The organism is Brachybacterium sp. p3-SID1565, from assembly GCF_025143785.1.
Classification (GTDB): Bacteria; Actinomycetota; Actinomycetes; order Actinomycetales; family Dermabacteraceae; genus Brachybacterium; species Brachybacterium epidermidis.
This window is the reverse complement of the sequence record NZ_JAMBDS010000011.1, coordinates 1-57,671: the sequence shown is the minus strand read 5'-3', so window position 1 is coordinate 57,671 and position 57,671 is coordinate 1. Positions and strand designations below refer to the sequence as shown.

Genomic DNA, 57,671 nt, shown 5'->3' with positions numbered 1-57,671 from the left:
CCCGCATCGCCGTGATCACCACGGTGGTCGCCTTCCTGCTGGGCAACGCCCTGATGTTCGGGTTCGGAGCCGTGGGTGGAGCGTTCACCGGCCAGGAGGACATCTTCTATGTGATGATCGCGCAGGGCCTGGCCATCCCCGCCCTCATCGTGCTGGGTGCGAACATCTGGACCACCAACAACAACGCGCTGTACACCACCGGTCTCGGTTTCGCGAACGTCACCAAGATCGACAAGCGCCCCCTGGTGCTGGTGGCCGGTGCGGTGGGCACCCTGAGCGCGCTGTGGCTGTACGACAACTTCGTGGTGTGGCTGAACGTCCTGAACGCCACGCTGCCCCCGATCGGCGCGATCCTGATCGCGGACTTCCTGCGGCATCGCCGTGCCTACGTCGGCACCGCGGCCGAGGGGCCCGCACGCCGCGCGGGCCTGGCCTGGGGATCGGTGCTGGGCGTGGTGGTCGGGGGCCTGGTGGGCTGGTTCGTGCCCCTGGGCATCGCCTCCATCAACGCGATGGTCGTCGCGGTGGCGTGCTACCTGCTCGGGGACCTGCTCAGCGGCCGGCCCGACGAGGCCGCTGCCCCTGAGAGACTGTCGGCATGAGCAACCCCAGCCTGCTGATCAAGGACCTGCGCATCGAGGACGCCGAGTCCACCAGCGACCTGCGGATCCGTGACGGCCGCATCGCCGCGATCGCCCCCCGTCTGGATCCGACCGACGGGGAGGAGATAGTCCACGGCGCCGGGCGACTCGCACTGCCGCCGCTGATCGAGTCCCACGTGCATCTGGACTCCGCGCTCACCGCGGGCCAGCCCCGGTACAACGAGACAGGCACCCTGTTCGAGGGGATCGAGGTGTGGAGCCAGCGCAAGCGCGACCTCACCGTGGAGGACGTCAAGGAGCGGGCCGGTCGCGCCATCCGCCAGCAGGCGGGGTTCGGCATCCAGTACGTGCGCAGCCACGTCGACGTCACCGATCCGGAGCTCACGGCCCTGCGGGCACTGCTGGAGCTGCGCGAGGAGCTGAGGGACACCATCACCCTGCAGCTGGTGGCGTTCCCACAGGAGGGCATCCTTTCCTTCCCCGATGGTCCCCAGCTGATGCGCAGGGCCGCCGAGATGGGGGTGGACGCCCTGGGCGCCATCCCCCACTTCGAGTTCACCCGCGAGTACGCCGTGGAGTCGTTGAACCTGGTGTGCGAGCTGGCCGCGGAGTTCGACCTGCTGGTGGACGTGCACTGCGACGAGATCGACGACGAGGCCTCCCGGGGCTTGGAGACCCTGGCCACCCGCGCCCTCGAGCTGGGCCTGCGGGACCGCGTCACCGCCAGCCACACCACCGCCATGCACTCCTACAACAACGCGTACGTGGTGCGCCTGATGCGGCTTCTCACCCTGAGCGGCATCAACATGGTCTCCAACCCGCTGGTGAACACGCATCTGCAGGGACGCACCGACACCTACCCCAAGCGCCGTGGAGTGACCAGGGTCAAGGAGCTCACCGAGGCCGGCATCAACGTCAGCTTCGGGCAGGACGACATCGTGGACCCGTGGAACCCCCTGGGCACCGGCAACCTGCGGGACGTCGTGCTGAACGGCCTGTACGTCACCCAGATGATGGGGCACGAGCAGATCCGCCGCTCCTACCGCTTCATCACCCACAACGCCGCCCGCACCCTCCACCTGGGCGAGGACTACGGCATCGACGTGGGCAGGCCGGCCAGCTTCGTGATCCTGGACGCCGCCGACTGGCAGGAGGCGCTCAGCTGGAACGCCGGGCTCATCGCCTCCTACCGTGAGGGGCGCCTGATCGCTCGGGGCACCCCGGCCACCCGCGAGATCCTGTTCTGAGTCGGCGGACCCGTCGCGGCAGGGGGCACCCGCCCTCGGCCGTTCCCTGCGCGCACACGGACTGCGGACGCCACCGCGCCGGTGCTCCGGTAGTTCCTACACTGCTCGGATGAGCAGCCCCAGCCATCATCTCGTCCTGACCCTGGTGTGCCACGACCGGCCCGGCATCGTCCATGCCGTCACCGGTGCGGTGGTGGCGACCGGTGGCAACATCACGGAGTCCCAGCAGTTCGCGAGCGCGTCGACGGGCCGCTTCTACATGCGCCTGCAGATCGACACCCCCGCTGCGCCGGAGCAGTTCGAGCGTGAGCTGCAGCCTGTTATCGATCGTTACGACATCGAGCATGTGCTCGACGTCGCCGGCCGGCCGCTGCGCACCCTGCTGCTGGCCTCGACCGCGAAGCACTGCGTGAGCGACCTGCTGTTCCAGGTGGACGCCGGGAACCTCGCCCTGGAGGTACCGCTGATCCTCGCCAACCACGACACCCTGGCCCCCCTGGCCGGTTTCTACGGGGTGCCGTTCGAGCATCTGCCCATCAAGGGGTCGGAGCAGAAGGCCGCGTTCGAGGCACGGGTGCTGGAGGCAGTGGAGGAGCACGACATCGAACTGGTGGTGCTCGCTCGGTACATGCAGATCCTCTCCCCCGAGCTGTGCGAGGCGCTGTCCGGGCGGTGCATCAACATCCACCACTCCTTCCTGCCCGGTTTCAAGGGCGCCAACCCCTACCGGCAGGCGCACGCCCGCGGCGTGAAGCAGATTGGTGCCACAGCCCACTTCGTCACCAGCGACCTGGACGAGGGGCCGATCATCGAGCAGAACGTGACGCGTGTGGACCACACCCGCACACCGGCAGAGCTCACGGCGATCGGTCAGGACACCGAGTGCCGCACCCTGCGCCAGGCCGTGGGATGGTTCGCGCAGTCACGCGTGCTGCTCGACGGCGCCCGCACCGTCGTCTTCCACTGAGGATGTGACGGGCGCGTCACGGCCCTGCCCTCCCCCAGGCGAAGCGCCCGCCGACCCTCACGGGCCGACGGGCGCACAGCTCGAGCGGTTCCTCAGAAGACGGGGCGGCCCCCGGTCACGCCCAGCACGGTCCCGGAGACGTAGCTGGCCTCCGCGGGGCTGGCCAGGAACACGAAGGCCCCGGCCACCTCGGACGGCTGGCCTGCCCGACCCAGGGGCGTGTTGCCGCCGAACTCGGTGTAGTCGTCCGGGGTGCGGGTGGCCACGTTCAGCGGGGTCCAGATCGGTCCGGGCGCGACCGCGTTCACGCGGACGCCCTTCTTGCCGAGGTCGGCGGCGAGGTTCACGGTGACGTTTGTGATCGCGGCCTTGGTGGCGGCATAGTCCATCAGCGGCACCGACGGGTCGTAGGACTGGATCGAGGTGCAGTTGATGACCGAGCCGCCGGGCTTCAGGTGCTTCGCGGCCTCCTGGGTGATCCAGAACAGAGCTTCGAGGTTGGTGGTCAGCGTGCGGTGCAGGCGTGCGGAGTCGATGCCCTCGATGCCCTTGGGCTCGGCCCGGCCCCACTGGAAGCCGGCGTTGTTGACGAGGATGTCGAGCCGGCCGAACTTCTCCACCGTGTCGGTGACCAGGGAGCGGGCCAGCTGCTCGTCCTGGATGTCGCCGGGCAGCAGGAGGGAATGCCGGCCGGCCTTCTCGATCCAGCGACGGGTCTCCTCCGCATCCTCCTGCTCCTCGGGCAGGTAGGAGATCGCCACGTCGGCACCCTCGCGGGCGTATGCGATCGCGACGGCGCGGCCGATGCCGGAGTCACCGCCGGTGATGAGGGCGGCAAGGCCCTCCAGGCGGCCGTGCCCCACGTAGGACTCCTCGCCGTGGTCGGGCACCGGCTGCATCGGGGCGGTGAGCCCCGGGGGCTGCTGGTCCTGGGAGGGGAAGTGCGGCTGGCCGTCCTTGGTGCCGAGCTCGTGCGCGTGCTCGGCCACCTGCGGGCTCAGGGTGCTCTCGGCGTTCTTCTGCTGGTTCATGCTGGCTCCTTCATCGAGGACGGGATGCCTCCACGGTAGTCAGCAGGTGCCTGCTGGTCACCAGAGGGGAGCGAACGAACGGTCGGGATTCAGCCCTTCACTCCGCCGGCGGCGGCGAAGCCCTGACCCAGGGTGCGCCCCATGAACAGGTACAGCACCACCACCGGGATGGAGTAGAAGATCGAGAACGCCGCCAGCTGCCCGTAGGCCACCTGCCCGTACTGGGAGGAGAACGTGTACAGCGTCACCGCGGCCGGCAGGTTCTCCGGGCTCAGCAGCAGCATGAACGGGACGAAGAAGTTCCCCCACATGCCAACGAAGGTGAAGATCGTGGCCACGGCCAGACCGGACTTCATCAGCGGCAGCACGATGGACCACAGGGTGCGGTACACGCCGGCGCCCTCCGTCCAGCCGGACTCCTCGATCTCGATGGGCACGGAGTCCATGAACCCCTTGGTGAGGAAGATGGCGTACGGCAGTGCGCTGGCACCCAGGAACAGGATCGCCCCGAACATCGAGTCGATCAGGTTCACCCGCACGAACAGGGCGTACACCGGGATCATGATCGCGGTGATCGGCAGCCCGGTGGAGAAGATGATCGTCAGCAGCAGGGGCCGCTTGGCCCGGAACCGGTATCGCGAGAGCGGGTAGGCGCACAGCACCGCGGCGATCATGGTGACCAGGGTGGCGCCCCCGCACAGCAGCAGGGAGTTCCACAGGGGCCGGAACGTGGTCTCCTCGTTCCAGATCGCCTTGTAGTTGTCCAGGCTCCACCGGGAGGGCCACTGCACGGACAGGGTGGCCTCGGTGTCGAAGGAGGCCAGCACCACCCACAGCAGGGGGATCAGGAAGGCAAGGCCGATCACGATCATCGCGATGCTGCTGGCGGTGGAGGCCATCCGCTCCCGCGGTCCCTTGCCGGAGCTGCGGGGGCGCAGGGGGCTGCCGGACTCCTCCTCGGTGCGGTCCACGGCGGTCTCGGAGCTGGTCGTGGCGGTCATTTCTTGTCCTCCTCCGGCAGCAGGCGCAGGTACAGCAGGGAAGCGGCTGCGCCGATGAGCAGAAGCAGCAGGGCGACGGCGGTGCCGTAGCCCAGCTGGCCGTACGAGAACGCCTGCTCGTACATGTACAGCGGCAGCGTCTGGCTGCGCTGGGCGGGGCCACCGCCGGTCATGATGAAGATGAGGCCGAAGACCGAGAGGGTCTGCAGCGTGATCAGCATCAGGTTGGTGGCGATGGCGGGGCGCAGGATCGGGACGGTCACCGACCAGAAGCGGCGCATCGGGCCGGCACCGTCGATCGCTGCGGATTCGTACACGTCACTGGGCACCGAGCTCAGCGCCGCGGAGTACACCAGCATCGAGAACGCGGCACCGCGCCACACGTTGGCGAACGACACCGCCAGGATGGGCAGGCTGAACAGAAGGTCCTGCGGGGGCAGGCCGACGGCCGTGATGATCGTGTTGAGGCTGCCCTCGTCGGCGAAGAACGTGTACAGCAGGTAGCCGGCGACCACCTCGGGCAGGATCCAGGCGGCGATCACGATCGAGGTGACGATGAAGGTGACGACCCTGTTGGCGCGCTCCATCAGCAGGGCCAGCACCATGCCCAGGATGTTCTGCCCGATCACGGCGGAGACGATCGTGAACACGAGGGTCAGGCCCACCGAGTTCCAGAAGGCGCCGTCGGTGAAGGCATCGATGAAGTTGTCGAAGCCCACGAAGGAGGTCTGTGCGGCGCCGTCCCCGCGGATGGCGTTGTCGGTGAAGGCCAGGTACACCGAGTACACGATCGGCCCCAGCATGAACGCCACCAGCAGCAGCAGTGCCGGTATCATCGGCACCGAGCGTGTGAGGGTGAGGCGATCCCCGATGCCGCTGCGGGAGCGGTGGGGTCGTTGCTCGTCGCCCCGCTGGGCGGGGGTGCCCCGATCAGGGGCGGTCGCGACAGTGCTCATGCCGATTCCTCCTGCACCTCGTCCTCACCGACGATGTCGGTGAGCTCGGCGTCGTACTCGGCCGCGGCCTGTTCCGGGGTGGAGCTGAAGGTCATCACCATCTCCATGGCCTGCTGGATCGCCGATGACACCTCGGGGTAGGCCGGCAGCGCGGGGCGGTAGTAGGCGGTGTCCAGCAGTCCGGTGAAGAACTCCGCGGTGGGCGAGTAGGTGCGGTACTCCTCCACCTGGGCGACGTCCTCGCGCACCGTGATGTGGTTGTCCGAGATCGCCCTTTTGACGGCGTTGTCCGTGGTCATCAGCGCTTCGAGGAAGGAGAAGCTGATCTGCGGGTCGCTGGCGTACTGCGGGATCGCCCAGCTCCAGCCGCCGGCCAGGGTGGTGAAGCCGTCGCCGCCGCCGTCCTGGGTGGGCATGCGGGTGATGCTCATGGTCTCGGTCCACTCCGGCCACGGGTTCGGCGCGCCCTCGGTCCAGTTCTGGGAGATCCAGGAGCCGTCGATGATGAAGCCCAGCTTCCCGTCGGGGATGATCTGCGTGTAGATCGTCTCCCCGATGTTCGGGTCCAGGTGCTGGGAGATGGAGAGGGTCAGCTTCTCCTCGAACACCGTGCGCAGGAACTCCAGGGAGTCCACGAAACCCTGCGAGCCGGTGACCCACTTCCGGGCCTCCTCGTCGTACAGGCGCGACTCGGTGCCGTACAGCAGCATCTCGAAGCCCTGCATGGCGGCCTTCTCGCCCTGGGACTTGCCGGAGAAGATGAACATGGGGGCCACCTCCGGCAGGGCCTCCTTGATGGTGCGGGCCGTCTCGAGGATCTCCTCCCAGCTGGTGGGCTGCCAGTCCTCGGGCAGGCCGGCATCGGCGAAGACTCCCTTGTGGTACCAGATGCCGCGGGTGTCGGTGTGGGTGGGGATCGCGTAGATGCTGCCGTCCTCGGCGGTGACCGCCTCGCGCGAGGCCTCGGCGGTGTCCTCCCAGTGCTCCCACTGAGGGGCGAACTGGTCGATCGGCTGCAGGTACCCGGCGCCCACGTCGGACAGCAGGATGAAGGTGTCCTCGTAGACCAGGTCCGGGCTGGTGCGGGGGGAGCTCATCAGCAGCTCGTTCTTGGTGAAGTAGTCGTTCTCGGAGGCCACGATGGGCACCAGCTCGATGGTGCGGTCCGGGTGCTCCTGCGTGTAGCTCTCAGCGGTGCGGTTGATCCAGTCCTCCATCAGCGTGCCTGATCCGAACTGCTGATACGCCACGCGGATGGTGCTGGGGTCACGGTCACCTCCGCTGCAGCCGGCCAGTGCCGCCAGCGGCAGCACGGTCGCCGCACCCGCGGTGTAGCGCAGGAATGTGCGCCGGTCGGTGCCGCGCGGTTGTGGGGAAGGGGATGCCACGGGGACCTCCTCGTCGTCGACTCGGTCCGCGACCCTGGGCAGCGGGCCGGCGGGTGTCCCAGGCTACACCTGAATGTGGCGGGGGTCTCACCCCGGCATGGCGCCGCTTGCTACGGTCGGCAGCATGTACCCGCGAGTGACGGACCCCACACACGAGTATCCCTTCGACCTCGGCTCGTACCACCGCGAGGCCTCCACCGCCGATCCCGAAGCCGCCCTCTGGTTCGATCGCGGCCTGATCTGGACGTACTCCTTCAACCACGAGGAGGCGTACGGCTGCTTCGTGCGAGCGACCGAGTCGGACCCCGGCTTCGCCCTGGCGCACTGGGGCGCCGCCTACGTCCTCGGCCCCAACTACAACAAGCCCTGGGAGGACTTCGACCCGGAGGACCTCGCTCGCTGTCTCGACCACGCGGCCGAGCACAGCCGCCGCGCGCTCGAACTGATCGAGACCGCCCCGCCGGTCGAGCAGGCGATCATCCGCACGCTCCCCCACCGCTTCCCCTCGGCCACCCCGCCCACTGTCGAGGGGTGGCAGGAGCAGTGGGTGCTCGGGTACGCGGAGGCCTGCCGCGAGCTGCAGGCCTCCTATCCGCAGGATCTGGACGTGGTGGCGATACTGGTGGACGCGCTGCTGGGGGTGCGGCCCTGGCAGCTGTGGGACCTGCGCACCGGGGATCCCGTGGAGGGTGTGCCCACCCTGGAGGCGAAGGAGCACATCGAGCAGGCGCTCGCTGTGCCCGGGGCACGGCGGCACCCCGGTCTGCTGCACTTCGCGGTGCATCTGATGGAGATGTCCCCCACCCCGGAATCGGCCCTGTGGGTGGCGGACTGGTCGCGGCAGGTGGTGCCCGACGGCGGGCACCTCGTGCACATGCCCACGCACATCGACGTGCTGTGCGGCGACTACCGACGCGTCATCGAGACCAACGAGCTCGCTGTCGAGGCCGACGAGCGCTACCTCGCCGAGCGCGGCCCGCTCAACTTCTACAGCCTGTACCGCGCCCACAACCTCCACTTCGTGATGTACGGGGCGATGTTCCTGGGGCAGAGCGAGGTGGCGATCGACGCGGGGCGGCGACTGGAGGCGACGCTTCCCCCGGAGCTGCTGCGGGTCCAGTCCCCGCCGATGGCGGATTGGCTCGAGGGGTTCTTCCCGATGACGATGCACGCGCTGATCCGCTTCGGCCGCTGGCAGGAGATCATCGACGAGCCGTTGCCGGAGGACCAGCAGCTGTTCTGCACCACCACCGCGGTGATGCACTACGCCAAGGGAGTGGCCCACGCGGCGCTCGGGGACGTCGACCAGGCCCGTGCGCAGCGGGAGCTCTTCCGCGCCGCGGTCGAGCGGGTGCCCGCCTCGCGCACGGTCTTCAACAACACCTGCCAGGACATCTTGCAGGTCGCCTCCGCGATGCTCGACGGGGAGATCGACTACCGCGCCGGGGAGGTCGAGTCGGCCTTCGCCCACCTGCGTCGCAGCGTCGAGCTCGACGATGCCCTCCCCTACGACGAGCCGTGGTCATGGATGCAGCCCACCCGGCACGCCCTGGCGGCGCTGCTGATGGAGCAGGACCGCCTCGAGGAGGCCGAGCAGGTCTATCGGGAGGACCTGGGGTACGAGCCGAGCATCCCGCGCGCGAACCTGCATCCGGACAACGTGTGGAGCCTGCACGGCTACCACGAATGCCTCACCCGCCTGGGGAAGCACGAGCTGGCCTCCGTGGTGGGGCGGCGCCTGGGGATCGTGCGGGCCCAGGCGGACGTCCCTGTGACTGCCTCGTGCGCCTGCCGTCTCAGCGCCATGGGCGAGGCAGCAGTGGCAGCGGCGGGGCCACTGCCGCTGGGGTTCGGGACACCCACCGGCGAGGGTGCCGGATCCGAGGAGGGCGGCTGCTGCCATTGACCCCGGATCAGAGCCTCTTCTGGCTGTGAGGCGGAGCGCGGTCTCAGCCGATCCCCTGCAGCCGCGCGGCATCGGCATAGGTGGCGGTGGGGGGCACATCCGCCATCTCGAACCACCAGCGGGCGTGCGGCACCAGGCGCACGTCCTGCCAGGGCACCTCGAAGCCGGGATCTCGCCACAGGGTCAGGGCCACCTCCTGGCGACGCCCGGCGGCCACCAGCGCCAGACGGCGCAGCTGGGCTGCGGAGTGGGTCCCGGCCCGGCACGCGGCCGGGATGGCCACGGTGTCGTCGAAGGGCAGGGGCCAGATGGTCTCCCCCCAGTGCAGAGCGGCCGAGGGGCCGTTCCCGGCCACCACTGCGGGGAATCGCAGGTCCTGCGGGACCACCTGGCTGCGCGGGGCGGGCTGCCCGTGCTGCAGCACTGCGGGCTCCACCCACGCGCCGGGCAGCACCACCCGACCGCCGACGGACACTTCGACCAGGAGGGCGTCGGCGAACGGCTGCAGTGGGACCGCCAGTCCACCGGCCCGCGTCAGATCTCGCCGCGGCACCGCCAGCAGCCGGATCAGGGCCTGGTCCCCGCGGGGTGTCCCCAGGGGCAGTGCCACGGTCGTCCCGGGCGTCGGCGCGCCTGCCGCAGCTGCCGGCGTCACTGTCGGAACCTCGCCTCGAGCTCACCGGAGAGTGCGGTGGCGATCTGCTCACGGAAACGGGCGTTCAGCGGAGGCAGGTCATCGAGCCGGAACCAGCGCGCCTCGGTGTTCTCACCGTCGGCGGGGTGGGGATCACCGGCGATGTGCTCGGCCAGGAAGCACAGATCCAGGTAGATGGCGCGATCGCCGTTGTCGTACGTGATCTCCGGCAGCGTTCGCACGTCCACCAGGCGCACCATGCGGGTCTCGACCCCGGCCTCCTCGCGCGCTTCCCTGGCGGCAGCGGAGGCGGGCTCCTCCCCCGGATCGATGATGCCGGTGACGGGCGTCCAGGCCCCGTTGTCGGCCCTGCGCACCAGCAGCACCCGGTCCTGATCTGCATCCGTCACGATCGCGGTGACGCCGCTCATCCACAGCGGTGCGGTGCCGATGTGCCTGCGCAGTTCCAGCACGAACTCAGGAGTGGGCATCTCAGGCGCCGAAGATGAACGGCAGGAATGCGGCACCCATGATCAGGACGAACACCACGATGTACAGCAGGATCGCCAGGATCGCGAGGCCCGCGAGGATCACCGCGGAGATCCATCCGTACCGGTTCATGCGCCGGGCGGAGTCGATGTCGGTGTCCATCTGGGCGAGGGCGATGATCCCGAAGATCGAGGGGATCATCCCTCCGCACATGAGGCCGACCACGATCAGGATGATCGCGCTGGTCTGGACGGAACCGCGATCCGGCGCGGCCTGGTAGGTCATCTCTTCCCCGGGAGTTCAGCGTTGCTGTCAGTCGACGAGGGGTCGACCGTGCGCGTCGCGGTTGAACGGATCGACCTTGGCCAGGATCATGATCCCTTCGATCAGTCCCCAGATGGCACCGATGCCGCAGGTGAAGAGGGTGACCACGATCTGGATGATGCCGATGGTGGTGTACCCCATCATGAAGCGGTGCACGCCGTAGCCGCCGAGGAAGATGCCGAGCAGGCCCAGCACCAGGCGGTTCTGGCCCGCGGGGGTCGGTGCCTGTACCGGGCCATCGGCGGGCACCCCTGCCGGGGAGCCGTAGGACTGGTCGAAGGTGCCACCGGCCGGCTGCTGCGGCTGCCCGTAGGGATCCGACGCCGAGGGCTGACCCGGCTGGCCGTAGGGATCCGACGCCGAGGGCTGACCCGGCTGGCCGTAGGGATCCGACGCCGAGGGCTGACCCGGCTGGCCGTAGGGGTCGTTGCTCTGGTTCCAGGAGCCGTTGTCACCGGGGTTGCTCATGGGGCCACCCTACTGGCTGTTCAGCGCTTGCGCTTCTCTCGGATCCGCACGCCGATGACGATGGGCGAACCGGTGAACTCGAAGTCCTCGCGCAGACGCCGTTCGATGAATCTGCGGTACCCGTGCTCCAGGAAGCCGGAGGCGAAGATGACGAACCGCGGCGGGCGGGTGCGGGCCTGCGTGGCGAACAGGATCCTGGGCTGCTTCCCTCCCCGCAGGGGGTGCGGGTGGGCCGCCACCAGGGTTCCCAGGAACGCGTTGAGCCGGCCCGTGGGGATGCGGGCGTCCCAGGAGTCCAGCGCCGTCTCCAGCGCGGGGACCAGGCGATCCGCGTGGCGGCCGGTGAGGGCCGAGAGGTTCACGCGCGGTGCCCAGGCCACGTGCGCGAGGTCCCGCTCGATCTCCCGCTCGAGCTGCGTGCGGCGCTCCTCGTCCAGCAGATCCCACTTGTTGAAGGCCAGCACCAGCGCCCGGCCGGACTCCAGCACCATGTCGATGATCTTGAGGTCCTGAGTGGAGATGGGCTCGGATGCCTCCAGCAGCACCACCGCCACCTCTGCCCGGTCCAGAGCGGCGCGGGTGCGCAGCGAGGCGTAGTAGTCAGCTCCCTGGGACTGCAGCACCCGCCGACGGATCCCGGCGGTGTCCACGAACGTCCACTCCCGGCCGCCCAGGGTGATCTTCTCGTCCACGGGGTCGCGGGTGGTGCCGGCCACGTCGTCCACCACCACGCGGGTCTCCCCCGCCAGGCGGTTCAGCAGGGAGGACTTGCCCACGTTGGGGCGCCCGACCAGTGCGACCCGGCGGGGACCGTGGTCCACGGGCTGCCCGCGGCCCTCCAGGGGCAGCACGGCCAGCACCGCGTCCAGCAGGTCCCCGGAGCCCCGCCCGTGCAGGGCCGAGACCGGGTACGGCTCCCCCATCCCCAGGTGCCACAGCGCTGCGGCCTCCAGCTCGCCGCGCTGGTCGTCGACCTTGTTGGCCACCAGCACAACGGGTCGCTCGGTGCGCCGCAGCACCTTCAGCATCTGCTCGTCGGTGGTGGTGATTCCCACGTTGGCGTCCACCACGAACATGACCACGTCCGCCAGTTCGACGGCGATCTCGGCCTGCTGGGCGACGGACAGGGCGATGCCCTCGACCTTCTCCTCCCAGCCGCCGGTGTCCACCAGCCAGAAGTCGCGCCCAGCCCATTCGGCCTCGTAGAACACCCGGTCCCGGGTCACGCCGGGCACGTCCTCGACCACGGCCTCCCGGCGCCCCAGGATGCGGTTGACCAGGGTGGACTTGCCGACGTTAGGGCGGCCCACCACGGCCACCACGGGCAGGTTGCGGGAGGGGGTGCCGGCAGGGAGCTCCTCCTCGCCGGCGTCCAGCAGGGCGAGGTCCTCCTCGTCCAGCTCGAAGTCCTGCAGGCCCGCGCGCAGCGCCGTGGCGATGTCCTCGTCGGAGGGGCTTGAGCGGTGACCGTGCGGATCGGTGCTCCCGGCGCCTCCGCGAGCCGCCTCGGCCTCGGCGGCTGATTCCCCCCGGGCGCCGGACACAGCGGCGGCCTGCGCGCGGGCGGCCTGCTGCTCCTCGACCCGGTCCACCAGGGCCAGGATCCGCACCACCACGTCATCGATGCCGAGGCCGGTGGTGTCGATGGAGGTGACGCCGTCGGCGGCGGTGAAGAACTCGGAGACGGTGGCGTCGTCGCGGTCGCGGCGCAGCACCTGGTCGCTCATGCGCGCACGGGTCTCCTCGGTCTCCTCCAGGGAGAGCTCGGCGGCACGGCGTCGCATGCGCTCGTCCTCGCTCGCCGAGAGCAGCACCCGTACATCGGCATCGGGGGCGACCACGGTGGTGATGTCGCGGCCCTCGGCCACGCAGCTGCCGCGCTCGGCGGCGGTGGCCAGCATCAGCTCCCGCTGCCGGCGCTGAAGGATCGCGCGCACCAGGGTGTTGGTGGCCACGGCGCTCACCTGGGTGGAGATGCGCTCGGTGCGGATCTCGCCGGTGATGTCGGTGCCGGCCACCACCACGGTGGCTCCGGCCGGGTCGGTGCCCAGCTCCAGCTCGAGCGTCTCGGCCACGGCGGCGACGGCTTCGCGGTCGGCGAGGTCCACGCCGCCCTCCAGGCAGGCCCAGGCCACGGCGCGATACATGGCGCCGGTGTCCAGGATGCCTCCCTCGAGGACCTCGGCCACCCGGCGGGACACCGTGGACTTGCCGGAACCGGCCGGGCCGTCGATGGCGATGGTCACGCCGGAAGAAGTGCTCGTCTGCATCCGTTCAGGATACGGCTCTCTCAGCCCTCGGCCACGGTCCAGCCCCGCTCGGCGAGCTCCCGGGTGAGCAGGTCCTCACGGGCTGCCGCCACCGCCAGGTGCGCGAGACCCACCCGCTGCCCCAGGGTGTGCTCCAGCCGCAGGTCCTCCAGGTTCACACCGATGTCACCGATCTCGGTCAGCAGACGGGCCAGCTCCCCGGGGCGGTCGGGCACCAGCACGGTGAGCGTGCCGAAGTCGTCCCCGGCCCCGCCGTGCTTGCCGGGGATGCGGCGCACCCCGCGGTTGCCGTCGGCCACCAGGTCCGCCAGCGCCCGCCGGGAGCCGATGGCGGGATCCGGATCCCCCGCCAGGGACTCGAGCGCGCCGATCACCCCGTCGAGCCGATCCCTGGCGCTGCCCAGCACCTGGGCCACGGCCTGGGCGTTGGCGCCGAGGATCTCGACCCACAGGCGGGGATCGGAATCCGCGATGCGCGTGGTGTCGCGCAGGCCCTGTCCGGCCAGTGCCAGGGCGTTCTCCGTGGGCGAGAGCAGCGTGGTCGCTAGCAGGCTGGAGAGCACCTGGGGGACATGGGAGACGTGGGCGACGGCCAGATCGTGCGCGGCCGCATCCATCACGACCGGCACCGAGCCCAGCTCGGTGGCCAGGCCCTTCATGACCGTGGTGGCCTCGGGCCGGGTGGTCTCGTGAGGAACGATCACGAAAGGGCGGCCGCGGAACAGGTCCCCGCGCGCGGCGATCACGCCGGAGACCTCGCGCCCGGCCATCGGGTGGGTGCCGATGTAGCGGGTGAGCTGCTCGGCGTCCACGAGCGCCCGCAGGGCCTCCAGCACCGTCGCCTTGACGCTGGCCACATCGGCCACCAGTGCCTCGGGCCAGGTCCGCAGTGCCCGGGCGGTCACCTCGGCGGTGACGTCCGGTGGGGCCGCCACCAGCACCAGGGCGGGGTCCGGATCGGCCTCGGTGGCGCGAGTGCCGACGCCGAGCTCGACGGCCAGTGCGGTGGTGCCCGGGGAGACGTCCTCCACCTGCACGCTCACGCCGGCGCGGCTGAGGGCCATGCCCAGCGATCCGCCGATCAGTCCGGTGCCGATGATCCTCACGGGCGAGGGAACCAGGGCGGTCACCGGGCTCATCACAGGCCCACTTCCGCCATCAGGGTTCCCAGCTCGCGGTCGGTGAGCTCACGCATCTGCCCCGGTGCCAGGTCCCCCAGCAGCACCGGTCCGATGCGGGTGCGCACCAACCGGGTGAGCTCGAAGCCCTGGGAGGCGAACATGCGGCGCACGATGCGGTTGCGGCCCTCGTGGAGCGTCACCTCGACGACGGCTTCGCGGCCGTCCTGGGCGAGCACGCGCGCCTTGTCGGCGCGGGCTGGGCCGTCCTCCAGCTCCACGCCGTCGCGCAGGCTGCGCACCAGGGACCGCGGCGGCCCTCCGGGGGCGTGGAAGCGGCACACGTAGGTCTTCTCTATCTCGAAGCTGGGATGGGTGAGGCGGTGGGCGAGCTCGCCGTCGTTGGTCAGCAGCAGCAGTCCCTCGGTCTCGTAGTCCAGACGGCCCACGTGGTACAGCCGCTGGGAGTACTGGTCGGCGAACTCGCTGAGGTCACGGCGGCCCTCCGGGTCGCTCATCGCCGAGACCACCTTGCGGGGCTTGTGCAGCACCACGGTGGTCTTGCCCTCGTCCAGCTGGAGCCGCCTGCCGTCCACATGGACGACCTGCCGGGCGGGATCGATGCGCAGGCCCTGGGTGTGCACCGTCTTGCCGTCCACCGTGACCCGGCCGGAGGAGATCAGCGCCTCGCAGGCGCGACGGGAGCCGAATCCGGCGCGGGCCAGCACCTTCTGCAGCCGTTCGCCGTCCTGGGCGTACTGGGCCGGCGGGTCACCGGCCGGGGTGTCATCGGCGCCGCTGCGCGTCGACTGCGCAGCGTTCCCGGAGCGCGGGCGCCCCTGGTCATCGCGCAGGCGCACGGCGCGGGGCGGGGTGAAGGCGCTGCGGCGGCGCGAGCCCGAGGCGGGCGCACCGCGACGGGAGGACGACGAGGGGCGATCAGCCATCGCTGGCGCGCTCAGGCCGCGGCGCCGCGGGAGATCAGCTCGCGGGCGAGCTGGCGGTAGGCGTCGGCCCCCTTGGTGGAGGAGGCGTAGGAGATGATCGGCTCGGCCGCCACGGAGGCGTCGGGGAACTTCACGGTGCGGTTGATGGTGGTGTGGAAGACCTTGTCGGGGAAGGCCTCGACCACCCGCTGGCACACCTCCCGGGAGTGCAGCGTGCGGGGATCGAACATGGTGATGAGGATCCCGTCGACCTCGAGGCGGGGGTTGATGCGGTCCTGGACCTTCTCGATGGTCTCCACCAGCAGGGCGACACCGCGCAGCGCGAAGTACTCCGCCTCCAGCGGGATGATCACGCCGTGGCTGGCGGCCAGTGCGTTGATGGTGAGCAGGCCCAGGGAGGGCTGGCAGTCGATGATGATGACGTCGTACTCGTCCGCGACCGGGCGGAGCACGCGAGCCAGCGCCATCTCGCGCGCCACCTCGTTGACCAGCTGCACCTCGGCGGCGGAGAGGTCGATGTTGGCCGGCAGCACGTCGAGGTTCTCGGTGTCGGTGGTGTGGATGACCTCGCGGATGTCGTGGCTGCGGTCCATCAGCAGGTTGTAGACGGTGACGTCGAGGTCGAAGGAGTTGATCCCGGTGCCGGCGCTGAGGGCGCCCTGCGGATCCAGGTCCACCAGCAGCACCTTGCGGCCCAGCTCCGCGAGCGCGGCGCCCAGGTTGATCACACTGGTGGTCTTGCCGACCCCGCCCTTCTGGTTCACCATCGAGATGATGCGAGCAGGTCCGTGGCCGTCCAGGGGCTCTGGCTGCGGCAGCTCGGGCATCGGCCGGCCGGTGGGGCCGAGATCGATGTCGAGCTGCTGGTTCGCGGTCGGGCTCACTGTGGCTGTTCCTGTCGTCGAGCGGTCGTCTGCTGCGGGTCGGAACCCGGGTGATGCCGGGCCAGTCTACTCACGGACCCGCTGAACCGGACGGCGCCCCGGGGGGCTCAGCGCGGCCGCCGCTACGGCGGGCGCGGGGGTGGGCCGTGGCGTGGATCTCGCGCAGCGAATCCACGGTCACCTGGGTGTACAGCTGGGTGGTGGTCACCGAGGCGTGACCCAGCAGCTCCTGCACGGCGCGCACGTCGGCCCCACCGTGCAGCAGGTGGGTCGCATAGGAGTGCCTCAGCGTGTGGGGGCTGATCTGCTCGTCCAGCTCGGCATCGCGTGCAGCGCGCTGCACCACCTGCCAAGCGGCCTGACGGGTCAGCCGGGTGCCACGGGAGCCCAGGAACACGGCGGGGGTGCCGCGGCCCCGGGAGGCGAGGGCGGGCCTGCCGCGCGTGAGGTAGGCGTCCAGCGCCTCCAGCGCGTACCGGCCCACGGGGACCGTGCGGTGCTTGTCCCCCTTGCCGCGCAGCAGCACGTAGCGCTGCTCGCGGTCCACGTCGTCCACGTCCAGTCCGGTGGCCTCGGAGATACGGGCACCGATGCCGTACAGCAGTTCCAGGAGGGCCCGGTCGCGCAGGGCCCTCTCGGTGGCGAGCCGGCCGGTGCCGGGGCGTCCGGCTGCCTCCAGCAGGCGCAGCACCTGGTCGATGGGCAGAGGGTGCGGGAGCCTGCTGGGCCGCGCCGGTGCGGGCATAAGCCGGGTGGGATCGCCGGCGGTGGAGACCCGTTCGGAGTCCAGGAAGCCGTGCAGTCCGCGAACAGCGGCCAGGGAGCGGGCTGCGCTGGCCGCCGACAGCGCCGTCCCCCCGTCGGCCCCGGATCGTAGGGCCTGCAGCCACTCGGACAGCTGGCCGGGCTGCACCGCGAGCGGGTCGATCCCCCGCGATTCCAGGTGCGCGAGGTACCGGGTGAGGTCGCGCCGGTAGGCGGCCACCGTGTTGACGGCCAGCCCGCGTTCGATGCGCAGGTGGCTCAGGTACTGCTCGAGGATCCGGCGATCGCCGTCCCTCACCGCCGGCCGTCCCTCACAGGTGGACGAACGGGTCGATCGCCAGCGCGATGAACAGCAGCGAGAGGTAGGTGATGGAGGCGTGGAACACCTTCATGGGGGCGAGCTTCTTGCCGCTGGCGCCGTTGCGGACGCGGTGGGCGTAGCGCAGCACCAGGAAGCCGAACCAGCCGCCCAGCAGCACGGCGCTGACGCCGTACACCCAGCCGGTGTGGCCCAGCGGGATGATCGCCAGGCTGGCCAGGACCATCAGCGCGGTGTGCATGACCATCTGGCCGGCCACCGTGGAGCGGGAGGCCACCACCGGCAGCATCGGCACCCCCGCCTCGGCGTAGTCCTTGGAGAACTTCTCGGCCAGCGGCCAGTAGTGCGGAGGGGTCCAGAAGAAGATCACGGCGAACAGCAGCACCGCGGTCCAGGAGACGGTCCCGGTCACGGCGGACCAGCCGATCAGCACCGGCATGCAGCCGGCCACCCCGCCCCACACGATGTTCTGGCTGGTGCGGCGCTTGAGGATCATCGTGTAGAACACGACGTACAGCAGGATCGCGGCCAGGGCCAGGGCCGCGGACATCCAGTTCACCAGCACGCCCAGCCACACGGTCGAGACGATCGAGAGGACGATCCCGAAGATCAGGCCGTGGCGCGGTGCGATCTCACCGGTGACCAGCGGCCGGTTGCGGGTGCGCTTCATCTGCGCGTCGATGTCCCGGTCCAGGTACATGTTCAGCGCGTTGGCACCGCCGGCGGCGAGGTAGCCGCCCACCACTGTGGCCAGGATCAGCCACGGCGAGGGGAACCCGCCCGCGGCCAGGAACATGGTGGGGATGGTGGTGATCAGCAGCAGCTCGATGATCCGCGGCTTGGTCAGCGCCACATACGCCCGGACCACGGAGGCCGCCGAGCGATCAGGCCTATCAGCGCGAACCGTCCCGTTGTCGCCACCGGTGGGGCCACCCCGGCCGTCGCGGCGCGAGCGGGCCTCGCCCTCGTGCTGGTTCCCGCCCCGGATCGGAGACGTGCCCTGGGTGGCGGTCACCGCCCACCGTCCTTCCTCGTGGTCCCGGCTGCTGGTCCCGTTCGATGGTCCCGCCGGAGTGCGTTCTTGCCAGTGTATGCGGTGCGCCGCGCAGGCACCTGGATGCGGACGGGTGAGACCGCGCACCCGGGCGGTCCGGCAACTACGGGCACCCCGTGGCGTCGCCGTCGCACGCGACTAGGCTAGGAGGGTGTGCCGCGCCCCTCGCTCGCGGCAGTCGACCTGAGCGGCCCCGCCACCGGGCACCGCTCCCCCGACGAAAGGAATCCCCGTGACGGACACGTTCAAGGCACCCGAGGGCTGGACCGAGCTCGACCGACGCGCGGTGGACACCGCCCGCATCCTCGCCGCCGACGCGGTCGAGAAGGTGGGCAACGGCCACCCCGGCACCGCCATGAGCCTGGCCCCGGCCGCCTACCTGCTGTACCAGGACGTCATGCGGCACGACCCGGCGGACACCCGCTGGCTGGGACGCGACAAGTTCGTGCTCTCCGCCGGTCACTCGAGCCTGACCCAGTACATCCAGCTGTACCTGGGCGGCTTCGGCCTGGAGCTGGAGGACATCAAGGCGCTTCGCACCTACGAGTCCAAGACCCCGGGCCACCCGGAGTACCACCACACCGACGGCATCGAGACCACCACCGGCCCGCTGGGCCAGGGCATCGCCACCGCCGTCGGCATGGCGATGGCGCAGCGCCGCGAGCGCGGCCTGTTCGACCCGGACGCCGCGCCCGGGCAGAGCCCCTTCGACCACTTCGTGTACGTGATCGCCTCCGACGGCGACATGCAGGAGGGCATCTCCAATGAGGCCTCCTCCCTGGCCGGCACCCAGCAGCTGGGCAACCTGATCGTGCTGTGGGACGACAACGACATCTCCATCGAGGGCCACACCGACATCGCCTTCACGGAGGACACCGCCGCCCGCTACGAGGCGCTCGGCTGGCACGTGCAGACGGTCGACTGGACGAACGGCGGAACCGAGTACGTCGAGGATGTCGCTGCCCTGAAGCACGCGATCGAGGAGGCGCAGAAGGTCACCGACAAGCCCTCCTTCATCGACCTGCGCACCATCATCGGCTGGCCCACCCCGGGCCTGAAGGGCTCCCACAAGGTGCACGGCGCGAAGCTGGGCGGCGAGGCCGTCGCCGCCGTGAAGGAGCTGCTGGGCTTCGACCCCGAGCAGGACTTCGAGGTGGGCGAGGACGTCCTGGCCCGCACCCGCGAGCTGGTCGAGCGGGGCGCCGAGCAGCGCCGCCGGTGGGAGGAGAGCCTGAAGGACTGGCGCGAGGCCAACCCCGAGCGCGCCGAGCTCTTCGACCGCCTGAGCAAGCAGGAGCTGCCCGAGGGCTGGGCCGAGGCCGTGCCCGCCTTCGAGGCGGACGAGAAGGGCGTGGCCACCCGCGCCGCCTCCGGCACCATCCTCTCGGCCCTGGCCGACGTGCTTCCGGAGCTGTGGGGCGGCTCGGCCGACCTGGCCGGCTCGAACAACACCACCATGGACGGTGAGCCGTCGTTCATCCCCGAGGAGCACTCCACCGAGGAGTTCACCGGCACCCCCTACGGCCGCACCCTGCACTTCGGTATCCGCGAGCACGCCATGGGCGCGATCCTCTCGGGCATCACCATCGGTGGCCTCACGCGCGCCTACGGCGGCACCTTCCTGCAGTTCTCGGACTACATGCGGGCCTCGGTGCGCCTGGCCTCCCTGATGGGGGTGCCCAGCATCTACGTGTGGACCCACGACTCCATCGGACTGGGCGAGGACGGCCCCACCCACCAGCCGGTCGAGCATCTCGCCGCGCTGCGCGCCATCCCCGGCCTGAGCATCGTGCGGCCGGCCGACGCCAACGAGACCGCTGCTGCGTGGAAGGCCACGCTCGAGCACCGCGACGGCCCGGTGGGCCTGATCCTCACCCGTCAGGCCGTGCCCACCTTCGATCGCGAGGAGTACGCCGGTGCGGAGAACCTCTCGCGCGGTGCCTACGTGATGAAGGACGCCTCGGACGGCGAGCCGCAGGTGATCCTGCTGGCGACCGGCTCGGAGGTGCAGATCGCGGCCGAGGCCCAGAAGCAGCTGGAGGCTGACGGCGTTCCCACCCGTCTGGTGTCGGTTCCGTCGTTCGAGTGGTTCGACGCGCAGGACGAGTCCTACCGCGAGTCCGTCCTGCCCTCGGCCGTGCGCGCCCGCGTCTCGGTCGAGGCCGGCATCGCGATGCCCTGGTTCCGCTACCTCGGTGACGCCGGCCGGGCCGTCTCGGTGGAGACCTACGGCGCCTCCGCCTCCCACACGGTGATGTTCGAGAAGTACGGCATCACCACGGAGGCGGTCGTCTCAGCCGCCCGCGAGTCCCTGGCCGCCGCGCAGTCCTGACGGCCCCCGAGAGCCCTGAGGAGAGCATGATGAACGATCAGCAGCAGAACCCGCGCACCCAGTCCCTCAGCGAGGCCGGCGTGTCCATCTGGCTCGACGACCTCTCCCGGCAGGCGATGACCTCCGGCGAGCTCGCCGAGCTCATCGCCACCAGGAACGTCGTGGGCGTGACCACCAACCCCTCGATCTTCCAGTCGGCGATCGCCGGGGTGTCCGTGTACGACGAGGACATCGCGCGCCTCGCCGGTGAGGGCAAGGACGTGGAGGCCGTGGTCGAGGCTGTCACCACCGACGACGTCCGCTCCGCCTGCGATCTGCTCCAGGAGCTGTACGAGTCCACCGACGGCTACGACGGCCGTGTCTCCATCGAGGTGGACCCCCGCCTCGCCCACGAGACCGAGGCCACGATCGAGCAGGCCGAGCGCCTGCGCGGGATCGTGGGTCGCGAGAACGTGATGATCAAGATCCCCGCCACCGAGGCGGGACTGCCGGCCATCACCGCCACGCTGGCCAAGGGCATCAGCGTCAACGTCACGCTGATCTTCTCGGTGGCCCGCTACCTCGAGGTGATCGAGGCGTACCTTACCGGCCTCGAGCAGGCCGCCGAGAACGGGCACGACCTCTCCCGCATCCACTCCGTGGCCTCCTTCTTCGTCTCCCGCGTGGACACGGAGATCGACAAGCGCCTGGAGGACCTGGGCGGGGAGGCCGCGGTGATGCGCGGTTCCGCCGGTGTGGCCAACGCGCAGGCGGCCTTCGGGGAGTACCTCGAGGCCTTCGGCTCCGAGCGCTTCGCCGCGCTGAAGGCCAAGGGCGCCAACGTGCAGCGGCCCCTGTGGGCCTCCACCGGCGTGAAGAACCCCGAGTACCCCGACACCCTCTACGTGGACTCCCTGGTGGCCGATCCCTGCGTGAACACCATGCCGGGCACGACCCTGGATGCCGTCGCGGACCACTCCGAGCCGGGCGCACCCCTGTCGGCCGAGTCGGCCGAGAGCGCCGAGCAGGTGCTGGAGAGGATCGCGAATGCCGGGGTGGACCTGGCCGACGTGTTCGCCTTGTTGGAGCGCGAGGGCGTCGACAAGTTCGAGAAGTCCTGGGAGGAGCTGCTCAGCACCGTGTCGGCGACGATCGACGACACGCGCGGCTGACCCCACCCGCCGCGGGGGCGGGCCGCCGATCCTGTCGGCTCGCTCTCGCGCGGTCCCCCGGGAGCCACCCCGCCCGTGGCCCCCATGCTGAAAGGACCCTTCTGTGACCGACTCCCCTGATCCCTCGCTGGGCAATCCGCTGCGCGATCCGCGCGACCGGCGGCTCCCGCTGATCGCCGGGCCCAGCTCGATGGTGATGTTCGGCGTCACCGGTGACCTGGCGCGCAAGAAGCTGCTGCCGGCGATCTACGACCTCACCCACCGCGGACTGCTGCCGCCCAGCTTCGGACTGGTGGGCTTCGGCCGCCGCGACTGGACGGACGAGGACTTCCAGGAGTACGTCCGCAAGAGCGTCTCCGAGCACGCCCGCACCCCGTTCACCGACAGTGTGTTCGAGCAGCTGCGGGGCGGCCTGCGCTTCGTCACCGGCGAGTTCGACGACAAAGCCGCCTTCGACCGGCTCACCGAGGTGGTCTCCGAGCTGGACGCCACCCGTGGCACCGGTGGCAACCACGCCTTCTACCTGTCGATCCCCCCGAGCGCCTTCCCTCAGGTGTGCTCGCAGCTGGCCGATTCGGGCCTGAACACGCCCCGGGACGGCTCCTGGCGCCGCGTGGTGATCGAGAAGCCCTTCGGGCACGACCTCGAATCGGCCCGCGAGCTCAACGACGTGGTGGAGAAGGTGTTCCGCCCGGAGGACGTCTTCCGCATCGACCACTACCTGGGCAAGGAGACGGTGCAGAACATCCTGGCGCTGCGGTTCGCCAACCAGATGTTCGAGCCCGTGTGGAACGCCACGTACGTGGACCACGTGCAGATCACCATGGCCGAGGACATCGGCATCGGCTCCCGCGCCGGCTACTACGACGGCATCGGCACCGCCCGGGACGTGATCCAGAACCACCTGCTGCAGCTGCTGGCGCTGACGGCCATGGAGGAGCCGGTCTCCTTCCGCGCCTCGGACCTGCGCGCGGAGAAGGAGAAGGTGCTCTCCGCGGTGGAGCTGCCGGAGGACCTCGCCGCGCACACCGCCCGAGGACAGTACGTGGGCGGCTGGCAGGGCGGGGAGGAGGTGGCCTCCTACCTCGAGGAGGACGGCATCCCCGCCGACTCCACCACCGAGACCTTCGCCGCGATCCGCCTGGACATCGCCACCCGTCGGTGGGCCGGGGTGCCGTTCTACCTGCGGGCCGGCAAACGGCTGGGTCGCCGGGTCACCGAGATCGCGGTGATCCTCAAGCGTGCCCCGTTCCTGCCGTTCCGCTCCACCGACACCGCGGACCTGGGGCAGAACGCGATCGTGATCCGGGTGCAGCCCGACGAGGGCGTGACCATGCGCTTCGGCTCCAAGGTGCCCGGCACCCAGATGGAGGTGAGGGATGTGACCATGGACTTCGCCTACGGCATGAACTTCACCGAGGAGTCCCCGGAGGCGTACGAGCGGCTGATCCTGGACATGCTCCTGGGCGATCCGCCGCTGTTCCCCCGCCAGAAGGAGGTGGAGCTGAGCTGGAAGATCCTCGACCCCATCACCGAGTACTGGGCCGAGAACATGAAGCCCGCCCCCTACCGCCCCGGATCCTGGGGCCCCGACACCGCACACGAGATGCTCGCCCGTGACGGGCGCACCTGGAGGCGACCGTGATCACCACCCTGACCGACACCACCGCATCGGCCGTCGAGAAGAAGATGATGGAGATGCGGGAGACCTTCGGCGCCACCACCATCGGCCGGGTCCTCACCCTCATCATCGTCGCTACCGGCGAGGACGTCGACGGACCGGTCGAGGCCGCCGTGCACGCCAGCCACGAGCACCCCGCGCGCGTGATCGTGGTGGACACCGAGCCCGATGCCGACAGCAGCGGCCTGGACGCCGAGGTGCGGGTGGGCCGCGACGCCGGGGCCGGGGAGATCGTGATCCTACGTGCCCGCGGAGAGATCCTGTACTCCCTGGACACCCTGATCATGCCGCTGCTGCTGCCGGACGCACCGATCGTCACCTGGTGGCCCGACGGCGCCCCCTCCTCTCCCGTCCACGATGTGCTGGGCTCGATGTCGCAGCGGCGCATCACCGATGCCGCCTCCTGTGAGGACCCGCTGGCCACCCTCAAGCGGCTGCGCCGCGGGTACGCTAGCGGCGACTCGGACCTCGCCTGGTCGCGGCTGACCAACTGGCGCGGTCTGGTGGCCAGCGTGTTCGAGATCCCCCCGGCCACCACGCCCTCGAGCATCCGTGTCGTGGGCCACGAGGAGGATCCCTCCGTCGTGCTGATGGCCGCCTGGCTCGAGCAGGCCCTGGACCTCGACGTCGAGATCACCGCCCCCGGCGCGGGCGAGGCCGACGGCCGCGGGGTGCTGGGTGTGCATCTCACCCGCGGCGACGGCACCATCTCCCTGGTGCGCACCCCGGGCAAGAACGGCGACGAGGATGCCATCGTGATGAGCCTGCCCGGCGATGAGTCCGGGCAGCACGTCACCCTGCCCCGCCGCTCGCTGAACGAGCTGCTGGCCGAGGAGCTGCGGCGCCTGGACCCGGACGAGGTGTACGGCGAGGTGCTCGCCCACGCCTTCAGCGGCATCGAGGACGCCGCCGTGTACGCCGGCGGCAAGCCCGATCCGCACGATCGCGTGCTCGCGGACGCCGATGCCGTGGCCGAGGCCGCCGCCGAGGATGCAGCCGGTCATCTCGCCGCGGCCCTCGCCGAGACGGGCACCGCCCACCTGGTGGTCACCGGCGGCAGCGTGGGCACCAGGGCCGCCGCGGCCCTGCCGAAGGCCCTGCAGGCCGCGGTGAAGAAGGCGGCCGACATCGAGGGGCTGCACGTGTGGTGGGGCGATGAGCGCTTCGTCGACCCCGAGTCCGAGGACCGCAACGAGAGGCAGGTGCGCGAAAGCCTGCTGGTGCCGCTGCAGGAGGCGGGGATGCCCGAGAAGAACGTGCATCCGATGCCCTCCCCCGCGGACGGCGTCTCCCGCGAGGAGGGAGCCGCCTGGTACGGGCAGCAGCTCGACCTGGCCGGCGGCGACCAGCCCTTCCGCACGCGCGGGCGTGCGTTCTTCGACGTGCTGTGGCTGGGCATGGGCCCCGATGGGCACGTGGCATCCCTGTTCCCGGAGCACCCCGATCAGCGCGAGACCGGTGCCAGCGCGGTGGGTGTGGACGACTCCCCCAAGCCTCCCGCCGAGCGCATCTCCCTCACCTGGCCGGTGCTGAACTCCGCGCGGCACGTGGGCTTCCTGGTGGCGGGGAAGGACAAGGCCGAGGCCGCGGCCCGCGCGCACGGGCAGATCGACCCGTGGATCACGCCCGCCTCAGCGGTGCGGGGGCTGGAGAGCACCGTGTGGTACCTCGATGAGGCCGCGGCGAAGGACCTCTGAGCGGGCCTCTCCAGGAAGGCCTGGGGGTCAGAGCACGCGCTCGATGATCCCCAGGCCGATGCAGCAGGCACCCCAGGCCACGGCCATGCCCACAGTGAGGCGGTTCAGGTTGCGCTCGGCGACGCCGGAGGCGCTCGCGGTGGAGGACACGCCGCCGCCGAACATGTCCGACAGGCCGCCGCCGCGCCCCTTGTGCAGCAGCACCAGCAGGACCAGCAGGAGGCTGGTCACGGCCAGCAGCACCTGCAGGATGAGCTTGATCAGGGGCAGATCCACGAGGACAGAACCTTCTTCTCGGGTGGCTCCGGGGAGCGGGCGGACCGATCCAGCATACGCCACGGGCCGGGCCCCGAAGAGGCCCGGCCCGTGTGATGCGAGCAGTGCTCGCTCAGGCTGCGGTCAGCCCTGGAAGCCGACGATCTTGGCGAACTCCTCGGCCTTCAGCGAGGCGCCGCCCACGAGGGCGCCGTCGACGTCCTCCTTGGTCATCAGCTCAGCCACGTTGGAGGACTTCACGCTGCCGCCGTACAACACCCGCAGGGCGTCGGCGGTGGCGTCCCCATGCTTGGTGCGCACCAGGTCGCGGATGGCGGCGCACACCTCCTGCGCGTCGTCCGGGGTGGCGACCTCGCCGGTGCCGATGGCCCACACGGGCTCGTAGGCCACGACGACCTTGGCGACCTCATCGGCCGAGAGACCCTCGATGCCGCCCTCGAGCTGCGCAAGGGTGTACTCCACCTGCTTGCCGGCCTTGCGCTCCTCCAGCGGCTCGCCCACGCACAGGATCGGGGACAGGCCCACCGCCAGGGCGGCCTTCACCTTGGCGCCCGTGACCTGCTCGTCCTCACCGTGGTACTCGCGGCGCTCCGAGTGGCCCACGGCCACGTAGGTGCAGCCCAGCGCCGTGAGCATGCTGCCGGAGATCTCCCCGGTGTACGCGCCGGACTCGTGCGCGGAGATGTCCTGGGCGCCGTAGGCGATGGGCAGCTTGCCGGCCTCGACGGCGGTCTGGACGGTGCGGATGTTCACGAAGGGCGGCAGCACGGCGGCCTCGACGGCCTCGGTGTCGACCTCGCGCAGGGCCTCGCCCAGCTCCTCCACCAGGGACAGGCCCTGCTTCCAGTCCAGGTTCATCTTCCAGTTGCCCGCCATCAGCGGGGTGCGGGTGGTCACTTGGTGCCCTCCTCGAGGATCGCGATGCCCGGCAGCTCCTTGCCCTCGATCAGCTCGAGGCTCGCACCGCCGCCGGTGGAGATGTGCGAGAACAGGGATTCGTCGAATCCGAGGTTGCGAACGGCCGAGGCGGAGTCGCCGCCGCCGACCACGGTGAAGCCCTCGGCCTCGGACATGGCCCTCGCCACGGCCTTGGTGCCCTCGGCGAACTTCTCGAACTCGAAGACCCCCATGGGGCCGTTCCAGAACACGGTGGCCGCATCCTCGATCTTGGAGGCGAACAGCTCGGCCGTCTTCGGGCCGATGTCCATGCCCTCCTGGTCCGCGGGGATGCCGTCGGCACCGACCACGGTGGGCTCGGCGTCGGCGGAGAACTCCGCGGCCACCACGTTGTCCACCGGCAGGATCAGCTCGACGCCCTGCTTCTCGGCGCGCTCCATGTACTCGCGCACGGTGTCGATCTTCTCCTCGTCCAGCAGGGACTGGCCGATCTCGTACCCCTTGGCCTTCTGGAAGGTGTACGCCATGCCGCCGCCGATGAGGATGCGGTCGGCCTTGCCGAGCAGGTTGTCGATCACGGCGAGCTTGTCGGCGACCTTGGCGCCGCCGAGCACCACCACAAAGGGGCGCGCGGGCTCGTCGGTCACCTTGCGCAGGGACTCGACCTCCTTGAGCACCAGCTCACCGGCGGCCGAGGGCAGCAGGGAGGCCAGCTCGTACACGGAGGCCTGCTTGCGGTGCACCACACCGAAGCCATCGGAGACATAGGCATCGCCCATGTCCGCGATGGCCTGGGCGAACACGCGACGCTCGGCCTCGTCCTTCGCGGTCTCCCCGGGGTTGAAGCGCAGGTTCTCCAGCAGGGCGATACCACCCTCCTCGAGGCCACCCACGGTGCCGCGGGCGGAATCGCCCACGGTGTCGGTGGCGAAGGCCACCTCGGTGCCCAGCAGCTCACCCAGGCGGGAGACCACGGGCTTGAGGGAGTACTTCTCCTGCGGTGCGCCCTTGGGGCGGCCCAGGTGGGAGATCACGACCACCTTCGCGCCTGCGTCCAGCAGGCGCTTCAGGGTGGGGACGGCGGCGCGGATGCGGCCGTCGTCGGTGATGGTGGTGCCGTCCAGCGGCACGTTCAGATCAGCTCGGACGATCACGCGCTTTCCGCGCAGATCTCCGAGGGAGTCGATGGTCTTGAGCACTGCGTCTCCTTCAGGAGAGTTATGAGTGGTGATGACAGCGGAGCCCGCCCGGTGCTCCACCCACAGGGCGGCGCCGGACGGGCTCCGTGAGAACCGTCAGGTTCAGAGGGACTTGCCGATGTGGACGGCGAGGTCCACGGTGCGGCAGGAGTAGCCCCACTCGTTGTCGTACCAGGAGACGACCTTGACCTGGTTGCCGATCACCTTGGTGCTGAGACCGTCGAAGATCGAGGAGTGAGGGTCGCCCTCGATGTCCTTGGAGACCAGCGGATCCTCGGAGTAGGCCAGGATGCCCTTGAGGGGGCCCTCGGCGGCCTTCTTGATGGCGGCGTTGACCTCCTCCACGGAGGTCTCCTTGGAGGCCTCGAAGGTGAGGTCGGTGACCGAGCCGGTGGGCACGGGAACGCGCAGGGCGTAGCCGTCGAACTTGCCCTTCAGCTCCGGCAGGACCAGGGCCACGGCAGCGGCGGCGCCGGTCTTGGTGGGGATGATGTTCAGGGCGGCGGCGCGGGCGCGACGCAGGTCCGAATGGGGGGCGTCGAGCAGGCGCTGGTCACCGGTGTACGCGTGCACGGTGGTCATCAGGCCCTTGACGATGCCGATCTCGTCGTTCAGCACCTTGGCCATGGGGGCCAGGCAGTTGGTGGTGCAGGACGCGTTGGAGACGATGTGGTGCTTGGCGGGGTCGTAGTCCTCGTGGTTCACGCCGAGCACGAACGTGGCGTCCTCGTTCTTCGCCGGGGCCGAGATGATGACCTTCTTGGCGCCGCCGTCGATGTGGGCCTTCGCCTTGGTGGCGTCGGTGAAGAAGCCGGTGGACTCGATGACGATGTCCGCACCGACCTCGCCCCACGGGATGTTGGCCGGGTCCTTCTCGGAGAACACCTTGAAGGTGTCGCCGTCGACGGTGATGGAGCTGTCGTCGTGGGTGACCTCACCTGGGAAGCGACCGGTGGTGGAGTCGTACTTGAACAGGTGGGCGAGGGTCTTGGTGTCGGTGAGATCGTTCACTGCGACGATCTCAAGGTCCGCGTTCTGCTGGATGGCGGCGCGCAGGAAATTGCGCCCGATACGACCGAATCCGTTGATTCCGACCTTAATGGTCACGGTTCCTCCTTGTTCACAGTGTCTCTGTGAAATATGGACGGGTGGCGCGCACGCCCTCGTACGCTCGTACGGTGCCGGCGTGAACCGACGACCGAGACGATCCTATCAATCCCTGCCGTCGGGCGACGGCGGCAATTGGTCCTCGTCCACGACTTCCTCGGTGCCTGGCACGCCCAGTTCCTCGGCGCGCTTGTCCGCCATGGCCAGCAGACGGCGGATGCGACCGGCCACGGCGTCCTTGGTCAGCGGCGGGTCGGCCAGACGGCCCAGCTCCTCGAGGCTGGCCTGCCGGTTCTCCAACCGCAGCCGCCCCGCGGAGAGCAGGTGCTCGGGGACCTCGTCGCCCAGGATCTCCAGGGCCCGCTGCACCCGCTGACCTGCGGCAACGGCTGCCCGTGCGGAGCGGCGCAGGTTGGCGTCGTCGAAGTTGGCCAGGCGGTGCGCGGTGGCCCGCACTTCGCGCCGGGTGCGGTGCTCCTCCCAGGTCAGGACGGTGCGGTGGGCTCCCATCCGGGTGAGCAGGGCGGAGATCGCATCGCCGTCGCGCAGGACCACTCGGTCGCCGCCTCGGGCCTCGCGGGCCTTGGCTGCCACCCCCAGCCTGCGCGCTGCACCCACCATCGCCAGGGCTACCTCGGGCCCCGGGCAGAGCAGTTCCAGTGCCGCGGAGCGGCCGGGCTCGGTCAAGGACCCCCGGGCCAGGAAAGCACCGCGCCAGGCGGCCTCCGCATCGACTGCGGCTCCCCCGACGACAGCCGGTGGCATGCCCCGCACGGGGCGGCCGCGCGCGTCGAGCAGGCCGGTCTGGCGGGCGAGCATCCCGCCCTCACGCTCGACCCGCACGATGTAGCGGGTGCTGCGGCGGATACCGGATGGGGCCAGCACGGCCAGTTCGGCACGATGCCCGTACATCTCGGCGATGATGCCGTGGAGCCTGCGCGCCACGGCCGCGGAGTCCAGCTCGGCCTCGACCACGACCTGCCCGCCCACCAGGTGCAGGCCACCGGCGAAGCGCAGCATCGCCGACGCCTCGGCCTTGCGTGCGGAGGGGCGGGTCACCTCCAGGTGGCTCAGCTCCTCCTTGGCGTCAGCGGTCAGGGCCATCGGTGTCCTCCTGTGCTGGGGTCGTCTCGGGCGGAGCGGCAGTGAACGGGGCAGGGTCGGCGGTGACATCCCCCACCACGTCGTCGAAGAGGTCGCGGTACGCGGCTGCCAGCCGCACCGGGTCGTGGTTCGGGGAGCCGTCCCCCACACTGACCTGGCGCAGCAGCACCCTGAGCCCTCGACGCTGCGCGGCCTGGGCGAGCTCCGAGGCGTCCTCCAGTGCCGTGGGATCGGCGATCAGGGCATCGAAGCGGGTGCCTGCCGCGTGCTCCAGCACGGCGTCCAGCAGGTTCTGGCTGGTCATCCCCTCGGCCTCCTGCTGTCCCACCGAGAGGTTCATCGTGATGCAGCGCCGCGCCGCGCTGGCCCGGATGGCCTCGGCGATCTCGGGGATCATCAGGTGCGGGAGCACCGAGGTGTACCAGGAGCCGGGGCCGACGATGATCCAGTCGGCGCGCTCGATGGCGTCCAGCGTGGCCTGGGGGACCCTCGGACGGGGCGGGTCCAGGCGCAGCGCCTCGACCTTGCCCTCCGCCGTCGCGACCTGCCATTGGCCGGCCACGGTGCGCACCGTGCCGTCGGCGCCGCGCACGTCCGCCTCGATGTCCAGGGGGTCCAGCGCCATGGGGAGCACGCGACCGCGGGCACCGAGCAGCTCGGCCATCTGGTCCAGGCCCTCGATCGGGTCCTCGAGGATCTGCCACAGGGCCACGATCATCAGGTTCCCCAGGGAGTGGCCGTCGAGCTGGCCCTCGGTGGAGAAGCGGTGCTGGATGACATCGCCCCAGATGGAGCCCCAGTCGGAGTCCTCGCACAGTGCGGCCAGTGCCATCCGCAGATCTCCGGGGGGCAGCACCGGGATCTCGTTGCGGATGCGACCGGAGGAGCCGCCGTTGTCGGCGACGGTGACCACGGCGGTGATCTCGTCGGCCAGCAGGCGCAGCGCACGCAGGTTGGAGGCCAGGCCGTGCCCGCCGCCCAGCGCGACCACGCGCATCGGCTCGTCGGGACTGTCACGACGCCCGCGGCGGGCGCTGGAGGAGCGGTCGGCGGTGCGCAGGCGGCCCCCGCCCTTGCGGTGGGCGATGCTCATTCCCGCCCCAGATCCCGGTGACGGATGCGCACGGCGTGACCCGCTCGCCGCAGCTCCTCACCGATCCGCTCGGAGATCGCCACCGAGCGGTGCTTGCCGCCCGTGCAGCCGATCGCCAGTGTGGTGGAGTGCTTGTTCTCCGTGGTGTAGCCGCGCAGCACGGGGGTGATCATCTCCAGGTAGCGGTCCACGAACTCGGCGGCGTTGGCATCTCCGAGCACGAAGTCGGAGACCTCCCGGTCGGTGCCGCGCAGCGGCTTGAGCTCGGGCACCCAGTAGGGGTTGGGGATGAAGCGGACATCGCTGACGTGGTCGGCCTCCAGGGGGATCCCGTACTTGAAGCCGAAGGACAGCATCGTCACCGTGAGCTGCTGCTCCGCCCGCGTACCGAAGGTGGAGCGCATCTTCATGGTGAGCTCATGGACGTTCAGCGGGGAGGTGTCGATGACCACGTCGGCCGTGCGGCGGTAGGGGGCCAGCAGCTCGCGCTCGCGTCGGATGCCCTCCAGCACTCCCTCCTCCCCCTGCATCGGGTGGGGTCGGCGCACGGAGTCGAACCGCCGCACCAGGGTGGCCTCATCGGCGGTCAGGAACACCAGGCGCAGCCGCACATCGGATCGGCGCAGCTGGGCGACGACGCCGGCGAGCTCGCCGAAGAACGGCCCGGAGCGGGGGTCCACCACGACGGCGAAGCGGTTGTCGCGGCCCTCGGCCGTGGCCTGCAGCTCGTACAGCGTGGGGATCAGCTGCGGGACGATGTTGTAGACCACGTACCACCCGAGGTCCTCGAGCGCGTGCGCCGCGGTCTCGCGGCCCGCGCCGGCCAGGCCGGTGATGATGATGATCTCCCCGCTCGGGCGGCGCTCCCCCGCAGCGGCGGGCGGGTCCGCCTCTGGCGCTGCGGCATCGGTGGGCGCGTCGTCGGTGCTCACGTGCTGCTCCTTCTGCTCGAGGGGGTTCTCGGGGCGGTCAGCCATCGATGATCTCACCGGTGGCCATGTCCACGGCCACGTCCTGAGGCTCATCGGATCGTAGCGCGCTGCTGATCTGTGCAGCGAGGGACGGGCCGATCCCCGCGACCTCCTGCAGCTGCTCGACCTCGGCCTCGCGGATGGCCCTCACGGTCACGAAGCGGTCCAGCAGAGCGCGGCGACGTGCCGGCCCCAGACCGGGAATGCCGTCGAGTGCGCTGGCCTGCATGGCGCGCCCCCGCTTCGAGCGGTGGTAGGAGATCGCGAAGCGGTGCGCCTCGTCCCGCAGGCGCTGCACCAGGAACAGGGCCTCGCTGGTGCGCGGCAGGATCACGGGGTGCTCGTCCCCGGGCAGCCAGATCTCCTCGAGACGCTTGGCGATCCCGGCCAGCGCGATGTCGGTGATGCCGAGCTCGTCGAGCACGCGCTGGGCCGCGGCGACCTGGGCGGGGCCGCCGTCCACCAGGATCAGCGAGGGCGGGTAGGCGAAGCGGCGCTTCTGGTCCTCGGACTCCGGCTCGGGCGGGTCCAGGTGGTGCCTCAGCCGCCGGGTGAGCACATCGTGCATGGAGGCGGTGTCGTCCCGGGCGGCGGCGCCGGTCACGGAGAACCGCCGGTACTCGCTCTTGCGGGGCAGGCCGTCCTCGAACACCACCATGGAGCCCACCACGTTGGTTCCCTGGGAGTGGGAGATGTCGAAGCACTCGATGCGCAGCGGGGGCTCTGCCAGCTCCAGCGCCTCGGCCAGGTCCTCCAGGGCCTTGGTGCGGGCGGTGAGGTCGCCGGTGCGGCGCAGGCGGTGCAGCCGCAGCGCCTCCTCGGCGTTGGCGGTGACGGTGGCCAGCAGGTCCTTCTTCTCCCCGCGGCGGGGCACTCGGATCTCGGTGCGCGCTCCCAGCAGGGCCTGGACCTGGTCCTGGTTGGCGGGGACGGAGGTGACCAGCACCTCCCGGGGGGCGGTGGCCTCCGCGTAGAGCGTGGTGAGGGCGCGCTCCATGAGATCGGCGGGGCTGGAGTCGTCGAGGATCTCGGCGATCCAGCCCCGCTGGCCCCGGATCCTGCCTCCGCGCACGTGGAAGACCTGCACGGAGGCCTCCAGCTCGTCCTGCACCATGCCCACCAGGTCGGCGTCGGTGGCGTCGGAGAGCACCACCGAGTTCTTCTCCATCACCTTGTCCAGGGCGATCAGGTCGTCCCGCAGGGCGGCCGCTGCCTCGTAGTCCATGGCCGCGGCCGCGTCCTTCATCTGCCGTTGGATGCGCCGCGTGTAGGTGGAGGTGTTGCCGGCCATGAAGTCGCAGAACTGCTCGGCCAGCTCCCGGTGCTCGGCCACGGAGATCTCGCCCACGCAGGGCGCTGCGCACTTGCCGATGAAGCCCAGCAGGCAGGGCCGCCCCGAGCGCTCGGCGCGCCGGTACACCCCGGCGCTGCACGATCGGATGGAGAACACCCGCAGCATCAGGTCGAGGGTCTCGCGGATCGCCCACACCTGCGTGTACGGGCCGAAGACGCGATCGCCCTTGCGGGGCGTGCGGCGGGTGATGTGCACCCGCGGCACCTCCTCCCCCATAGTCACCACCAGGTACGGGTAGGACTTGTCGTCGCGGAACTTGACGTTGAACCGCGGGTCGAACTCCTTGATCCAGGTGTACTCCAGGGTGAGGGCCTCCACTTCGGTGCCCACCACCGTCCACTCCACGGAGGAGGCGGTGGTGACCATGCGCCGCGTGCGCTCGTGCAGCACCGCGAGGTCCTGGAAGTAGTTGGTCAGGCGCTGCCGCAGGTTCTTCGCCTTGCCCACGTAGATCACGCGGCCGTCGTCGTCCCTGAACCGGTACACCCCCGGCGAGGTGGGGATGGACCCGGTGGCGGGCCGGTAGGTGGCGGGATCGGCCATGCTCAGCTCCTGCCGGCGCGGCCCGCCTGGAGCATCGGGGCCAGGAAGTGCCCGGTGTGGGAGCCCTTCACCTTCGCCACCTGCTCGGGGGTGCCGGTGGCGACGATCCTGCCGCCGCCCGCGCCGCCCTCGGGGCCCAGGTCGATGATGTGGTCGGCGCTCTTGATCACGTCGAGGTTGTGCTCGATCACGATCACCGTGTTGCCCTTGTCCACGAGCCCGCCCAGCACTTCCAGCAGCTTGCGGACGTCCTCGAAGTGCAGGCCGGTGGTGGGCTCGTCCAGCACGTAGGCGGTGCGGCCGTTGGAGCGCTTGTGCAGTTCGGAGGCGAGCTTGACGCGCTGCGCCTCACCGCCGGAGAGCGTCGTGGCGGACTGCCCCAGGCGCACGTACCCCAGGCCCACGTCCACCAGGGTCTGCAGCTGGCGGCGGATCGCGGGCACGGCGTCGAAGAACTCCAGCGCATCGGAGATCGACATCTCCAACACCTCTGCGACGTTCTTGTCCTTGAAGTGCACCTCGAGGGTCTCGCGGTTGTACCGCTTGCCCTTGCACACCTCGCACTGGACGTACACGTCCGGCAGGAAGTTCATCTCGATCTTCAGGGTGCCGTCGCCGGAGCAGGCCTCGCAGCGTCCCCCCTTGACGTTGAACGAGAAGCGCCCGGCGGTGTAGCCGCGCACCTTCGCCTCGGTGGTCTGTGCGAACAGGGTGCGCACCCGGTCCCACACGCCGGTGTAGGTGGCGGGATTGGAACGGGGGGTGCGGCCGATGGGCGACTGGTCCACGTGCACCACCTTGTCCAGGTGCTCCAGGCCCGTGACGCGCTTGTGCCGGCCGGGCACGACCCGGGCGCGGTTGAGCTCCTTGGCCATCACCGCGTACAGGATGTCGTTGACCAGGGTGGACTTGCCGGAGCCGGAGACGCCGGTGACGGCTGTCAGAACGCCCAGCGGGAACGTGACGTCGGTACCGCGCAGGTTGTTGGCGCGGGGGCCCACCACGGTCACCGCGCGCTCCTTGTCCACCGGTCTGCGGGTCAGCGGCAGCGGGATCTCCAACTGCCCAGCGAGGTAGCGACCGGTGAGAGAGTCGGGGTTGCGCTTGAGCTCCGCGACGGGGCCCGAGTGGACCACCCGCCCGCCGTGCTCACCGGCCAAGGGGCCGATGTCCACCACCCAGTCGGCAGCGTTGAGGGTGTCCTCGTCGTGCTCGACCACGATCAGGGTGTTGCCGAGGTCCCGCAGGCGGGTGAGGGTGGCGATCAGGCGCTCGTTGTCGCGCTGGTGCAGGCCGATCGACGGCTCGTCCAGCACGTAGAGCACGCCCACCAGCCCGGAGCCGATCTGGGTGGCCAGGCGGATGCGCTGGGCCTCACCGCCGGAGAGGGTGCCGGCGGCCCGCGCCATCGACAGGTACTCCAGGCCCACGTCCAGCAGGAAGCCCAGGCGCGCGCGGATCTCCCGCAGCACCCCGTCGGCCACGGTCATGTCCCGCTCGCTGAGCTGGAGGGAGGAGACGAACTCGTGGGCGTCGCGGATGGACAGCTCGCACACCTCGGCGATGGACCTGCCGCCCACGGTGACCGCGAGGATCTCCGGGCGCAGGCGCGCACCGTCGCAGGCCGGGCAGGGCACCTCGCGCATGAACTGCTCGTAGCGGTCCTTGGCCCAGTCGGAGTCGGTGTCCTCGTGGCGGCGGGTCAGGAAGTGCATCACGCCCTCGAAGCCGGTGGCGTAGGTGCGCTCGCGACCGAAGCGGTTGCGGTACTTCACGTGGACCTTGTAGTCCTTGCCGTGCAGCAGTGCCTCCCGTGCCCGCTCCGGCAGGGCCCGCCACGGGGTGTCCATCGAGAAGGACAGCTCCTGCGCCAGCCCCGCCATCATCTCCTGATGGTGATCGGACGAACCCATGGTCCACGGGGCGATGGCGCCCTCGGCGAGGGTGAGGTCCTCGTCCGGGATCACCAGCTCCGGATCCACCTCGAGCCGGGAGCCCAGGCCCGCGCACTCGGGGCAGGCGCCGTAGGGGGCGTTGAAGGAGAAGGCCCGCGGTTCGATGTCGTCGATGACCAGCGGGTGGTCGTTGGGGCAGGAGCGCTTCTCGGAGAACCGCCGTGAGCGGCCCGGATCATCCTCCGGCAGGTCCACCAGGTCCACGATCACCAGTCCCTCGGCGAGGCGCAGGGCGGTCTCCACCGAATCGGTCAGGCGGCGGCGGGCATCGGGCTTGGCCGCCAGGCGGTCGACCACCACCTCGATGGTGTGCTTGAGCTTGCGGTCGAGGGTGATCTCCTCGTCCAGGCGCCGCACCGCGCCGTCGATGCGGGCGCGCGCGTACCCCTGGGAGCGCAGTGCGCTGAGCAGCTCGATGTGCTCGCCCTTGCGGCCCCGCACCACCGGAGCCAGCAGCTGGAAGCGGGTGCCCGGCTCCTGCTCGAGCAGGGTGTCCACGATCTGCTCGGCCGAGCTGGAGCGCACCTCCTCGCCGCACACAGGACAGTGCTGGATCCCGGTGCGGGAGAACAGCAGGCGCAGGTAGTCGTACACCTCGGTGATGGTGCCCACCGTGGAGCGGGGGTTGCGGTTGGTGGACTTCTGGTCGATCGACACCGCCGGGGAGAGCCCCTCGATGAGGTCCACCGAGGGCTTGTCCATCTGGCCCAGGAACTGGCGGGCGTAGCTGGACAGCGACTCGACGTAGCGGCGCTGCCCCTCGGCGAAGATGGTGTCGAAGGCCAGGGAGCTCTTCCCGGACCCCGACAGCCCCGAGAACACCACCAGCTGATTGCGGGGGATCTCGATGTCGATGTTCTTCAGGTTGTGCTCACGGGCACCACGGACGACCAGCGTTTCAGTCACCGGCCCATCCTACGAGCGGGCACTGACGCACGAGGAGGTGCCGACCGGAGATACTTCTGACATGGACACGAGAGAGTACGACGGTCATGTCGAGCCCGGCGGGCCCTCCGCCACCCGCCTCTGCTCCACGCTCACCATCCGCAAGGCCTCGGTGGGAGGGATGGACAACAACGCGTATCTGCTCACGTGCCGGGTCTCCGGCGCCCAGCTGCTGATCGATGCCGCGGCGGATGCGCCGCGCCTGCTGGAGCTGGTGCGCGAAGGGTCCTCGACCGCACGCCTGGACACCATCGTCACCACCCACAGCCACCACGACCACGTCGGTGCCCTGGCCGCGATGGTGGGCGCCACCGGTGCCCGCACCGCCGCAGGCGCCGAGGACGCCCCCGACATCCGCATCCCCACCACCACCCTGCTGCGGCACGGCGACGTGGTCCGCGTGGGCGTCAACGATCTCGAGGTAATCGCCCTGCGCGGCCACACCCCGGGCTCGGTGGCACTGCTGTGGCGGGGTGAGGAGGACGGCGACCATCTGTTCACCGGTGACTCCCTGTTCCCCGGCGGCGTCGGTGCCACCCAGGGCGACAGCGAGAGGTTCCAGCAGCTCCTGGACGACGTCGAGGAGCGCATCTTCGACCGCCTCGGCGACGACACCTGGGTGTACCCGGGCCACGGGGACGACACCACCCTGGGCGAGGAACGGCCGCAGCTGCCCGAGTGGCGCGAGCGGGGCTGGTGATCACGACCCCCACCGATCACGGCAGGCGGCAGTCGCTGTTCTCCGCCGAGTTCCGCCGCTCCACGCTGGCGCTGGCGGCGCTGCCGTTCCTGGTGGCCTTCGAGGCCCTCGCCGTCTCCACGGTGATGCCGCGAGCGGCGGAGGAGCTGGGCGGCCTCTCGCTGTACCCCCTGGTGTTCGCGGCCCCACTGGCCACCAGCCTGGTGAGCATCGTGGTGGCCGGCACCTGGAACGACCGTCAGGGCCCGATGCGGGTGATGACGGCGGGGCTGGTGGTGTTCTGCGCCGCTCTGTTGATGGTGGGGCTGGCCCCCTCGATGAGCGTGCTGGTGGCCGGGCGGGGCCTGCAGGGCCTGGGCATGGGGCTGGTGACGGTGTCCCTGTACGTGCTGATCGCCCGGCTGTACCCGCCGCACCTGCAGCCGCGGATGTTCACCGTGCTCTCGGCAGCGTGGGTGGTGCCGGGGCTGGTGGGACCGGCGCTGGCGGGGTGGGTCACCGAGACCGTGGGCTGGAGGATCGTGTTCCTGGCGGTGCCGCTGCTGGTGGTGCCGGCGAGGCTGCTGCTGCAGGACCCGACGGGCGCGGCCTCCGTGCCCGGTGATGCCTCGGCCGACGACGGTGCGACCTCGCGCGCACCTCGGCCCCCGGTGCTGGCGGCCTGCGCTGCAGCCCTGGGGGTGGCCGCGCTGTCGGTGATCGGCGAGCAGGCCGACGGCTCGCTCTCCCCCGTGACCGTGGCACTGCTGGCGGTGGCCGTCGCCGTCGTGGTCGTCGCCGTGCCGCGCCTGCTGCCGCGCACCGTGCTGCTGTCCCCGGACCGGGTGGGGCGCCTGGTGCTGGCGCGCGGCGTGCTGGCGGCCTCGTTCGTGCTGGCTGAGGTGTACCTGCCTCTGCAGCTGGTGGCGCGGTACGGGATGAGCGCGGCCCACGCCGGCCTGATCCTCACCGTCACCACCATTACCTGGTTCACCGGTTCGTGGATGGCGGGCCGGGAGATGCTGCCCGAACGGGTGCGCATCTCCGCGGGGGCCGCGGCGATGGCGGTGGGCACGGCCGCGACCGCGGCAGTGCTGCTCACGCACCACTCCCCCTGGCTGGCCGGGCTGACCTGGTGCCCGACCGGGCTGGGCATGGGCCTTTCCTACACCTCCACCTCGATCCTCACCATGCGCCGCTCCCATGCCTCCCGGCAGGGTCGCAACTCCGCCGCGCTGCAGATGGCGGAGGCGCTCGCGCAGGCGGTGATGCTGGCCCTGACGGGTGTGGCCTTCCAGCTGCTGCTGCAGCGGCACGGCGAGACCTCTCCCGCTCCCTACGGTGCGGTGCTCGCGGCGGCGACCGCGCTGGCCGTCCTCGCGATGATGGTGGGGGTGGCGGTGCGTCGTCGGGCGCCGCAGCGGCCCCCGGGTCTGCGCGGGGGCCGCTAGGCGATCGGTCGGTCTCGCGCGCTCAGTGCGCGGTGTGCAGCTCCGGCTCCGGCAGTCCGCGCCGGGCCCGCACCCGACGGGAGAGCTGCTCGGCCGCGCGCAGTGCCGTGTACACCATCTCCGCGGTCACCTCGAAGGGCATCGCGTGGATGGTCTCGCCCTCCACCACCGCCGCCTCGGAGACGGCGCGCAGCTCCTTCTCGTCCTCCAGCGTCAGGCCCACCTCGGTGAGGGTGGTGGGCAGGCCCACCAGGGTGCTGAACTCGATGAAGTCCTCGATCTCCTCGCGCTCGGCTCCCTCCAGGATGAGCTGCACCGTGGTGCCCAGGTTGACCTTCTCCCCGTGGGTGAGGCCGTGGGTCTGCGGGGCGGCGGTCAGGGCGTTGTGGATCGCATGGGCCGCGGCGAGGCCCCCGGACTCGAAGCCCAGCCCGGACAGCAGGGTGCAGGCCTCCACGGTGGCCTCCAGGGCGGGGGTGACGGCCTTCGCCTCGACGGCATCGATGGCGGCCAGTGCGTTCTCGTGCAGCAGCTCCCAGGCCAGGTGCGCCAGTGCGGTCGCCGAACGGGTGGGGCGTGCACCGGCCATGGTGTCGCTGCGTCCTCGCGCGGTGGCGCGAGCCTCGATCCAGGTGGCCAGGGCGTCACCGATGCCGCCCACCAGGAAGCGCACCGGGGCGTTCGCGACCACCGCGGTGTCGATCAGCACCAGGTCGGGGTTGCGGGGGAAGAAGCGGTACTCCAGGAACTCGCCGTCCTCGGTGTAGATCACCGAGAGGGCCGAGGTGGGAGCATCGGAGGAGGCGGCGGTGGGGACGGACGCCCAGCGGATGTCGGCCAGGTGACCGGCGGCCTTGGCGGCGTCGATGGCCGAGCCGCCGCCCAGGCCCACGATCACTCCGTGGCTGCCGGAGCGGATCTTCTCCACCAGGGAGTCCACGGCCTCGGGGGTGGCGTAGCGACCGAAGCCCACGCGCTCGAAGGCGATGTCGGCGGCCTTCAGTCCGGCGCTGACGGACTCGCCGACCAGGTCCCACACGGTGTCGTCGGCCACGATCAAGGGGTTTGCGCCGAGCGGGGCCAGATGGGTGCCGAGCTCCTCGAGCACGCCGGGTCCCTGCACGTACGTCGAGGGGCTGGTGAAGATGGTGGTGGGCATGGGGAGGACCTCCGTTGTTAAGCAATTTACAAGGCGGTGATGTCAGCGTATTCCCGGTGCGTGGCCGGCCGCCAGAGGTCGGAGGTCCCGGATGTCAGTACTGTGGTTCCCGAGCCGAGAGGACGGGGGTGGGATGCGAACGGACCGACCTCCTCCACCCCCGCGCAGCGCTGCCGCGCGCTGGTGCGTGCTGGGAGGGTTGCCGAACGGCCGCCTCGCCCTGGTGGAGCTCACGGCCGACGGCAGCCCCATCAGCACCACGCAGCTCGATGCCGCACAGCTCCCGGAGCTGGTGGCGCAGCAGGAGGGCGCCGCCCGCCGTGACGGGGCCTCGCCACCGCGCTGGGTGTGGGCCGATGCCGCCGCGTGGTACCCGCAGCTGCTCGCCGCCGGGATCCGCGTGGAGCGCTGCCATGACCTGCGCCTGGTGCACACGATCCTGCGGCATTCGCAGCGCGTGCAGGATCACGCGCCGATCCGCGGCGCCGACGCCTGGGACGTGCCCGTGCTGCCCCCGGTCACGGAGTCACCGTCGGCCGGGGCCACCCTGTTCGACGTGGACAACGGCACCGCCGCGCGCGGTGCCGTGCCCGCGGGCATCGACGAGGTCCTCGCCGAGTTCACCCGTCAGCGCGCCGCCATCGAGAGCGCGAGGGAGCTGAGCAGTGACCGGGCTCGGCTGCGACTGCTGGTCGCAGCGGAGTCCGCGGGTGCGCTGATCGCCGCAGAACTGCAGGCCGCCGGGATCCCTTGGGACGTCGCCGAGCACGATCGCATCCTCACCGAGCAGCTGGGGCCCCGGCCTCGCTTCGGGCAGGTGCCGGAGCTTGTGGCGCACAAGGCCGCGCAGGTGCGGGACGCTCTGGGCGATCCGCTGCTGAGCATCGAGTCCCAGCCGCGGCTGCTGCGCGCTCTGCACCGGGCCGGTGTCGACGTGCGGTCAACCTCGCAGTGGGAGCTCATGGGGCACGGGCATCCCGCGATCGCGCCGCTGCTGCAGTACAAGAAGATGGTGCGGCTGCTGACGGCGAACGGGTGGGCGTGGATGGACGAATGGGTGCACGAGGGCCGGTACCGGCCGGTGTACGTCCCCGGGGGCGTGGTCACCGGGCGGTGGGCCTCCAGCGGCGGTGGCGCGCTGCAGATCCCCCGTCAGCTGCGACCCGCGCTGCGCGCCGACCCCGGGTGGCGCCTGGTCAGTGCCGACGTCGCCCAGCTGGAGCCGCGGGTGCTGGCGGCAATGGCGAACGACCAGGGCATGATCAGGGCCGGGGCCGGCACCGACCTGTACGCGGGGATCGTCGCCGCGGGCGTGGTGGCCACCCGCCAGGAGGCGAAGGTGGGGGTGCTGGGTGCCCTGTACGGCGGCACCACCGGGGACAGCGGCCGGATCGTTCCGCGACTGCGGCGCACGTTCCCGCGGGCGATGGCCCTGGTGGACGACGCCGCTCGGCTGGGCGAGGCCGGGGGCACGGTATCGACCTGGCTGGGCCGCTCCTCTCCCCCGGCCGATGCCGCGTGGACCTCGGCACAGCAGGCCGCGAACCTGCCCGACGCCTCGACTGCCGAACAGGAGCGGACCCGCCGCTCGGCGCGCGATCGGGGACGCTTCACCCGCAACTTCGTGGTGCAGGGCACCGCCGCGGAATGGGCACTGAGCTGGATGGCCGGGCTGCGACTGGCCCTGTCGCGCTTCGAGGAGGTGCCGGAGAATCAGGCGGCGCGGGCGTCAGGTCCCGCGTTCGCGCGCCGCGCGCACCTGGCGTTCTTCCTGCACGACGAGGTGATCGTGCACGCTCCCGCCGCGGAGGCCGAGCAGGCCGCTCACGCCATCCAGGAAGCGGCCGACGCGGCCGGGCTCCTGCTGTTCCCCGGCAGCGGTATCGACTTCCCCCTGGACCTCGCGATCACCGAGCGCTCCGAGGAGAAGTGAGCGGTCAGGAGGAGCGCTGCACGCGCCGCAGCTCCTTCTTCAGCTCCTGCACCTCGTCGCGCAGGCGGGCAGCAACCTCGAACTGCAACGACTCCGCCGCCTGGTGCATCTGGGCGGTGATCTCGTCGATCATGCCGGTGAGCGCACCCACCGGGTCGTCTCCCAGGTCCACGGTGCGGCCGCTGACCGCGTCGATCGCATTGGCGCGGGCACGGTCCCGGGCCACCCGCTCCTTGCCGGAGCGGTAGTCGGTGGACATCAGGGTGTCGGTGTCGATGTCCTCCCGGGCCAGCATGTCGGTGACGTCCGCGATGCGCTTGCGCAGCGGGGTGGGGTCTATCCCGTGCTCGGTGTTGTACGCGATCTGCTTCTCACGGCGACGGTTGGTCTCGTCGATCGCCGACTGCATCGACTCGGTGACGGTGTCCGCGTACATGTGCACCTGCCCGGAGACGTTGCGGGCGGCACGGCCGATGGTCTGGATCAGCGAGGTGCGCGAGCGCAGGAAGCCCTCCTTGTCGGCGTCGAGGATCGACACCAGCGACACCTCGGGCAGGTCCAGGCCCTCGCGCAGCAGGTTGATGCCCACCAGCACGTCGAACTCGCCCTTGCGCAGGGACCGCAGCAGCTCCACGCGACGCAGGGTCTCCACGTCGGAGTGCAGGTACTGCACCCGCACGCCGTTCTCCAGCAGGTAGTCGGTGAGGTCCTCGGCCATGCGCTTGGTCAGGGTGGTGACCAGGACGCGCTCATCGGCGGCGACCCGCTTCTCGATCTCCTCGCGCAGATCGTCGATCTGTCCCTTCACGGGTTTGACGATCACCTCGGGGTCGACCAGGCCGGTGGGGCGGATGATCTGCTCGACCACGCCGTGCGACCGCTCCAGCTCGTAGTCCGCGGGAGTGGCGGAGAGGTAGACCGTCTGCCCGGTGCGCTCGGTGAACTCGCCGAAGGTGAGGGGCCGGTTGTCCAGGGCGCTGGGCAGGCGGAACCCGAAGTCCACCAGCGTGCGCTTGCGGGAGCGGTCCCCCTCGAACATGGCACCGATCTGCGGGATCGTCACGTGGGATTCGTCGACCACCAGCAGGAAGTCCTCGGGGAAGTAGTCCAGCAGAGTGTTGGGCGGCGTGCCCGGGCCGCGGCCGTCCAGGTGGCGGGAGTAGTTCTCCACGCCGTTGGTGCTGCCCGTCTGCCGCAGCATCTCCAGATCGTGGCCGGTGCGCATCCGCAGGCGCTGCGCCTCCAGCAGCTTCTGCTGGCTCTCGAGCTCCTCCAGTCGCTCTCCCAGCTCCACCTCGATCGAGTCGATCGCGCGGGCCAGGCGCTCGGGACCGGCCACGTAGTGGGAGGCCGGGAACACGTGGATCTGATCCTCCTCGCGGATCACCTCACCGGTCATGGGGTGCAGCGTGTACAGGGCGTCGATCTCGTCGCCGAAGAACTCGATGCGCAGTGCGAGCTCCTCGTACATGGGGATGATCTCGACCGTGTCGCCGCGCACCCGGAAGGTGCCGCGCTCGAAGGCCACGTCGTTGCGGTCGTACTGCATGTCCACGAAGCGGCGCAGCAGCTCGTCACGGTCCAGGGCGTCCCCGCGGGAGAGCCGCACCATGCGGTCCACGTACTCCTGGGGGGTGCCCAGGCCGTAGATGCAGGACACGGAGGAGACCACCACCACGTCGCGCCGGGTGAGCAGGGAGTTGGTGGCGCTGTGGCGCAGTCGCTCCACCTCCGCGTTGATGGAGGAGTCCTTCTCGATGTAGGTGTCCGACTGCGGGACGTACGCCTCGGGCTGGTAGTAGTCGTAGTACGAGACGAAGTACTCCACCGCGTTGTGGGGCAGCAGCTCGCGGAACTCGCTGGCCAGCTGGGCGGCGAGGGTCTTGTTGTGGGCCATCACCAGGGTGGGCCGCTGCAGCTGCTCGATCAGCCAGGCGGTGGTGGCGCTCTTGCCGGTGCCGGTGGCGCCCAGCAGCACCACGTCCTGCTCGCCGCGGTTGATCCGCTCGGTGAGCTCCTTGATGGCCTGCGGCTGATCGCCGGAGGGCGTGTAGTCCGAGACGACCTCGAAGGGGTGCTCGGCGCGGACCAGATCGGTGACAGGACGCATGCGTCGATGCTACGTCGCGGTGCTGACGAACCGCCCTGTGCCGTTGCGCGCACCGGTACTCGACCCCCGCGCCTGCGCGATGATGCGCGCACGTTCGAGTGCCCTCAGTGACCGCTCCCGCAGCTCCTGGATCCCGGCGTTGTTGAGGATCAGCAGGTGGCAGCGATGGATCCGCTCCAGATCGGTCACCTGGGCGGCCATCACCGACTCGACGTAGCCGCGATCACGGCCGCGGTCGCGCACCACTCGGTCGATGCGGTCGCGGTGACGGGCGATCACCCCGGCCACCGCGTCGTACTCGCCCTCGCGATGCTTCTCCAGCAGCAGGGGGTTGTCGTGCACCACCAGCGCCGCGCCCGCCGCGCGAGCGGCCTCCTCCTCGGCACGCACCGCCGCGTCGACCCGCCCCAGCACGATCGCCTCGAGATCCGCTCGCGCCCGGGCATCGGCGAACACCAGGGTGGCCAGGGCAGAGCGGTCGATGGTGCCGTCGGGCGCCCGGTACTCCTCCCCGAAGCGCGCCACGGCCTCCTCCACACCGGCGCCGGGCACATCCAGCACGGCCCGTGAGTGCGCATCGAGATCGATCACCGTGTGCCCGGTCTCGCGCCAGATGCGCGCCACCGTGGACTTCCCGGAGCCGATACCACCGGTCAGCCCGATGCGCAGGAGCGGTCGCTGAACACTGCTCATCCCCCGATGCTACGGGCACTCGCGCCGATGGGGCGTCACCTTCGCCACGTGCAGGCGCGCAGCACGGCCATCACCGCGGGATCAGCATTACCGTCATCACGTGGACCCGCTCGAACTGCTGATCACCAACGACGTGCTGCGCGCCCTGGACCTGCTGGGCGTGTTCGTGATGGGCGTGGCCGCCGGTGGTCTGGCGGCCCGGCTCAACTTCGACGCCATGGGCTTCGCGATCATCGGGATCATCGCGGGGCTGGGCGGTGGCCTCGTTCGCGACCTGATCCTCGACTACGGGGTGCCCGCCGCGTTCTCCGGCCCCTGGTACCTCACCTGCGCCCTGGCCGGCTCCGCCTTCGCCTTCGTGGTGAACTCCGAGCGCGCCTGGTGGCGCCGCATCGTCACGGGAATGGACATCACCGCCATGGGACTGTGGGCGGCCACGGGCACCGCGAAGTCCCTGGGCTACGGGCTGGACGTGCTCCCGGCGATCCTGCTGGGGCTCACCAGTGCCACCGGTGGCGGCATCATGCGCGATGTCCTGGTGGGCCGCATCCCGGCCGTCTTCGGCGGCGGGCCGCTGTACGCCACCGGTGCCGTGGTGACGGCGGTGCTGACCTGGGCGGTGGTGGCTCTCGGCCTCGACGCCGTCTGGGTGGTGGTCGCGGCGGCCGCCGGCTCCGGTCTGGCGATGCTGGCCGCCTGGCGCCGCTGGACTCTGCCCGCTCACAGCGAGTGGGAGGTCACGATGTCCGCCACCCAGCTGAAGTCCATGGTGCGCAGGATCCGTCGGGCCGAGCGCGCGAAGGTGGCAAAGGAGACCGGGGCGATCTCCATCGTGGATGCGAACGAGGACGATCTCGCGGCTGATTCCAACTACGAGGAGAGCGCCGAGGAGTACGCCACCCGGATCCTCGGGGAGGAGGGCCCCGATCTGATCCCTGAGGCGGTGGAGGACACCCCCGTCGACCAGGAGATCAAGGAGCAGGTCGAGGAGAAGGTGGACGAGAGGATCGAGGAGAAGGTCGACGAGGAGATGCAGGCCGAGGAGGGCGCCTGGGTGCGGAAGGGCCAGGACGGCGAGGAGATCCCCGACCCCATCGGGCACTGAGACCCGGGTCCGCTCTCAGGGACGCAGCAGCTCCAGCATCCGCTCCACGTCATCGACCGCGAGCTGGCCGGGGGCCGAGGCCTCCCCGGCCGTCGCGAACGTCGCGGCCGAGCCGAACGCCTCCGCGGCCACGCGGCTGACCGCGCCCAGCGACCCCATGCTGATCGCGATGTGGGGCCCCTCCTGCGCGGCCGCGACCCGGGTGCTCGCGGCCAGCAGGCGCAGCACGTCCTGCGGGTGCTGCGGCATGACGGCCACCTTGGGCACGTCGACGCCCATGCGTCGCTGAGCCTGCAGCAGCGCCACCAGCTCGTCCTCGCCGGGTGTGGCCCCGAAGTCGTGGAAGGAGCCCACGACGACCGCGCGATGCTGCTGCGCTGCCCTCACCACCCGCTGCACCACCTCGGGATCCCGCGACGTCTCCACGTCCACCATGTCCGCATGCCCGGTGGAGACCACCGCCTCCAGCAGGTCCCCCAGCTCGTGATCGGTCAGCGCGCGCCCCCCGCCCTCCGCGGCGGTGCGCAGGGTGACCAGCAGGCAGCGCTCCTCACCGATGCTCTCCCGCAGCTGGGGCAGCAGGTTCCGTACCGCGTCCCGGTGCTCGACGGTCCCCGAGCCCGGCGCGTACAGGTCGGTGCGCCATTCCAGGACCCGTGCAACGGTGCCTGCGGCGGCGGCCGCCTGATCGAGGACCACCTGCTCCTGCGCCCCCGTGAGCGGGACGATGATCTCGGGGCGGCCTGCCCCGAGCTCCACCCCCCGCACGGTCACCGTCGCCCCCATGGTCACTCCTGGGTGATGGCGGCGTAGGCGGACAGCAGCAGGGCAGGGTCCGGTCCCTCCAGGCGGGAGGGGCGGCCGATCCGGTCCAGCACCACGAAGCGCAGCAGGCCGGCACGGGTCTTCTTGTCGCGCTTGATGGAGTCCTCCAGCTTGGGCCACTGCCGGCCCCGGTAGGTGATCGGCAGGCCGAGCGAGGTGAGGACGTCCCGGTGGCGGTCCACCTCGGCCTCGGAGAGCTTGCCGGCCAGGTGGGACAGCTCGGCGGCGAACATCATGCCCACGGCCACGGCTGCACCGTGGCGCCACTGGTAGCGCTCATTGCGCTCGATGGCATGGGCGAGGGTGTGCCCGTAGTTGAGGATCTCCCGCTCCCCCGCTTCACGCAGATCGGCGGAGACCACCCGTGCCTTGACCCGGATGGATCGCTCCACGATCTCCCGGAACGCATCCGAGGCGATGTCCAGGCATGCGGCCGGGTCCTTCTCCACGATCTCCAGGATCCGCTGGTCCTCGATGAAGCCGGCCTTGACCACCTCGGCCAGGCCCGCGGCGACGTCGTTCGCGCCCAGTCCCGCCAGCACGTCGAGATCCGCGACCACCGCGATCGGCGGGTGGAAGGCACCCACCAGGTTCTTGCCCTCGGCGGTGTTGATCCCGGTCTTGCCGCCCACGGCGGCATCCACCATGGCTGCGACCGTGGTGGGGATCTGCAGCACGTCCACGCCGCGCAGCCAGGTGGCGGCCACGAAGCCGGCCAGGTCCGTGGCGGCGCCGCCGCCGAGACCGACGATCAGGTCGGTGCGGCCGATCTCGGCCTGCCCGCACACCTGCCACAGGAACCCGGCCACCTGGGCCGTCTTGGCCTCCTCACCGTCGGGCACCTCGGCCAGGAACGCCTGCCGGGCGCCCGTGGACAGCGCCTCCCGCAGCTCCTCGGCCACGGTGCGCAGGCTGGGCTGGTGCACCACCACGATGCGTCGCACCCGCTCGGGAACATGGGCCGGGACCTCCCGCAGCAGGCCGCGCCCGATGGTGACGTCATAGCCGCCAGTCGGGGTGGTGACGGGAATGGTCGTGGAGCTCACGGACTCACCTTCGCTTCGCGTTCGAGGATCAGGTCATGGATGCGGCGGGCGACGGCCGCCGGCGGGCTGCCGTCGGAGTCGACGGTCCAGCATGCCAGGTCGCGGTAGCGCGGCATGCGGCGCTCGCTGATCTCGCGCCAGCGGCGCAGCGGGTCCTCGCCGCTGAGCAGCGGCCTGTCCTGTGCACGGCGGAGCCGCGCCTGCACGATCTGCTCGTCGACCTGCAGCAGCACCACCGGGCAGCCCCGCAGCAGTGCCGCCGATTCCGGTCGCGTCGGGGCCCCGCCGCCCAGGGCCAGCACCCCGGTGCGGGTGGAGAGGGCCACCGCCAGCAGCTGTGCCTCCAGGTCGCGGAAGTGGTCCTCGCCGTCCTCGGCGAAGATCTGCGGGATCGGCTTGCCTGCCTCCTGCACGATCAGGGCGTCGAGGTCGGCGAAGGGCTCGCGAAGCCGACGCGCGAGTTCGCGGCCCACGGCCGTCTTCCCGGCGGCCATCGGCCCGATCAGCACGGCGGTGAGCGCGGTGGGGCTCACCGCGCCCCTTCGCGCGGCTGAGCGAGCACCGCCTGCAGCTCGTCGGTGCCCTCGAGATGGGCGCGGATCTCGGCGATGCTGTCCCCACCGGTCTTCTCCAGCAGCGCATCGGCCAGGGTGAGCGCCACCACGGCCTCGGCGATGACGGCCGCGGGGGCGACCGCGCAGACGTCGGAGCGCTGGTGGTTGGCGGTGGCCTGTTCGCCGGTGGCGACGTCCACGGTGCGCAGTGCCCGGGGAACGGTGGAGATGGGCTTGAGCGCCCCCCGCACTCGGATCACCTGGCCGTTGCTGATGCCGCCCTCGAGGCCGCCGGCACGGTTGGAGCCGCGATGGATGCCCCCGGCGGCGTCCTTTCCGGAGCCTGCCAGGATCTCGTCGTGCGCAGCGGAGCCCCGGCGGGCGGCGGTGGCGAACCCGTCACCGATCTCCACCCCCTTCATCGCCTGGATGGACATGATCGCCTGGGCCAGGCGGCCGTCGAGCCGCCGGTCCCACTGGGTGTGCGAGCCCAGCCCCACGGGCACCCCGTAGGCGAGCACCTCGACCACACCGCCCAGGGTGTCCCCCTCGGACTTGGCCGCATCGACCTCGGCGACCATGGCCGTCGAGGTGGCAGGGTGGTGGCAGCGCAGCGGATCGGCATCCAGCGCCTCGACGTCGTCCGGGGTGGGCAGCGGTGCGTCCTCGGGCACGCGCACGGGGCCGACGGACAGGGTGTGGGAGACCAGGCGGATCCCGGCGGCCTGCTCCAGCAGCGCGGCGGCGACCCGACCGGCCACCACCCGGGCCGCGGTCTCCCGGGCGCTGGCGCGCTCCAGCACGGGCCTGGCCTCGGTGAAGCCGTACTTGAGCATCCCGGCGAGGTCGGCATGGCCGGGGCGGGGGCGGGTCAGCGGCTTGTTGCGTGCGATCTCCCGCTCGTCCCCGGTGCCGGCGTCGATCAGCAGGTCCTCCCGGGCCACGGGATCGGCGCTCATCACCTTCTCCCACTTGGGCCACTCCGAGTTGCCGATCTCCACCGCCAGGGGGGAGCCGAGGGTGAGCCCGTGCCGGATCCCGCCGTGCACGGTCAGGGCGTCCTGCTCGAACTTCTGGCGGGACCCGCGGCCGTGGCCGAGGCGGCGCCGGGCCAGGGCGTCCCGCAGGTCCTGGGTGGTCAGCTCGATCCCGGCGGGGACGCCGTCGAGCAGGGCGATGAGGGAGGGGCCGTGGGATTCCCCGGCGGTGAGCCAACGCAGCATGGAGGCGATTCTCCCACGTCTGACCGGTGGTGGGCCCGGGGGTCCGCTCCGTGGTGCGCCGTGCCTGTTCCCGGTGGGTCGCCGGGTCAGTCCTCCCCGAGTTCCTGCGCCCTGCTGGGCGACATCTGCTCCACCAGCGGTACCACCTGTTCGATGGAGGGGAGCACGGCGGTGGGCCGGTACGGGAAGCTGGTGATCGCCTCGGCCCGGGTGGAACCGGTGAGCACCAGGATGGAGCGCAAGCCAGCCTCGAGGCCGGACTTCACGTCGGTGTCCATGCGGTCGCCGATCATCACCGTCGTCTCGGAGTGCGCCTCGATGCGGTTCAGTGCGGTGCGCATCATCAGCGGGTTCGGCTTGCCGACGTAGTACGGCTCGATGCCGGTGGCCGCGGTGATCATGGCGGCCACGGCCCCGGTGGCCGGCAGCGGGCCGGCGGGGCTGGGGCCGGTCACGTCAGGATTGGTGGCGATGAACTTCGCGCCCTCTCCCACCAGGCGGATGGCGCGGGTGATGGCCTCGAAGGAGTAGGTGCGGGTCTCCCCCAGCACCACGAACTCCACGTCCACGTCCGAGAGGATGAAGCCCTCATCGTGCATCGCGCTGGTGAGGCCGGCCTCGCCGATCACGTAAGCGGTGCCGCCCGGGGACTGCTCGGACAGGAACCGCGCCGTAGCCAGGGCACTGGTCCACAGCGCGTCCTCCTCCAGGTCGATCCCCGCGCGGGCCAGCCTCGCCCGCAGGTCCCGCGGGGTGAACATCGAGTTGTTGGTGAGCACCAGGAAGCGGCGCCCGCAGCGCGCCAGCTCGGAGATGAACTCGGCGGCGCCGGGCAGGGCCTCCTCCTCGTGCACCAGCACGCCGTCCATGTCGGTGAGCCAGGAGTGGATGGGACGTTCCTCGAGTGCAGTGGTCATGGATCCAGTCTCGCACCGATCGCGCTCGCGCCCCAGCCCTGCCCCAGCCCAGCACCGTCCCAGCCACGCGCGGGTGGATCCTCCGCACGCACGACGACGGGGCGCCACCCGAAGGTGACGCCCCGTCGTACTGCTGGGATCAGCCGGCGATCAGTTGCCGGTGAGCTTGGCGCGCAGAGCGGCCAGGGCCTCGTCGGAGGCCAGGGTGCCCTCGTCGGAGGAGGAGGACTGGTAGGAGGACTGGCTCGCCGGAGCGGACTCCGAGGAGGACGAGGTGGAGGCGGCAGCCGGAGCGTTCGCGGACTCCTCGTCGGCCTTGATGGCCTCGGCGACCTGGGTCTTGTGGGCGGTCCAGCGCTCGTAGGCGGCCGCGTACTGGGCCTCCCACTCCTCGCGCTGGCTGTCGTAGCCCTCGAGCCACTCGTTGGTCTCCGGGTCGAAGCCCTCGGGGTACTTGTACTCGCCGTTCTCGTCGTACTCGGCGGCCATGCCGTACAGGGCCGGGTCGAAGGTGGTGTCGTCACCCTCGGGGTCCACACCCTCGTTGGCCTGCTTGAGGGACAGGGAGATCCGGCGACGCTCGAGGTCGATGTCGATGACCTTGACGAAGACGTCCTGGTCGACGGTGACGACCTGCTCGGGCAGGTCCACGTGGCGCTGGGCCAGCTCGGAGATGTGCACCAGGCCCTCGATGCCGTCCTCCACGCGAACGAACGCACCGAAGGGCACCAGCTTGGTGACCTTGCCCGGCACGACCTCGCCGATCGCGTGGGTGCGGGCGAACAGCTGCCACGGGTCCTCCTGGGTCGCCTTCAGCGACAGGGAGACGCGCTCGCGGTCCATGTCGACGTCCAGGACCTCGACCTTGACCTTCTGGCCCACCTCGACGACCTCGGAGGGGTGGTCAATGTGCTTCCAGGACAGCTCGGAGACGTGCACCAGGCCGTCGACGCCGCCCAGGTCCACGAAGGCACCGAAGTTGACGATCGAGGAGACGACGCCCTCGCGCACCTGGGACTTCTGCAGGGTCTGCAGGAAGTCGGAGCGGACCGCGGACTGGGTCTCCTCCAGGTAGGCGCGGCGGGAGAGCACCACGTTGTTGCGGTTCTTGTCCAGCTCGATGATCTTGGCCTCGATCTCCTGGCCGACGTAGGGCTGCAGGTCGCGCACGCGGCGCATCTCGACGAGGGAGGCCGGGAGGAAGCCGCGCAGGCCGATGTCGACGATGAGGCCGCCCTTGACCACCTCGATGACGTGGCCGGTGACGACGCCCTCGTCCTCTTTGATCTGCTCGATCGTGCCCCAGGCCCGCTCGTACTGGGCGCGCTTCTTGGACAGGATCAGACGGCCTTCCTTGTCCTCCTTCTGGAGGACCAGGGCCTCGATCTCGTCGCCGACGCCGACGACCTCGCCGGGATCGACGTCGTGCTTGATGGACAGCTCGCGCGAGGGGATGACGCCCTCGGTCTTGTAGCCGATGTCCAGCAGGACCTCGTCGTGATCCACCTTCACCACGGTGCCCTCGACGATGTCGCCATCGTTGAAGTACTTGATGGTCGAATCGATGGCGGCCATGAGGTCGTCGGCGCTACCGATGTCGTTGATGGCGATCTGGGGGGTGGTGGTGTCGGTCATGTAGTCGAGAACTCCGTCGGGACAGGAAATGAGTAGGGTCAGGGGCATGCTCGGCCCGTGGGCCGATCCGTGGATCAGTCGTGGACACGGTCTTCGTGTGGGCTCCAATGGATCCCCGTGGAGCCCAGGACAGCAGACGGGCACGACTGAGCACAGACCTGGACAAGCCTACCAGCCCTGCGGCGTGCTGGCACGGGCGGGACCGGTCCGGTCAGTGCGGCCAGGTGTGAGCTTCGTCCCCGTCGCGGACCGCTCAGTGCGCAGCGGCCAGCCAGTTCGGACCCACCCCGATGCCCACCTCGAGGGGGACGGACAGCTCGTACGCCCCGCCCATCCCGGCGGTGATGATCTCCCGCAGCCGCTCCTCCTCGCCCGGAGCCACATCGAGCACCAGCTCGTCGTGCACCTGGAGCAGCACGCGTGAATCCAGGCCCGCCTCGCGCAGGCCCTCGTCCACGCGCAGCATCGCCAGTTTGATGATGTCGGCGGCGCTGCCCTGGATCGGGGAGTTCAGCGCCACCCGCTCCGCGTTCTCACGGCGCTGGCGGTTGTCGCTGGTCAGATCCGGTAAGGGTCGACGCCTGCCCAGAATGGTCTCGGTGTATCCGATCGCCCGGGCCTTCTCGACGCTCTCGCGCAAGTAGTCCCGCACACCGCCGAAGCGCTCGAAGTAGCCGTCGCGCAGTGCGGTCGCCTCCGCCTGGGAGATCCGCAGCTGGCGGGCCAGGCCGAAGGCGCTCAGCCCGTAGGCCAGCCCGTAGCTCACGGCCTTGGTCTTGGACCGCATCGGGGCGTCGACGTCCTCCGGTGCCACGTCGAACACTCGCGAGGCGACGAACCGGTGCAGGTCCTCCCCGGAGCGGAAGGCCTCGATAAGCCCCTCGTCCTCGGACAGGTGCGCCATGATGCGCATCTCGATCTGCGAGTAGTCCGCCGTCATCAGCGACTCGAAGCCGTCCGAGGGGCGGAAGGCCGAGCGGATGCGGCGCCCCTCCTCGGTGCGGGTGGGGATGTTCTGCAGGTTCGGGTTGTTCGAGGACAGCCGCCCGGTGGCCGCGATGTTCTGGTGGAACGTGGTGTGGATCCGTCCGGCCGGGGAGATGAAGCGCCGCAGGGTGTCGATGATCTGGCGCATCTTGGTCACATCCCGGTGCGCCAGCAGGTCCGTGAGGAACGGGTGCTGGGTCTTCTCGTGCAGATCGGCCAGGGACTCCGCATCCGTGGAGAAGCCTGTCTTGGTGCGGCGGGTCCTGGGCATCCCCAGCCGTTCGAACAGCACCTCCTGCAGCTGCTTGGGCGAGCCCAGGTTGATGCGATCCCCACCCAGGTGCGAGTAGGCCGATTCCGCGACCCGCTCCTGCTCGATCTCGTGCTGGGAGTCGAGATCGGCCAGCACGGAGTCGTCCACAGCGATGCCGGTGGCCTCCATCACCGCGATCACGCGGGACAGCGGGAGCTCGAGGTCGTCGTGCAGCGAGACGGCCGCGTGCTGCTCGAGGTCGGTGCGCAGGTGCGAGCCCAGTCTGTCCACGGCGTCCGCCGCTCGGGCCAGCAAGTCCGCACCGGAGTCCTCCTGGTCCAGGTCCAGCTCCTGCTGTGCGGCGGCCGAGGTGACCTGCAGGTCCTCCTGCAGATGGCGCAGGGTCAGTCCCGCCAGATCGGTGGGCCTCTGATCGGGACGGCACAGGAACTCGGCGATCGCCAGGTCCGTGCTCCACCCGGCCGCCTCCAGGCCGCGGCCGCGCAGCTGATGGGTGGTGAGCTTGGTGTCGTGCGCGCACTTCGCAACGGCCGGGTCCGCGAGCCATCCGGCAAGTGCGCGCTCGGCTTCGTCGTCCAGGGACACCAGGTCGATCACGGCCAGGGCCCCCGGGGTGGCCAGGGCCAGCATCGCGGCGTCGCCCTCGCCGAGGTCCCAGCTGCCGTCGACAGCCAGTGCCGCGCCACCGGCGAAGTCGCGCGCCAGCACCTCGGCGACCTGCTGCCCCGTGGGCTGCTGCAGCGCGGGCAGGGAGCGCTCAGGCACCGCGGAGGCGGCATCGCCCTCGGCCAGCAGGGACGCGGGCACGTCGCGGCGGATGGTGGGGCCGAAGGCGAGCTCGTCGAACACGGCGTTCAGGGCGACGGCGTCACCGCGGCCCAGCAGATAGCGGTCGGGGTCCAGGGGCAGGTCGAGGTCCGTCACCGCGGCGTTCATCCGCCGGTTGCGCTCCACGGCCTCGACGTTGTCGCGCAGCGACTGGCCGGCCTTGCCCTTGATCTCCTCCGCATGGGCAAGGATCCCCTGCAGGTCGCCGTAGGCGGTGATCCACTTCGCGGCGGTCTTCGGGCCCACTCCGGGAACGCCGGGGAGGTTGTCGGCGCTCTCCCCCACCAGGGCCGCCAGATCCGGGTAGCGCTCCGGGGGGATGCCGTACTTCTCCTCCACCGCCGCCGGGTCCATCCGGCGCAGCTCGGTGACGCCCTTGACGGGCTGCAGCAGCGTGACGTGCTCACCGACCAGCTGGATCGCATCGCGGTCCGAGGAGACGATCAGCGCCTGGCCGCCCTCCTTCTCCGCACGGGTGGCGAGGGTGGCGATGATGTCGTCGGCCTCGTAGTCCTCCACGGTGAACCACGGCACACCGAGGGCGTCCAGCACCTGCTGGATCAAGCCGATCTGCCCCTCGAACTCGGGCGGGGTGACCTCGCGACCGGCCTTGTACTGGTCGTAGATGCGGTCGCGGAACGTGCCACCGGGCAGGTCGAAAGCGACCGCCACATGGGTGGGCTGCTCGGAGGCGACCACGTTGATGATCATGCGGGTGAAGCCGTAGACGGCATTGGTGGACTGCCCGCGGCCGTCGGTGAAGCTGTCCGCCGGCAGCGCGAAGAACGCCCGGAAGGCCATCGCGTGACCGTCGATGAGAAGGATCCGCTGCTCGCTCGCACTCATGGGCAGCAGTCTCCCACGCTTCGGGTCCGGCCCTGTGGGAAGCTGAGCGCATGACCACGACATCGGATCGAGTCCCCCTGCCCCCGGAGCTCGCGGCGCTGCTGGCCGGCACCCTGGTGGAGCGCTGCGGGATGGAGGTGCTCGACCTGGGCCCCGAGGGCGGCGCCATGACGATGCCCGTGGCGGGCAACACCCAGCCGGCCGGCCTGCTGCACGGCGGTGCCACCATCGCGCTGGCGGAGACCATCGCCTCACTGGCTGCGACCCTGCAGGCGCGGGCGGTGCACGGCGAGGGCGCCCAGGCCGTGGGCACGAATGTGGCCGCCACCCACCATCGTTCCGCACGGGAGGGCACCGTGACAGCCCGATGCACGGCCCGGCACAGGGGGCGCCAGGTGGCCACCTACCTGGTCGATGTGCACGACGAGGGCGGCACGCTGCTGAGCACGGTCACGGTCTCCACCATGCTGCTCCCTGCGCGCTGAGCGGGCTGCTCAGCCGGGGGCCTCCTCGAAGGTGCTGGTGCCCGGAGCCGTCAGCGCACCCGCCTCGTTCCATGAGTACGTGCGCAGGGTGCCCTTGCCCGCATCGCCCCTGCTGCCGATCTCCACGGCGCCCATGCGTCCCTGGTAGCTGATCGTGGCGCGCTGATTGTTGGCCACCGCATTGCGCAGATGGTTGCGGCACAGGCCGAAATCGGTGCACTCGGCGTCCCCGACCAGCACCTTGGGCACGGACGCGGCGATGTCGCTGCCGGCGACGGACAGCGCGCTCTGGGCGGCCAGACAGGCCAGCACGACGGCGTCGTAGCCCTGCTGTGAGTAGGCGTACCCGGTGGTGAGGAAGCCGGGGTCCACGTTGATCATCATGAGCTCGTGATCGGTCGTGACCGCACCCCCCGGCTCCCAGCCGGTGGCGCGGGTCATGGCCTCCGGCGCCAGCTCGGCACTGGAGTAGTCCACCGTGGCGGCCGGGCTAAGCCAGGCGGGGATCTCCAGGGTGGGGCGGTTCCCCTCGTCGAGGGTGGCCGTGTACAGGGCCGAGAGGAAGGGCCCCGCCTCCGGGCCCCCGTTGATCACCAGCAGTGCGGGGTGGTTCGAGACCACGGCCTCCACGATCGGGGCGATGTCGCCCATGTCGCCCGGTGCGTAGAAGTGGGTGTGGACGATGCCGCCGTTGGCGGGCTGCAGCACCTCGGTCAGGGCGGCCTCGAGGCTCTTGCCCTGCTCGGTGTCCTCCGAGAGGTAGACCACGGTGCCGCGCTTGCCGGCGCGATCAGAGGTCCCCCCGGACAGGGCCTGCTCGGCGAGGCTGCCGGCGGTGACCCGATCGTTGGGGGACAGCCGCACCAGCATGCCCGCGGAGTCGACCTCCTCGCGCACGCTCGTGCCCGAGGTGATCACGTCGATCACCGCGATGCCCCGCTCCACGAAGACCGGTAGGGCAGCCTGCAGCGCCGCCTCGTCCAGGGAGCTGATCACCGCCGTGACGCCCTCGTCGGCCAGGGCGTTCACGGCCTCGGTGATGTCCTCCCCGGGATCGGCCATGACGTGGCGGGGGACCATCTGGACCTTCTGACCGAACAGCCCGTCGTAGCGTGCGTTGACATCGATCATCGCTTCGGCGATGGCGGTGGCGATGGCCTTCTCGAACGGCGCGGTGCGGCCGTGGGTGGCGCCGATGGAGCCGAGCATGAGTGCCTGCTCCGGCTCCTCCAACGGCTTCGCCGTGGGCGCGGTGGTGGTGGGCCGACGCCCCCTCCTGCCTCTGCGGACACCACCCTCACCGCAGCCACTGAGAGCCCCCGCACCGAGCACGCTCGCGCCCAGCGTGCCCATCAGTGCGCGTCGCGAGATGGCCATCCCCCAGCTCCTTCTCCGCTCCCCCGGCGGCAGGTCAGTCCTTGCCCTGACCCCCGCCGAGCTGATCGACGACGGCGTCGGCGACCTCACGCATGGTCAGGCGGCGATCCATGGAGGTCTTCTGGATCCAGCGGAACGCCTCGGGCTCACTGAGGCCCATGTTGGTCTGCAGCAGCCCCTTGGCGCGGTCCACGCGCTTGCGGGTCTCGAACCGTTCGCCGAGGTCCTGGATCTCGGACTCGAGCTGCGTGATCTGGGCGTGGCGGGAGATGGCGATCTCCACCGCGGGGAGCAGATCCGCCGGGGTGAAGGGCTTGACCACGTAGGCCATGGCTCCGGCGTCCCGGGCCCGCTCGACCAGCTCGGCCTGCGAGAACGCGGTCAGCATCACCACCGGGGCGAGGGACTCCTCGCCGATGCGCTCGGCCGCGGTGACCCCGTCGACCTGGGGCATCTTCACGTCCATGACCACGACGTCCGGTCGCAGCTCGCGGGTCTTGGCGACGGCGCTCTCGCCGTCCCCGACCGCGGCGATCACCTCGAACCCGGCCTCGGTGAGGGTCTCGACGATGTCCATCCGGATCAGGGACTCGTCCTCCGCGACGATCGCAGTGCGACGCGGCTTGTCGTCGGGGGAAGTGGGGGTCTCGTCGTTCATGTCACCCTGTGTCTCGGTCGAGGGGCCGGCACGGCCAGAGGGAACCCCTGCCGGTCCGATCCGGTGGTCATCAGCGTTATCCTAGTCCAGCCCCCGATGGAGCGGCTGAGCCGGGTTGGCGGAACGGTAGACGCGGTGCACTCAAAATGCACTGTCCGCGAGGGCGTGCGGGTTCGAATCCCGCACCCGGCACCTGTCGAGGGGGGGGGGG

Annotated in this window: 48 protein-coding genes and 1 tRNA gene (1 of these 49 running past the window's edge); 14 read left to right on the top strand and 35 right to left on the bottom strand. The window is 70.6% G+C overall.

The annotated features are described in order from the left end of the window. The 3 genes from codB to purU all read left to right on the top strand — a co-directional run. Positions 1 to 602 carry the 3' end of a cytosine permease gene (gene codB, locus M4D54_RS04645; RefSeq protein ID WP_259890514.1) on the top strand. The gene continues 697 nt to the left of window position 1, outside the view, so 602 of the gene's 1,299 nt are visible here — the last part of the coding sequence; the start codon falls outside the window, past its left edge; the stop codon is at positions 600 to 602. Beyond that, complete coding sequence (codA, locus tag M4D54_RS04640; RefSeq protein WP_259890512.1) at positions 599 to 1,849, top strand: cytosine deaminase; 1,251 nt, start codon at positions 599 to 601, stop codon at positions 1,847 to 1,849. The genes codB and codA overlap by 4 nt, the downstream gene beginning before the upstream one ends. 109 nt (positions 1,850 to 1,958) lie before the next feature. Beyond that, on the top strand, positions 1,959 to 2,816 hold the full coding sequence (gene purU / locus M4D54_RS04635; protein WP_259890511.1) for a formyltetrahydrofolate deformylase: 858 nt from the start codon (positions 1,959 to 1,961) through the stop codon (positions 2,814 to 2,816). Positions 2,817 to 2,908: 92 nt separating this feature from the next. Here the strand turns inward: purU and M4D54_RS04630 are convergent, their stop codons facing one another. The 4 genes from M4D54_RS04630 to M4D54_RS04615 all read right to left on the bottom strand — a co-directional run bounded on the left by M4D54_RS04630 (position 2,909) and on the right by M4D54_RS04615 (position 7,192). Beyond that, positions 2,909 to 3,847 (bottom strand): SDR family oxidoreductase, encoded by a 939-nt coding sequence (locus M4D54_RS04630; protein WP_259890510.1) that lies wholly within the window; start codon positions 3,845 to 3,847, stop codon positions 2,909 to 2,911. 89 nt (positions 3,848 to 3,936) lie between these two features. After that, a complete protein-coding gene (locus tag M4D54_RS04625; protein ID WP_228019996.1) occupies positions 3,937 to 4,746 on the bottom strand; it encodes a carbohydrate ABC transporter permease in 810 nt (269 codons plus the stop codon). Between the two features lie 98 nt (positions 4,747 to 4,844). Continuing rightward, positions 4,845 to 5,804: a carbohydrate ABC transporter permease gene (locus M4D54_RS04620; protein WP_259890507.1), complete on the bottom strand. Its 960-nt coding sequence runs from the start codon at positions 5,802 to 5,804 to the stop codon at positions 4,845 to 4,847. Next, entirely contained in the window at positions 5,801 to 7,192 is a 1,392-nt protein-coding gene (locus M4D54_RS04615; RefSeq protein WP_259890505.1) for an extracellular solute-binding protein, read from the bottom strand. The genes M4D54_RS04620 and M4D54_RS04615 overlap by 4 nt, the downstream gene beginning before the upstream one ends. 124 nt (positions 7,193 to 7,316) lie before the next feature. On the opposite strand from M4D54_RS04615, the gene M4D54_RS04610 reads away from it, so the two are divergent. Then, the gene (locus M4D54_RS04610; RefSeq protein WP_259890503.1) at positions 7,317 to 9,098 is read left to right on the top strand and encodes a M48 family metallopeptidase; all 1,782 of its coding nucleotides are present in this window, start codon (positions 7,317 to 7,319) and stop codon (positions 9,096 to 9,098) included. Between the two features lie 43 nt (positions 9,099 to 9,141). On the opposite strand, the gene M4D54_RS04605 is transcribed toward M4D54_RS04610, so the two are convergent. The 10 genes from M4D54_RS04605 to M4D54_RS04560 form a co-directional block, all read right to left on the bottom strand. Then, positions 9,142 to 9,708: a hypothetical protein gene (locus M4D54_RS04605; RefSeq protein WP_259890501.1), complete on the bottom strand. Its 567-nt coding sequence runs from the start codon at positions 9,706 to 9,708 to the stop codon at positions 9,142 to 9,144. Between the two features lie 41 nt (positions 9,709 to 9,749). Continuing rightward, positions 9,750 to 10,223, bottom strand: a complete 474-nt coding sequence (locus M4D54_RS04600; protein WP_259890499.1) for an NUDIX domain-containing protein — start codon at positions 10,221 to 10,223, stop codon at positions 9,750 to 9,752. Position 10,224: 1 nt separating this feature from the next. Continuing rightward, positions 10,225 to 10,506 carry a hypothetical protein gene (locus tag M4D54_RS04595; RefSeq protein WP_259890498.1) on the bottom strand — a complete coding sequence of 94 codons (282 nt, stop codon included), beginning with the start codon at positions 10,504 to 10,506 and terminating at the stop codon, positions 10,225 to 10,227. 27 nt (positions 10,507 to 10,533) lie between these two features. Further along, positions 10,534 to 11,013: a TM2 domain-containing protein gene (locus M4D54_RS04590; protein ID WP_259890496.1), complete on the bottom strand. Its 480-nt coding sequence runs from the start codon at positions 11,011 to 11,013 to the stop codon at positions 10,534 to 10,536. 20 nt (positions 11,014 to 11,033) lie between these two features. Then, positions 11,034 to 13,283: a bifunctional cytidylate kinase/GTPase Der gene (gene der / locus M4D54_RS04585; RefSeq protein ID WP_259890495.1), complete on the bottom strand. Its 2,250-nt coding sequence runs from the start codon at positions 13,281 to 13,283 to the stop codon at positions 11,034 to 11,036. 20 nt (positions 13,284 to 13,303) lie between these two features. Beyond that, on the bottom strand, positions 13,304 to 14,422 hold the full coding sequence (locus tag M4D54_RS04580; protein WP_396121472.1) for a prephenate dehydrogenase: 1,119 nt from the start codon (positions 14,420 to 14,422) through the stop codon (positions 13,304 to 13,306). Beyond that, entirely contained in the window at positions 14,422 to 15,348 is a 927-nt protein-coding gene (locus M4D54_RS04575; RefSeq protein WP_259890491.1) for a pseudouridine synthase, read from the bottom strand. Before M4D54_RS04575 ends, M4D54_RS04580 begins: the two co-directional genes overlap by 1 nt. Before the next feature lie 11 nt (positions 15,349 to 15,359). Continuing rightward, a complete protein-coding gene (locus M4D54_RS04570; RefSeq protein WP_396121471.1) occupies positions 15,360 to 16,232 on the bottom strand; it encodes a ParA family protein in 873 nt (290 codons plus the stop codon). 70 nt (positions 16,233 to 16,302) lie between these two features. Continuing rightward, positions 16,303 to 17,295, bottom strand: a complete 993-nt coding sequence (locus M4D54_RS04565; RefSeq protein ID WP_259890489.1) for a site-specific tyrosine recombinase XerD — start codon at positions 17,293 to 17,295, stop codon at positions 16,303 to 16,305. Positions 17,296 to 17,308: 13 nt separating this feature from the next. Continuing rightward, entirely contained in the window at positions 17,309 to 18,331 is a 1,023-nt protein-coding gene (locus M4D54_RS04560; RefSeq protein ID WP_259789878.1) for a heme o synthase, read from the bottom strand. Between the two features lie 271 nt (positions 18,332 to 18,602). On the opposite strand from M4D54_RS04560, the gene tkt reads away from it, so the two are divergent. From tkt to pgl, 4 genes are all read left to right on the top strand, one after another. Then, positions 18,603 to 20,702: a transketolase gene (gene tkt / locus M4D54_RS04555; RefSeq protein ID WP_259890488.1), complete on the top strand. Its 2,100-nt coding sequence runs from the start codon at positions 18,603 to 18,605 to the stop codon at positions 20,700 to 20,702. A gap of 29 nt (positions 20,703 to 20,731) precedes the next feature. After that, positions 20,732 to 21,853 carry a transaldolase gene (gene tal / locus M4D54_RS04550; protein ID WP_259890485.1) on the top strand — a complete coding sequence of 374 codons (1,122 nt, stop codon included), beginning with the start codon at positions 20,732 to 20,734 and terminating at the stop codon, positions 21,851 to 21,853. A gap of 103 nt (positions 21,854 to 21,956) precedes the next feature. Continuing rightward, on the top strand, positions 21,957 to 23,498 hold the full coding sequence (gene zwf / locus M4D54_RS04545) for a glucose-6-phosphate dehydrogenase (RefSeq protein ID WP_259789873.1): 1,542 nt from the start codon (positions 21,957 to 21,959) through the stop codon (positions 23,496 to 23,498). Further along, on the top strand, positions 23,495 to 25,231 hold the full coding sequence (gene pgl, locus M4D54_RS04540; protein ID WP_259890483.1) for a 6-phosphogluconolactonase: 1,737 nt from the start codon (positions 23,495 to 23,497) through the stop codon (positions 25,229 to 25,231). Before zwf ends, pgl begins: the two co-directional genes overlap by 4 nt. A 27-nt stretch (positions 25,232 to 25,258) precedes the next feature. Here pgl and secG read toward each other — a convergent pair whose 3' ends face one another. From secG to uvrA, 9 genes are all read right to left on the bottom strand, one after another. After that, positions 25,259 to 25,507, bottom strand: a complete 249-nt coding sequence (gene secG / locus M4D54_RS04535; protein WP_396121470.1) for a preprotein translocase subunit SecG — start codon at positions 25,505 to 25,507, stop codon at positions 25,259 to 25,261. 123 nt (positions 25,508 to 25,630) lie between these two features. Continuing rightward, positions 25,631 to 26,404: a triose-phosphate isomerase gene (tpiA, locus tag M4D54_RS04530; RefSeq protein ID WP_259890482.1), complete on the bottom strand. Its 774-nt coding sequence runs from the start codon at positions 26,402 to 26,404 to the stop codon at positions 25,631 to 25,633. Further along, positions 26,401 to 27,603, bottom strand: coding sequence for a phosphoglycerate kinase (locus M4D54_RS04525; RefSeq protein ID WP_259890480.1), 1,203 nt, complete (start codon positions 27,601 to 27,603; stop codon positions 26,401 to 26,403). The genes tpiA and M4D54_RS04525 overlap by 4 nt, the downstream gene beginning before the upstream one ends. 102 nt (positions 27,604 to 27,705) lie before the next feature. Further along, on the bottom strand, positions 27,706 to 28,710 hold the full coding sequence (gene gap, locus M4D54_RS04520; RefSeq protein WP_193866670.1) for a type I glyceraldehyde-3-phosphate dehydrogenase: 1,005 nt from the start codon (positions 28,708 to 28,710) through the stop codon (positions 27,706 to 27,708). Between the two features lie 105 nt (positions 28,711 to 28,815). After that, on the bottom strand, positions 28,816 to 29,814 hold the full coding sequence (gene whiA / locus M4D54_RS04515) for a DNA-binding protein WhiA (RefSeq protein ID WP_259890478.1): 999 nt from the start codon (positions 29,812 to 29,814) through the stop codon (positions 28,816 to 28,818). Further along, a complete protein-coding gene (gene yvcK, locus M4D54_RS04510) occupies positions 29,798 to 30,907 on the bottom strand; it encodes a uridine diphosphate-N-acetylglucosamine-binding protein YvcK (RefSeq protein ID WP_259890476.1) in 1,110 nt (369 codons plus the stop codon). The genes whiA and yvcK overlap by 17 nt, the downstream gene beginning before the upstream one ends. Next, positions 30,904 to 31,884 carry an RNase adapter RapZ gene (gene rapZ, locus M4D54_RS04505; RefSeq protein WP_259890474.1) on the bottom strand — a complete coding sequence of 327 codons (981 nt, stop codon included), beginning with the start codon at positions 31,882 to 31,884 and terminating at the stop codon, positions 30,904 to 30,906. Before rapZ ends, yvcK begins: the two co-directional genes overlap by 4 nt. Beyond that, positions 31,877 to 33,775 (bottom strand): excinuclease ABC subunit UvrC, encoded by a 1,899-nt coding sequence (gene uvrC / locus M4D54_RS04500; RefSeq protein WP_193866672.1) that lies wholly within the window; start codon positions 33,773 to 33,775, stop codon positions 31,877 to 31,879. The genes rapZ and uvrC overlap by 8 nt, the downstream gene beginning before the upstream one ends. Before the next feature lie 2 nt (positions 33,776 to 33,777). After that, positions 33,778 to 36,636 carry an excinuclease ABC subunit UvrA gene (gene uvrA / locus M4D54_RS04495; protein ID WP_193866673.1) on the bottom strand — a complete coding sequence of 953 codons (2,859 nt, stop codon included), beginning with the start codon at positions 36,634 to 36,636 and terminating at the stop codon, positions 33,778 to 33,780. 61 nt (positions 36,637 to 36,697) lie between these two features. Here uvrA and M4D54_RS04490 point away from each other — a divergent pair, with 61 nt between their 5' ends. Both M4D54_RS04490 and M4D54_RS04485 read left to right on the top strand, forming a co-directional pair. Continuing rightward, complete coding sequence (locus tag M4D54_RS04490) at positions 36,698 to 37,375, top strand: MBL fold metallo-hydrolase (protein WP_193866674.1); 678 nt, start codon at positions 36,698 to 36,700, stop codon at positions 37,373 to 37,375. Beyond that, the gene (locus M4D54_RS04485; RefSeq protein ID WP_259890470.1) at positions 37,372 to 38,805 is read left to right on the top strand and encodes an MFS transporter; all 1,434 of its coding nucleotides are present in this window, start codon (positions 37,372 to 37,374) and stop codon (positions 38,803 to 38,805) included. Before M4D54_RS04490 ends, M4D54_RS04485 begins: the two co-directional genes overlap by 4 nt. A 22-nt stretch (positions 38,806 to 38,827) precedes the next feature. Here M4D54_RS04485 and M4D54_RS04480 read toward each other — a convergent pair whose 3' ends face one another. Further along, positions 38,828 to 39,964 (bottom strand): glycerol dehydrogenase, encoded by a 1,137-nt coding sequence (locus tag M4D54_RS04480; protein WP_259890468.1) that lies wholly within the window; start codon positions 39,962 to 39,964, stop codon positions 38,828 to 38,830. A gap of 133 nt (positions 39,965 to 40,097) precedes the next feature. Here M4D54_RS04480 and M4D54_RS04475 point away from each other — a divergent pair, with 133 nt between their 5' ends. Further along, positions 40,098 to 41,897, top strand: a complete 1,800-nt coding sequence (locus tag M4D54_RS04475) for a bifunctional 3'-5' exonuclease/DNA polymerase (RefSeq protein ID WP_193866257.1) — start codon at positions 40,098 to 40,100, stop codon at positions 41,895 to 41,897. A gap of 4 nt (positions 41,898 to 41,901) precedes the next feature. On the opposite strand, the gene uvrB is transcribed toward M4D54_RS04475, so the two are convergent. Further along, entirely contained in the window at positions 41,902 to 44,007 is a 2,106-nt protein-coding gene (uvrB, locus tag M4D54_RS04470) for an excinuclease ABC subunit UvrB (RefSeq protein WP_193866258.1), read from the bottom strand. 9 nt (positions 44,008 to 44,016) lie between these two features. Further along, entirely contained in the window at positions 44,017 to 44,700 is a 684-nt protein-coding gene (gene coaE / locus M4D54_RS04465) for a dephospho-CoA kinase (protein ID WP_193866259.1), read from the bottom strand. 100 nt (positions 44,701 to 44,800) lie between these two features. Between coaE and M4D54_RS04460 the strand changes: the two genes are divergently transcribed. Then, complete coding sequence (locus M4D54_RS04460) at positions 44,801 to 45,805, top strand: trimeric intracellular cation channel family protein (protein ID WP_259890466.1); 1,005 nt, start codon at positions 44,801 to 44,803, stop codon at positions 45,803 to 45,805. Positions 45,806 to 45,820: 15 nt separating this feature from the next. On the opposite strand, the gene aroD is transcribed toward M4D54_RS04460, so the two are convergent. The 7 genes from aroD to polA all read right to left on the bottom strand — a co-directional run bounded on the left by aroD (position 45,821) and on the right by polA (position 54,940). Beyond that, a complete protein-coding gene (aroD, locus tag M4D54_RS04455; RefSeq protein WP_193866261.1) occupies positions 45,821 to 46,591 on the bottom strand; it encodes a type I 3-dehydroquinate dehydratase in 771 nt (256 codons plus the stop codon). Positions 46,592 to 46,593: 2 nt separating this feature from the next. Further along, positions 46,594 to 47,676, bottom strand: coding sequence for a 3-dehydroquinate synthase (gene aroB / locus M4D54_RS04450; protein WP_259890454.1), 1,083 nt, complete (start codon positions 47,674 to 47,676; stop codon positions 46,594 to 46,596). After that, entirely contained in the window at positions 47,673 to 48,209 is a 537-nt protein-coding gene (locus M4D54_RS04445) for a shikimate kinase (RefSeq protein WP_193866263.1), read from the bottom strand. The genes aroB and M4D54_RS04445 overlap by 4 nt, the downstream gene beginning before the upstream one ends. Next, entirely contained in the window at positions 48,206 to 49,453 is a 1,248-nt protein-coding gene (gene aroC, locus M4D54_RS04440; RefSeq protein WP_193866264.1) for a chorismate synthase, read from the bottom strand. The genes M4D54_RS04445 and aroC overlap by 4 nt, the downstream gene beginning before the upstream one ends. An 86-nt stretch (positions 49,454 to 49,539) precedes the next feature. Then, positions 49,540 to 50,370: an HAD-IIA family hydrolase gene (locus tag M4D54_RS04435; protein ID WP_193866265.1), complete on the bottom strand. Its 831-nt coding sequence runs from the start codon at positions 50,368 to 50,370 to the stop codon at positions 49,540 to 49,542. Between the two features lie 150 nt (positions 50,371 to 50,520). After that, complete coding sequence (gene rpsA / locus M4D54_RS04430) at positions 50,521 to 52,005, bottom strand: 30S ribosomal protein S1 (RefSeq protein ID WP_193866266.1); 1,485 nt, start codon at positions 52,003 to 52,005, stop codon at positions 50,521 to 50,523. 253 nt (positions 52,006 to 52,258) lie between these two features. After that, on the bottom strand, positions 52,259 to 54,940 hold the full coding sequence (gene polA, locus M4D54_RS04425) for a DNA polymerase I (RefSeq protein WP_193866267.1): 2,682 nt from the start codon (positions 54,938 to 54,940) through the stop codon (positions 52,259 to 52,261). A 50-nt stretch (positions 54,941 to 54,990) separates the two neighbouring features. Between polA and M4D54_RS04420 the strand changes: the two genes are divergently transcribed. Continuing rightward, positions 54,991 to 55,425, top strand: a complete 435-nt coding sequence (locus M4D54_RS04420) for a PaaI family thioesterase (RefSeq protein WP_193866268.1) — start codon at positions 54,991 to 54,993, stop codon at positions 55,423 to 55,425. Between the two features lie 9 nt (positions 55,426 to 55,434). On the opposite strand, the gene M4D54_RS04415 is transcribed toward M4D54_RS04420, so the two are convergent. Next, complete coding sequence (locus M4D54_RS04415; RefSeq protein ID WP_193866269.1) at positions 55,435 to 56,802, bottom strand: ABC transporter substrate-binding protein; 1,368 nt, start codon at positions 56,800 to 56,802, stop codon at positions 55,435 to 55,437. Between the two features lie 34 nt (positions 56,803 to 56,836). Then, positions 56,837 to 57,460 (bottom strand): ANTAR domain-containing response regulator, encoded by a 624-nt coding sequence (locus tag M4D54_RS04410; RefSeq protein ID WP_193866270.1) that lies wholly within the window; start codon positions 57,458 to 57,460, stop codon positions 56,837 to 56,839. A gap of 109 nt (positions 57,461 to 57,569) precedes the next feature. Here M4D54_RS04410 and M4D54_RS04405 point away from each other — a divergent pair. Continuing rightward, positions 57,570 to 57,652, top strand: a tRNA-Leu gene (locus M4D54_RS04405). Positions 57,653 to 57,671: the final 19 nt, after the last annotated feature.

Excerpts from the sequence above, each read along its gene's own strand:
- codA (WP_259890512.1), top strand. The coding sequence starts at position 599 with ATGAGCAACCCCAGCCTGCTGATCAAGGACCTGCGCATCGAGGACGCC.
- purU (WP_259890511.1), top strand. The coding sequence starts at position 1,959 with ATGAGCAGCCCCAGCCATCATCTCGTCCTGACCCTGGTGTGCCACGAC.
- M4D54_RS04630 (WP_259890510.1), bottom strand. The coding sequence starts at position 3,847 with ATGAACCAGCAGAAGAACGCCGAGAGCACCCTGAGCCCGCAGGTGGCC.
- M4D54_RS04625 (WP_228019996.1), bottom strand. The coding sequence starts at position 4,746 with ATGGCCTCCACCGCCAGCAGCATCGCGATGATCGTGATCGGCCTTGCC.
- M4D54_RS04620 (WP_259890507.1), bottom strand. The coding sequence starts at position 5,804 with ATGAGCACTGTCGCGACCGCCCCTGATCGGGGCACCCCCGCCCAGCGG.
- M4D54_RS04610 (WP_259890503.1), top strand. The coding sequence starts at position 7,317 with ATGTACCCGCGAGTGACGGACCCCACACACGAGTATCCCTTCGACCTC.
- M4D54_RS04600 (WP_259890499.1), bottom strand. The coding sequence starts at position 10,223 with ATGCCCACTCCTGAGTTCGTGCTGGAACTGCGCAGGCACATCGGCACC.
- M4D54_RS04595 (WP_259890498.1), bottom strand. The coding sequence starts at position 10,506 with ATGACCTACCAGGCCGCGCCGGATCGCGGTTCCGTCCAGACCAGCGCG.
- M4D54_RS04590 (WP_259890496.1), bottom strand. The coding sequence starts at position 11,013 with ATGAGCAACCCCGGTGACAACGGCTCCTGGAACCAGAGCAACGACCCC.
- der (WP_259890495.1), bottom strand. The coding sequence starts at position 13,283 with ATGCAGACGAGCACTTCTTCCGGCGTGACCATCGCCATCGACGGCCCG.
- M4D54_RS04580 (WP_396121472.1), bottom strand. The coding sequence starts at position 14,422 with ATGAGCCCGGTGACCGCCCTGGTTCCCTCGCCCGTGAGGATCATCGGC.
- M4D54_RS04575 (WP_259890491.1), bottom strand. The coding sequence starts at position 15,348 with ATGGCTGATCGCCCCTCGTCGTCCTCCCGTCGCGGTGCGCCCGCCTCG.
- tal (WP_259890485.1), top strand. The coding sequence starts at position 20,732 with ATGAACGATCAGCAGCAGAACCCGCGCACCCAGTCCCTCAGCGAGGCC.
- whiA (WP_259890478.1), bottom strand. The coding sequence starts at position 29,814 with ATGGCCCTGACCGCTGACGCCAAGGAGGAGCTGAGCCACCTGGAGGTG.
- yvcK (WP_259890476.1), bottom strand. The coding sequence starts at position 30,907 with ATGAGCATCGCCCACCGCAAGGGCGGGGGCCGCCTGCGCACCGCCGAC.
- rapZ (WP_259890474.1), bottom strand. The coding sequence starts at position 31,884 with ATGGCTGACCGCCCCGAGAACCCCCTCGAGCAGAAGGAGCAGCACGTG.
- uvrC (WP_193866672.1), bottom strand. The coding sequence starts at position 33,775 with ATGGCCGATCCCGCCACCTACCGGCCCGCCACCGGGTCCATCCCCACC.
- M4D54_RS04490 (WP_193866674.1), top strand. The coding sequence starts at position 36,698 with ATGGACACGAGAGAGTACGACGGTCATGTCGAGCCCGGCGGGCCCTCC.
- M4D54_RS04480 (WP_259890468.1), bottom strand. The coding sequence starts at position 39,964 with ATGCCCACCACCATCTTCACCAGCCCCTCGACGTACGTGCAGGGACCC.
- M4D54_RS04475 (WP_193866257.1), top strand. The coding sequence starts at position 40,098 with ATGCGAACGGACCGACCTCCTCCACCCCCGCGCAGCGCTGCCGCGCGC.
- uvrB (WP_193866258.1), bottom strand. The coding sequence starts at position 44,007 with ATGCGTCCTGTCACCGATCTGGTCCGCGCCGAGCACCCCTTCGAGGTC.
- coaE (WP_193866259.1), bottom strand. The coding sequence starts at position 44,700 with ATGAGCAGTGTTCAGCGACCGCTCCTGCGCATCGGGCTGACCGGTGGT.
- aroD (WP_193866261.1), bottom strand. The coding sequence starts at position 46,591 with ATGGGGGCGACGGTGACCGTGCGGGGGGTGGAGCTCGGGGCAGGCCGC.
- aroC (WP_193866264.1), bottom strand. The coding sequence starts at position 49,453 with ATGCTGCGTTGGCTCACCGCCGGGGAATCCCACGGCCCCTCCCTCATC.
- M4D54_RS04435 (WP_193866265.1), bottom strand. The coding sequence starts at position 50,370 with ATGACCACTGCACTCGAGGAACGTCCCATCCACTCCTGGCTCACCGAC.
- rpsA (WP_193866266.1), bottom strand. The coding sequence starts at position 52,005 with ATGACCGACACCACCACCCCCCAGATCGCCATCAACGACATCGGTAGC.
- polA (WP_193866267.1), bottom strand. The coding sequence starts at position 54,940 with ATGAGTGCGAGCGAGCAGCGGATCCTTCTCATCGACGGTCACGCGATG.
- M4D54_RS04420 (WP_193866268.1), top strand. The coding sequence starts at position 54,991 with ATGACCACGACATCGGATCGAGTCCCCCTGCCCCCGGAGCTCGCGGCG.
- M4D54_RS04415 (WP_193866269.1), bottom strand. The coding sequence starts at position 56,802 with ATGGCCATCTCGCGACGCGCACTGATGGGCACGCTGGGCGCGAGCGTG.
- M4D54_RS04410 (WP_193866270.1), bottom strand. The coding sequence starts at position 57,460 with ATGAACGACGAGACCCCCACTTCCCCCGACGACAAGCCGCGTCGCACT.